We start from the raw sequence: 56,944 nt of genomic DNA, 5'->3' as shown, positions 1-56,944 counted from the left end.
GGCCACGTCCATGGCGCGGCCGGCGGGGTCGGCACCGTCCTCGGCATGGAATGGGCCGGTGAGGTCGCAGCCCTCGGGCCCGACGCGCAGGGCGTGAAGGTCGGCGACCGCATCATGGGCTCGGGCGCCGCGGCGTTTGCGGAGTACACGCTCGCCGATCACGGCCGCCTGTTCCGCACGCCCTCGAACATGAACTTCGAGGAAGCCGCCACCCTGCCCGTCGCGCTCGCGACCATGCACAACGCCGTCGTCACCGTCGGCGGGATCCAGCCGGGCCAATCCGTCCTGATCCAGGGCGCAAGCTCCGGCGTCGGGCTGATGGCGATGCAGATCGCCAAGCTCAAGGGCGCAAAGCTCGTGATCGGTTCGTCGACGGATGCCCATCGTCGCAGCCGGCTCACCGACTACGGCGCCGATCTCGCGATCGACTCTTCCGACCCCGGCTGGGTCGACCAGGTGTTGAAGGCGACCGGCGGCGAAGGCGTCGACCTCATCGTCGACCAGGTCTCCGGCAAGGTCGCAAGCCAGAACCTTGCCGCCACCAGGGTGAAGGGCCGCATCGTCAATGTCGGCCGGCTCGGCGGCACCCATGCCGACTTCAATTTCGACCTGCACGCGGCGCGTCGCATCGACTATGTCGGCGTCACCTTCCGCACCCGTACCATCGAGGAGATCCGCGAGATTTTTGAGGAGGTTCGCAAGGACATCTGGAGTGCGGTGGAAGCGCGCAAGCTGCAGCTGCCGATCGACAAGGTGTTTGCCTTCGACGACATCGACGAGGCCTTCGCGCACATGGAGGCCAACAAGCATCTCGGCAAGATCGTCGTGACGCTGTAAGGGTCGCCGCTCAAAAGCCGCCTTTCCAATATTTGTCGGCACCAGCTATCCAGCCGGGGCACTGCCATGCATGGGTTCAAGTTTGCCGTTGCGTTGATCCTACTCTTTGCGGCCTGTGCGACGGATGCCGCCGGCGTGAGGCGGATCAAGATCGACGCGAGCGCGGCGGGCCCGTGGATCGCGGGGGCCGTCTGGTATCCCTGCGCGACGTCGGTGCAAGACGCGCGTAGCGACGATGTTGCCCTGTCCGGTGTGAAGGACTGCCCACTCTCCGGCAACAAGCTTCCGCTCATCGTCATGTCGCACGGACGGACGGGATGGTTCGGCGGCCATCACGACACCGCGGCGGCGCTGGCCGATGCCGGCTTCGTCGTCGCGGCTGTCGCTCACCCCAACGACAACGAGCGCTATCACGACGGCACCGACAGCCTCGAGGTGCTGGCGGGTCGCTCCGGCGACATCAAGCGTCTGGTCGATTTCATGCTTGGTGACTGGCCGGATGCCAGTCGTATCGACGATCATCGTATCGGTCTGTTTGGCTTCTCGGTGGGCGGCTATACCGGCCTGGTCGTCATCGGCGGCGATCCGGATTTCCGCAAAGGCCAGCCGCGCTGCGCGCGAACGGACCTGCGGCCCCTGCCCGTCTGCGCGCAGCTCGACAGTGGCGAGCTTCCCATGGACGCTCCCGCGCACGATTCACGCGTCAAGGCTGCGGTCATCGTCGATCCCTGGCCGGAGTTTCTGCTGCCTGCGGATCATCTGTCGGCCGTGAGCGTCCCCATTCAATTATGGAGCTCGGATCCCTCGCATCAGGCCGACGGCGTCTCCGGATGCTGCGCGGCCACGATCAGGGACAGGCTGCCGTCGCAGCCCGAGTGGCACTTCGTCGCCAATGCAAACCACTTCGCGTTCCTGGCGCTGTGCTCGCCGAAACTCGCGCAGGATGCACCGAGAATCTGCACCGACCCACCCGGCTTCGATCGAGCTGCCTTCCACCAGACGTTCCACGCCGAGATAATCGCGTTTTTCCGCAAGCATCTGAACGCAGGGCAGAAGCAATAAGCACTCGAAACTCGGAAGCATTCGCAACAAATCGCTCCTGCAAATCAGTCGCGACTACACCTGTGGACCGCGGCTTGATGTTACGTGACGGGCTGCTAAATCCCCGGCCATGACAGCACAGCACAGCAAAACCTCGGTCGCCGCGATCTCGATCTTCGCCAGCGGCGGCATGGCGGCGGCCAAATTCGTGGTCGGGATCGCGATCGGCTCGCTGGCGCTGATCTCGGAGGCGCTGCATTCCTCGATCGACCTGGTCGCGACCATCATCACCTGGGCGGTGGTGCGGGTATCCGACAAGCCTGCGGACGACGAGCATCATTACGGCCATGGCAAGCTTGAGAGCATCTCGGCGCTCGGTGTCACCGCCCTGCTCTACGTGCTGGCCGGCGGCATCCTGGTCGAGGCCTATAGCCGGATCCGCGAGGGCACCCCGCCGCCGACCATCTCGGCCGTGCCCTTCGTCGTGCTGGTGATCGACATCGTCGTCAATCTCTGGCGGGCGCGGGCGCTGCACCGCGCCGCGCGGGAGACGCGGAGCCAGGCGCTCGCGGCCGACGCGCTGCATTTCGCCTCCGACGTGTTGGGCTCGTTTGCCGTCATCGCCGGCCTCATCCTCGCCGCCTTCGGCTTCTGGTGGGGCGACGCCGCGGCGGCCGCTGCCGTCGCCGTGATGATCGCGCTGCTCGGCCTGCGCATGGCCGGCTCCACGGTCCACACGCTGGTCGACCGCGCGCCGGAGGGCGCGCTGGAGCAGGCCACGGCCGTGATCAAAAGCGTGCCCGGCGTGCTCGACGTCGAGCGCCTGCGCGTGCGCATGGTCGGCGCGACCTATTTCATCGACACCATCGCAAAAGTGCCACGGACCTATCCGATCGATCGCGTCGAGGACATCAAGCGCAACGCGCAAGCCGCCGTCGCCAAGGCGTTCGGCGACGCCGACCTCACCTTCACCGCGGTCCCCGTCGCGCGCGACAACGAAACCGTGCGCGACCGCATCATGGTGATCGCGCGCAATTCGGGCCTTGCCATCCATCACGTCACCGTGCACGACCTCGGCGCCAAGCTGATCGTCGGCATCGACCTCGAGGTCGATGCCGAGATGCCGCTGACCGCCGCCCATGACGTCGCCAATACGCTGGAGCGCAACATCCAGGAGGAATTCGGCGAGGACGTGGAGGTCGACGTCCATATCGAGCCGCTCGAGCCCGAGTTACCGTTCGGCGTCGACGCGCCGGCGGAACGGGTGCAGGCTATTGCAGCCGCGCTCTCCGGCTTCGCCGCGGGCGGCGAGATCCACGACATCCATAATGTCCGCGTGCGCAACACCGATGCCGGCGAGATCGTCAACTTCCATTGCCGCGCCACACCGTCGATGAGCGTGATCAAGGTGCATGAGCATGTCGACGAGATCGAGCGCGCGCTGCGTCGTGCCTTCCCAAGCGTGAAACGCGTGATCAGTCACGCCGAGCCGCCGCGCGCGTGACTGATCACGAAGAGTCACACGTTCCCGTTTCGGACTCACCGCGCAGCTAATATTGCGGACGCTTGCTCCGCAAACTCTCCATTGGATAAGAATTATTTCGCGTTAACGATTCGTTGACTCTCGACAGCCCGCGAAAACTGGATTCAAATCGCTGTGATTCGGAAGCGAGCGGGGGCTTCATTCCGAATTGTGGTGCAGAACTATCTCCTGGGGGCCGAAGGCATGCCGCGCGCAGACGCCGCGAGCGCGTGCGTCCAATCCGATTCGATCAAGGGATTGGCGCAATCGATCGCGAAACCGGCCTACCACCGGCTCCTGATCGCCGAGCCGGCGCTCCGGCGCGCTGTGCCTACGCTCATCATCGCCTTCCTCATCACCATCTGTCTCGGCGCCTTCGTCCAGGTCGTCGACCAGACTCGGCAGAAGCGCATGGTGATCAAGCACGACATTGAGGCGCTCGCCGACCTGCTCGCCGAGCGCATCGATCGCCTCGCCTCGGTGCGCATCGACCGGCAGAAGAACATCGAGCGTCTGCCGACGCTGTTGCCCGAGCTCATTCCCTCCTGGGGCACGGCCTCGGGTCGCCACGTCATTGTCACTTCCGTCGGCACCGACCGCCGCATCCTCGCACGCATTCCCGTGGACACCGACCCGGCCGGCAACGACCGCCTGCTCGATGCGATCACCACCGCGCAGCTGGTGGCGACACCGCCGCAACAGAACGACGTCTCCGATCTCACGCTGCCCAGCGGCAACAGCGCGCTGGCGACCTCGCGGCCGATCAAGTCGCTGCCCGGTCAGGTTACCGTGATCCAGGAGCGCAACGAGCCGATCTGGGGCTCGGATGCCGCGCTCTCGGTGACGCTGTCGGCGACCACCGGCTTCGTCGTCCTGATTCTCGGCTTCGCCTTCCACTGGCAGTCGACCCGCGCCCGCGAGGGCGACCTGATCAACGACGCCGTGCGCGGCCGGATTGACACCGCGCTCAACCGCGGTCGCTGCGGCCTGTGGGACTGGGATCTTTCGCGCGGCAAGATCTTCTGGTCGCAGTCGATGTTCTCGATGCTGGGCCTCGACGGCCGCAACGAACTCCTTACCTTCGGCGAGGTCAATGCGCTGGTGAAGTCGGACGACATCGACCTGTTCGCGATCGCTGACCAGCTGATCTCGGGCCAGATCGACCACATCGACCAGAGTTTCCGCATGCAGCATGTCGACGGCCACTGGATCTGGCTCCGCGTGCGCTGCGAGCGCACGCGCGCCACCGGCGATTCCGCCATGCATCTGATCGGCATCGCGGTCGACATCACCGAGCAGAAGAGCCTTGCCGAGAAGACGGTGGAAGCCGACCTGCGGCTGCGCGACGCCATCGAGACCATCCCGGAAGCCTTCGTGCTGTGGGACAACAGCGACCGTCTGGTGCTCTGCAACTCGCACTTCCAGCGCCTGCACAGGCTGCCGGACTCGGCCGTCATCCCCGGCACCTCCTACGAGACCGTGCTCGAGGTCGGCCGCATGCCGGAGGTGCGCACCCGCCACAACGAGACCGCCAATCAAGGTCCGGGCGCCCGCACCTTCGAGGCGCAGCTCGACGACGGCAGCTGGCTGCACATCAGCGAGCGCCGCACCAAGGACGGCGGCTACGTCTCGGTCGGCACCGACATCACGCGCATCAAGGAGCACGAGCAGAAGCTCGTCGACAACGATCTGCGCCTGCGCGCCACCGTCATCGACCTGAAGCGCTCGCAGGCGGCGCTGGAGCGCCAGACCAACGAGCTCGCCGACCTCGCCGAAAAATACCAGCGCGAAAAGACCCGCGCCGAGGAGGCCAACCAGACCAAGTCGAAATTCCTCGCCAATATGAGCCACGAGCTGCGCACGCCCTTGAACGCGATCATCGGCTTCTCCGAGGTCATGGGAAGCGGCATGTTCGGCGAGCTCGGCAGCGAGAAGTACCAGGAATATTGCCAGGACATCCTCACCAGCGGTCACTATCTGCTGGAGGTCATCAACGACATCCTCGACATGTCCAAGATCGAGGCCGGCCGCATGAAGCTCGACATGGAGGAGCTCGACCTGTCGCGCACGCTCGCGGAATCCTTGCGGGTCGTCTCGGGCCGTGCCGAAGACAAGAACCTGACGCTCGATGCCGACATCGAAAACATCATCTCGGTCGTCGCCGACCGCCGCGCCACCAAGCAGATCATCGTCAACCTCCTGTCCAACGCCGTGAAGTTCACGCCCGACGGCGGTCGCATCGTGGTGCGCAGCCGGCAGCTCGAGGACAAGGTCGTGCTGATGATCGCCGACACCGGCATCGGCATCGCCGCGCATTCGCTGGCGCGGCTCGGCCGGCCCTTCGAGCAGGTCGAGAGCCAGCTCACCAAGACCTATCACGGCTCGGGCCTGGGACTTGCGATCGCCCGCTCGCTCACGCAACTGCACGGCGGCACGATGCGGCTGCGCTCGAAGATCGACGTCGGCACCATCGTGCGGGTGACGCTGCCGCGCAACGCCAGCAAGGCCGCCCCCAAGATCCCGGCGGCCGCGTGACCCTGATCAGGATTGCAGCGTCGGCGCCACCTCGCGCGCGACGTTGACGAGCGCGGCGATCAGCGGCGTCATCGGGTCGCGCTGCGGGATCACCAGGCCAATGCTGTAGTTGACCTCGGGATCGATGATCGGGATCGAGCGGACGGTATCGGCAAGACCGAGCGTCTCGGCAAGCTTCGCCGGCATCACGCTCGCCCAGCGCCCGGTCTTCACATGGGTAAACAGCACCAGCAGCGAGTTCGACGTCAGCGTCGGTGTCGCCTCGGCATTCACCGAGCGCAGCGCGCGGTCGATGATGCGGCGGTTCTGCATGTCCGGCGTCAGGAGGCACAGCGGCACCTTGCCGACCTCCGCCCAGGTCACGGTCTCGCGGTCGCCGAACATCGCGTCCGGCGCGGTCAGGAGGCGATAGCTCTCGTTATAGAGCGGAATAGTGCGGACCTTGCCGATCGGCTCGTTCTCGATATAGGTCAGCCCGGCATCGACCTCGAGATTTTCGAGCAGTCCCAGCACCTCGGACGACGTGGTCGACTGGATGCGGAAACGCACCTCCGGATGCTTGGCCCGGAACGGCGTCGTGAGCGAGGCTACCATGCCGAGCGCGGTCGGGATCGCCGCGATGCGGATCTCGCCGGAGAGCTTGTGCTTCAGCCCGTTGATCTCGTCGCGCATGGCACGGGCATCGCCAACGATGCGCCGGGCCCAATCGAGCGCCCGCTCGCCCTCCGGCGTAAACCCCTGGAAGCGCGAGCCGCGCTGGACCAGCATGACGCCGAGGATCTCCTCGAGCTGCTTCAGCCCGGTCGACATGGTCGGCTGGGTGACGCCGCACGCCTCCGCCGCGCGTCCGAAATGCCGCTCCTTGGCGAGCGCGAGCAGAAGTTCAAGCTTGTCGAGCAACCGCTATTCCCCCGGGATTCTGTCTTGGCATGCAAACTATCACGGCCAGCCCCCCCCTCCAACATGCGAAAACGGGCCGCGGCAGGAACAATCATTCGGTTTTCCTATCACCCAATTGCAGCGATCTATCGATGTGTATTCCCGATCGCAGCATGAGACTGCTTTATTGATTCTTGAATGATTCCAAATACTCATACGAGGGACGGTCACCCTCTGATTGAGAATAAAGAATGACGGGGATTCACGAACCTTGGGACGAAACGCGCGGCGCTGAGATCATCGCCGAACATGCCGGACAGGAGGGCGCAACGCTGGTCATCCTCCATGCCCTGCAAGAGGCCTTCGGCTATGTCCCGGAGGCTGCGATTCCGATGGTCGCGCAGGCGCTCAATTTGTCGCGCGCCGAGGTTCATGGCGTCTTCACCTTCTACCACGATTTCCGCCATAAGCCGGCCGGCCGCCACGTCCTGAAACTCTGCCGCGCGGAAGCCTGCCAGGCGGCCGGCGGCGATGCGCTTGCAGCGCGCGCCGAGGCGAAGCTCGGCGTATCGATGGGCAGCACCACCGCCGACGATCGCGTCACGCTGGAGCCGATCTACTGCCTCGGCCTCTGCGCGACTGCCCCGTCCGCGATGCTCGATGGCCGCCTCGTCGGCCGGCTCGATGACAAGCGCCTCGATGCGCTGGTTGCGGAGGCGCAGCGATGAAAATGCGGATATTCGTTCCCCGCGATGCGGCTGCCGTCGCTGTCGGTGCCGATGATGTGGCCGCGGCGCTCGAGCAGGTCGCCCAGAAGCGCGGCCTTCCAGTCGAGATCATCAGGACCGGCTCACGCGGGCTGTGTTGGCTGGAGCCGATGGTCGAGGTGGCAACCCTCAAGGGTCGTGTCGCTTACGGACCGGTCAGCCCAGAAGATGTCTCCTCCGTGTTCGACTCCATGGCGGGCAACGGACAGCATCCCCTGCGGCTTGGCATCGCAGACGAGATTCCCTGGCTGAAGCGCCAGACCCGCCTCACCTTCGCCCGCTGCGGCGTGATCGATCCGCGTTCGCTCGATGACTATCGCGCCCATGGCGGCTACAAGGGCCTGGAGCGTGCGCTGTCGCTCGGCGCAGATGCAATCCTCACCGAGGTCACATCGTCCGGCCTGCGCGGCCGCGGCGGCGCGGGCTTTCCGACCGGCATCAAGTGGAAGACCGTTTCGCAGGCCAAGGCGGACCGCAAATTCATCGTCTGCAACGCCGACGAAGGCGACAGCGGCACCTTTGCCGACCGCATGATCATGGAAGGCGATCCCTTCCTGGTCATCGAGGGCATGACGATCGCCGCGATCACGGTCGGCGCCACCAAAGGTTACATCTACATCCGCAGCGAATATCCGCACGCCGTCGAGGCGATGAACGCGGCGATTGCGGCGGCACAGCGCGGCGGCTATCTCGGCACCAATATCGGCGGCTCCACGCAAAGCTTCGACCTCGAGGTGCGCGTCGGTGCCGGCGCCTATGTCTGCGGCGAAGAGACCTCGCTGCTGGAGAGCCTTGAAGGCCGACGCGGCATCGTGCGCGCAAAGCCCCCGCTGCCGGCGCATCACGGCCTGTTCGGCAAGCCGACCGTCATCAACAACGTGCTGTCGTTCGCAGCCGCCCCCTTCATCCTTGCCGAAGGCGCCAAGGCCTATGCGGATTTCGGCATGGGCCGCTCGCGTGGCACGATGCCGATCCAGCTCGCCGGCAACATCCGCCATGGCGGGTTGTTCGAAACCGCGTTCGGCGTGACGCTCGGCGAACTCGTCGACGACATCGGCGGCGGCACCTTTACGGGCCGCCCAGTCCGCGCTGTGCAGGTCGGCGGTCCGCTCGGCGCCTACTTCCCCCGCGCGCTGTTCGACACGCCATTCGACTACGAAGCCTTTGCCGCACGGGATGGCCTGATCGGCCATGGCGGCATCGTCGTGTTCGACGACAGCGTCGACATGCGCAAGCAGGCGCGCTTCGCGATGGAGTTCTGCGCCATCGAGTCCTGTGGCAAATGCACCCCGTGCCGGATCGGCTCGACCCGCGGCGTCGAGACCATCGAGAAGATCATCAGTGGCGAGCGCGTGAGCGAGAACCTCGCGCTCGTGGAAGACCTCTGCAACACCATGAAATTCGGCTCGCTCTGCGCGCTCGGCGGCTTCACGCCCTACCCGGTGCTCAGCGCATTGAAGCATTTCCGGGAGGATTTCGTCCCGGCACCGGCCAGGCTTCAGGCTGCGGAATAGGAGAGCAACGATGTCTCTGATCGAAGAAATCGACTTCGGCACGCCGCGCTCGAAATCGGAAACGATGGTGACGCTGACCATCGACGGCAACCAGGTCACGGTGCCCGAGGGCACCTCCATCATGCGTGCCGCGATGGACGCCGGCCACCAGATCCCGAAGCTCTGCGCGACCGACATGGTGGATGCCTTCGGCTCCTGCCGCCTCTGCCTCGTCGAGATCGAGGGCCGCGCCGGAACGCCGGCCTCCTGCACCACGCCCGTGATGCCCGGCCTCGTCGTGCACACCCAGACCGAGCGGCTGAAGAAGCTGCGCAAGGGCGTGATGGAGCTCTACATCTCCGACCATCCGCTCGACTGTCTCACCTGCGGTGCCAACGGCGATTGCGAATTGCAGGACATGGCCGGTGCGGTAGGCCTGCGCGACGTGCGCTACGGCTATGAGGGCGAGAACCACGTCTTCGCCAAGACGGACGGCTGCACCAACGACCATTGGATGCCGAAGGACGAGTCCAATCCGTACTTCACCTACGATCCCTCCAAGTGCATTGTCTGCTCGCGCTGCGTCCGCGCCTGTGAGGAGGTGCAAGGCACCTTCGCGCTGACCATCTCGGGGCGCGGCTTCGACAGCCGCGTCTCGCCCGGCATGAGCGAAAGCTTCCTCGGCTCCGAATGCGTCTCCTGCGGCGCCTGCGTGCAGGCCTGCCCGACCGCGACGCTGACCGAAAAATCCGTGATCGAGATCGGGCAGCCCGAGCACTCCGTCGTCACCACCTGCGCCTATTGCGGCGTCGGCTGCGCCTTCAAGGCCGAGATGCGCGGCGAGGAAGTCGTGCGTATGGTGCCGTACAAGGACGGCAAGGCCAATCGCGGCCATTCCTGCGTCAAGGGCCGTTTTGCCTGGGGCTACACCAACCACAAGGAGCGCATCCTCAACCCGATGATCCGCGAGCGGATCGAGGATCCCTGGCGCGAGGTGTCGTGGGACGAAGCGTTCTCGTTTGCCGCGGCCAAGATGCGCGGTATCCAGACGAAGTACGGCCGCGACGCGATCGGCGGCATCACCTCGTCCCGCTGCACCAATGAAGAGACCTATCTGGTGCAGAAGCTGATCCGCGCCGGCTTCGGCAACAACAATGTCGACACCTGCGCCCGCGTCTGCCATTCGCCGACCGGCTATGGCCTTGCCACCACCTTCGGCACCTCGGCCGGCACGCAGGACTTCGACTCGGTCGAAGATACCGATGTCGTCGTCGTCATCGGCGCCAACCCGGCCTCCGCCCACCCCGTGTTCGCCTCCCGCCTCAAGAAGCGGCTGCGGCAGGGCGCAAAACTGATCGTGATCGATCCGCGCCGCACCGAGATGGTGGAATCGCCGCATGTGAAGGCGCTGCACCTGCCGCTGATGCCCGGCACCAACGTCGCCGTCATGACGGCGCTGGCCCATGTCATCGTCACCGAGGGCCTCGTCAACGAAGCCTTCGTGCGCGAGCGCTGCGACTGGAACGAGTTCGAGGAATGGGCGACGTTCGTCGCGCAGCCGAACAACAGCCCGGAAGCGACCGCGATCCTGACCGGCGTCGATCCCAAGGCGCTGCGCGAGGCAGCCCGCACCTACGCCACCGGCGGCAATGGCGCGATCTATTACGGGCTCGGCGTCACCGAGCACAGCCAGGGCTCGACCACGGTGATCGCGATCGCCAACCTCGCGATGGCGACCGGCAATATCGGCCGGCCCGGCGTCGGCGTGAACCCGCTGCGCGGCCAGAACAACGTGCAGGGCTCCTGCGACATGGGCTCGTTCCCGCACGAGCTGCCCGGCTATCGCCACATCTCCGGCGATGCGGTGCGTGACCAGTTCGAGGCGCTGTGGAACGTCAAGCTCAATCCCGAGCCGGGCCTGCGCATTCCCAACATGTTCGATGCTGCGGTCGAAGGCACGTTCATGGGGATCTACGTGCAGGGCGAGGATATCCTGCAGTCCGATCCGAACACGTCGCACGTGGTGGCGGCGCTTTCGGCGATGGAATGCGTCATCGTCCACGACCTCTTCCTCAACGAGACCGCCAACTACGCGCATGTCTTCCTGCCCGGCTCGAGCTTCCTCGAGAAGGACGGCACCTTCACCAACGCGGAGCGGCGCATCCAGCGCGTACGCAAGGTGATGACGCCGAAGAACGGCCTTGCGGATTGGGAGGTCACCATCGGGCTTGCGAAGGCGATGGGCTTCGAGATGAACTACAAGCACCCGTCCGAGATCATGGACGAGATCGCGGCGCTGACGCCGACTTTTGCCGGCGTCTCCTACGCCAAGCTCGACGAGCTCGGCTCGGTGCAGTGGCCCTGCAACGAGAAGGCGCCCGAGGGCACGCCGGTGATGCATATCGACGGCTTCGTCCGCGGCAAGGGCAAGTTCGTCGTCACCGAGTATGTCGCGACCGACGAGCGCACCGGCCCGCGCTATCCGCTGCTGCTCACCACCGGACGCATCCTCAGCCAGTACAATGTCGGCGCGCAGACCCGCCGTACCGACAACGTGGTCTGGCACGCGGAAGACCGGCTCGAGATCCATCCGCACGACGCCGAGCAGCGCGGCGTACGCGACGGCGATTGGGTGCGGCTGAAGAGCCGCGCCGGCGAGACCACGCTGCGCGCGGAGATCACCGACCGCGTCGCGCCGGGCGTGGTCTACACCACCTTCCACCATCCGGACACGCAGGCCAACGTCATCACGACCGACTATTCGGACTGGGCAACCAACTGTCCGGAATACAAGGTCACCGCGGTGCAGGTCTCGCCGTCCAACGGCCCGTCCGACTGGCAGAAGGCCTACGACGCGCAGGCGCGGCATTCCCGTCGCATCGCGCCCGCGGAAGCTGCGGAGTAAGCCGATGCACGTGGCGGTCCAGGCGATTGATCGGGAGAGCTGGCGCGACGGGGTGGCCTCCGACGGGACACGGCTGATCCCGGAGGAGACGCCGATCGCGCTGACCTATAATGGCGGCACCTATGCCGTCATGATGGGGACGCCGCAGAATCTCGAAGACTTCGCCGTGGGCTTCAGCCTCAGCGAAGGCATCGTCAAATCCGCCGACGACATCCAGTCGCTCGAGGTGGTTCGCCTCGATGACGGCATTGAGTTGCGGATGTGGCTGGCCTCGGAAGATGCCGGACGCATGAGCGAGCGTCGGCGCCATATCGCCGGGCCCACGGGCTGCGGCATCTGCGGCATCGAATCGATTGCCGAGGCCGTGCGCCCTGCAGCGGTCGTGCCGCAGGGGCAGACCTTCACGCCGGACAAAATCATGACGGCGATGCAGGGCATTGCTCCCCTGCAAGCAATCAACATGCAGACCCGCGCCGTGCATGCAGCCGCGTTCTGGTCCCCTGCCCGCGGCATCGTCGCGCTGCGCGAGGATGTCGGCCGCCACAACGCGCTCGACAAGCTGGCCGGCGCGCTGGCGCGCAGCCGTACGGATGCGAGCGGCGGCATCGTGCTGCTGACCAGCCGCGTCTCGGTGGAGATGGTGCAGAAGGCGGCCGCGATCGGCGCGCCGGTGATGGTTGCGGTCTCCGCGCCCACCGCGCTCGCCGTGCGCACCGCGGAAGCCGCCGGCATCACGCTGGTTGCGATCGCCCGGCAGGACGGATTTGAAGTGTTTACGCATGGCGGCCGCGTGGCCTGTCGTGCCACGGAGGTTGCCGATGTCGCCTGACCGCCTGATCTACATGGCCAACCAGATCGGCAAATTCTTCCAGAGCCAGGGCCAAGACAAGGCCGTGCCGGGGATCGCCGAGCACATCAAGAAGTTCTGGGATCCCCGGATGAAGCGCGCGATCTTCGCACATCTCGACGCCGGCGGCGCAGGGATGGAGCCGAACGTTCGCGAGGCCATCGCGTCGCTGAAGCAGGCTACTGCCCTTCCAACAACGCCTTGAACACGCGCCGCACCTCGCTCTGGGTCTCCTTCACGCGGGCTTCGAGCGATGAGAAGTCCGGCGCGTCGCCTGCCCGCTCCATCACGCCCTGAAGGTCGACACCGGCGGTCTCGGGCTTGAAACGGTCGCTGACGCAGAGGCGCAGGATCTGGGTCAGGTCGTGGTAGAGCCGCGCGGCCGCGCGCAGGCACTCGGTCTCCGACTGCGCGAGCACGCCGAGCCTGGCAGCGTTCTCCAGCACCTGCATGGTCGAGACGTCGAGGATCTCCGGCTTGTCATGCGCGTGGACGAGCTGGAGATATTGCGCGATGAAGTCGATATCGACCATGCCGCCGGCGGCATATTTGAGGTCCCAATAGTCGGTCTCGCCCTTCTCCTGCGCAATCGCGCGCCGCATGTCGGCAACGTCGTTGGCGATCGTGACGGGATCGCGTCGCCGCGTCAGCACCTCGCGGATGACGGTCTCGATCCGCGCACGGAATTGCGGCGAAGCCGACACGACGCGGGCACGCGTCAGCGCCATGTGCTCCCACGTCCAGGCCTCGTGCGCCTGATAATCGGCGAAGGAGGCGATGCTGGAAGCCACCGGGCCTGCGCGGCCTGACGGACGCAGCCGCATATCGATATCGTAGAGCACGCCGTAATTGGTCCGCGTCGTGAAGGCGCTGATCAGGCGCTGGGTGAAGCGCGCGAAATAATGCGCGCCCTGGAGCGACTTTGGACCGTCTGAATCCGGATCGTCCGCATCGAAATCATAGAGCAGGATCAGGTCGAGATCGGACGACGCCGTCATCTCGCGGCTGCCGAGCCGGCCCATCGCGATGATCGCGGTCTCCTGCCCCTTGATCCGGCCATGCTGGGCGGCAAAGCGATCTGCGACCAGTCCATGCACGGTGTGCACGATGCCCTCCGCGACGTCTGCGAAGGCGGTGCTCGCCTGCTGTGCGGAGACCGTGCCCGAGAGGATGCGCGTGCCGATCAGGAACAGGCTCTCCTGCCCGAACAGGCGCAGGCGGTCGAGGAATTCCTCGTAGGAATCCGCATCTTGCACCGTGGCCGCAAGCCGCGCTGACAACTCCTGCCTGTCAGGCATGGCGCCGAAGAAGCGCGGATCGATCAGGCCGTCCATCAATTGCGGCTGCCGCGCCAGCATCTCGCCGAGCCGGGGAGCGGCGCCCAACACCAGCGCAACGAGGGCAACGAGATCGCGGTTCTGGCTGAGCAGCGTGATCAGCCGCCCGCCGCGCTGCAAGGCTTGCAGGAAATGATCGAACGCTGCGACCGCGCGGTCCGGCTCCTCGGCATGGGCAAGGCCGTCGATCAGGGCCGGCACGAATTCGACGAAGGCGCCGCGGGTCGCCTTGTTACGGAACACGCGGTAGTCGCCGGTGATCCAGTCGCGCACGGTCTGTGCGACAGTGGCGGGCTTCTTGAAGCCGAGCGTCATCAGCTGCTGCAAGAGGCGCGGGTCGTCGGGGCCGGCACCATAGTCGATCGCCGGCAACTTGGCCGTTCCGGTCGGATCGCCCTCGAACAGCTTTTCGTAGTGGCCCTGGACGATCGCGAGCTGGCGCAGCAGGTCGCGCGCAAAGGCTTCGCGGCTCTCATAGCCGAGGAACCAGGCAAGACGCTCCACGGCCTCCTTGTCGTCAGGCAGCGCGTGGGTCTGTTCATCGGCGATCATCTGGAGGCGATGCTCGACCCGGCGCAGGAAGTGGTAGGCGGCGGTCAGCTCGTCGCGCGCCTGAAAGGTGATCCAGTTGCTGTCGGCAAGCACGTCGAGAGCTGTGAGCGTCGGCCGCACGCGCAATGCCGGATGGCGTCCCCCGGCGATCAATTGCTGGGTCTGGGCGAAGAACTCGATCTCGCGGATGCCGCCACGGCCGACCTTCACGTTGTGGCCTTCGACCGCGACCTCACTCTGGCCGCGATAGGTCTGCATCTGCCGCTTCATGTCGTGGACATCGGCGAGCGCGGCGAAGTCGAGATGCTTGCGCCAGACGAACGGCGCGATGTCGGCGAGCAGCGCTTCGCCTGCAAGGAGGTCCCCGGCACAGGCGCGGGCCTTGATCATGGCCGCGCGCTCCCAGGTGCGCCCTTCCCGCTCGTAGTAATGCAGCGCCGCGTCGCGCGAGATCGCGACTTGCGTCGAGGACGGATCGGGACGCAGCCGCAGATCGACGCGGAACACGTAGCCGTCATAGGTGCGCTGTTGCAGCAGGCGCGCGAGCCCCTGCGTTACCCGCACGAAGAAGGGCTGCGGCTCGATGTCGGGCGCAAGCGTTGTCGCGTCGGGATCGAAGAACACGATCAGGTCGATGTCGCTGGAATAGTTCAGCTCGCCCGCGCCCATCTTGCCCATCGCCAGCACGATCAGGCCGCAGCCTTCTTCCGGAGCTTCCGGATCGCGCGGTGAGAGCTTGCCGCGTGCGGCGTCCTGCCGCAGCAGGAACCGGAGCGCCATCTGGACCGAGGACACCGCGACGTCGGTCAATGCCGCCGTCACCCGCATGACCGGCCAGATGCCGCCGATGTCGCAGAGCGCGATCAGCAGCGCCGCCTCCGATTTCAGGCGGCGAAGCAGCCGCATCACCTCTGCTTCGTCGGACGCGGCGAGCACGGCGTGCCTGCTGTCGTCGATCAGAGCCGCCAGATGTGCATCGGGATCGCATGCGAGCAGCCGGATCAGTCGCGCCGGATCGCTGCGGATCAGGTCGAACAGATAGGGCGAGAATTCCGCGATGCCGGCCAGGATCGGACGAACGAAGGGACGATCGAGCAGCGCCGCGATCGCAGCCGCCTGCTGCGGCTCGAGCTCGGCGAGCCAGGTCTCCAGACGTTGTTCGGCGGTGACGGAAGCGGCAACATGAGGGCCTTCCGCGACGCGTGCGGCGAGGCTCCCATCATGCTTGTCCGCGTTTCCCGGCGCGGAGAGATTCATGCCACCTTCTGTGGCACATCCGGCATTGGGGGAGCAACCCTGTCGCTGCCGCCAGCGCGAACGGGCAGGACCAGCGTCGCGATGAGACCGGGATGGGCATCGCCCAGCTTCAGCTCACCGCCATGCAGCGTTGCAACCGCGGCAGCGAGGCTGAGGCCGAGGCCCGAGCCCGGGAGCGTCCGGCTCGCCTCGAGCCGCACGAAACGCTCCACGGCGTGCTTGCGATCGCCTTCCGGAATTCCGGGACCGCGGTCGGTGACGCTGAGCAGCACGTGATCGCCCTCGCGCCCGGCCTCGATGAGGATCTGTCGGCTGTCCATGCTGACCACGGTTCCCGCGGACTGCGCAACCGGCTTGCCGTATTTGATCGCGTTCTCGACGAGGTTGGCGAGCGCCTGGCTGATCAGTTCGCGGTTGCCATGGACCGGCGCCGGCTCGGCCTTCACCTTCAACGTCATGCCGTCGTCCTCGGCGAGCGGCTCGTAGAGCTCGTGGATGCCGCTGGCGACGTCGGACGCGTCGAAATCATCCATGTTGCCGCGCGCCTGGCCGGACTCGGCGCGGGCGATCATCAACAACGCATTGAAGGTGCGGATCAACCCGTCGGATTCCTCGATGGTCCGCTCCAGCGCGGCGCGGTAATCGGCCTCGCAGCCCGATTTCGCCAGCGCCTCCTCGGCGCGGTTGCGCAGGCGCGTCAGCGGCGTCTTGAGATCGTGGGCGATGTTGTCGGAGACTTCCTTCAGCCCCGCCATCAGGGCCTCGATCCGCTCCAGCATGGCATTGAGGTTTTCGGCGAGACGGTCGAGCTCGTCGCCGCTGCGCCCCACCGGCAGGCGCCCGCTGAGATCGCCGGCCATGATGCGCTGGGCGGTGCCGGTCATCGCGTCGATACGCCTCAGCACCCTGCGCGCCACGAAGATGCCGCCGCCGAGGCCGAGCACCACGACGATCAGGACCGACCATTGCGCCGCCTTGGCGACGATGCCGAACAGCCGCCGTCGCTCGGCGAGGTCGCGGCCGATCAGGAGGCGGAAGCCGTTCTCGAGTTCGGTGACGCGCACCAGCGCACGGTGATCTCGGTCATCGGCATCCTCGATCCGCCGGTAGGCGGTCTCCGACCAGCCGCGCGTCGCCATCACGCCGGGCGCGAGCGAGCCGACATTGCCGGCGATCGCCTGCCCGGTCGGCGTGGTCACGAGGTAGAGGTTGGCGCCCGGCCGCAGCGCCCGGTACTCGATCGCGAGCACGAGGCCGCGCAAGCCACGGCGGCCGTAGATCTCGCTGATCTCCGAGGTCTCGGCATTGACCGTCTGCGTGATCTCTTCGGTGATCAGCCGCCGCGTATTCCAGGCGAAATAGCCGAGCAGCGACGCCGCGAAGATCGCGAACAAGAACAGATAGACCAGCGTCAGCCGGAACGCCGTGGTGCGGATCAGCTTACCGAATGCCGTCACGGATCATGTACCCGGCGCCGCGGATCGTGTGCAGCAGCGGCCGATCGAAGCCCTTGTCGATCTTGGAGCGCAGCCGCGAGATGTGCACGTCGATCACGTTGGTTTGCGGATCGAAATGATAGTCCCAGACGTTCTCCAGCAGCATGGTGCGCGTCACCACCTGGCCTGCATGCTTCATCAGATATTCGAGCAGCCGGAATTCGCGCGGCTGGAGCGTCAGCTCGTCCTTGCCGCGCGCGACGCGGTGGGAGAGCCGGTCGAGCTCGAGATCGCCGACGCGATAGACCGTGTCCTCGGCCGGGCCACCACGACGGCGCGACAGCACCTCGACGCGCGCCAGCAGCTCGGCGAACGAGTAAGGTTTCGGCAGATAGTCGTCGCCGCCGGCACGCAGGCCCTTGATGCGGTCGTCGACCTGGCCGAGCGCGGAGAGAATCAGCACCGGCGTCGAATCGTCCTTTTCGCGCAAGACGCCGATCAACGACAGGCCGTCGCGCTTGGGCAGCATGCGGTCGACCACCAGCACGTCGTAATCGCCGCTCTCGGCCATGGCGAGGCCTTCCTCGCCGTCAGAGGCGTGGTCGGCGATATGACCGACTTCGCGAAACGCCTTGACGAGATAATCGGCGGATTCGCGGTCGTCTTCGATGATGAGGAGGCGCATCGTGCGGTCGGCGGCGGTCAAGGAGGTCAGCCCTTCTGTCAACATGGCGCGGTCGGCAATCGCATGCAAGCGGAGCGGGAGATTCTCACGACGGGAAAAGAGCGGGCGGTGAAGCTGGGGGACCTCACCGCCCTTAGGCCCTTCCGACGGAGGGGGGCGTATTCCACCGGAAGGTAGGGTGGGGAAGCGGTGTTGCTCCGCTCCCCGGAAGGGGGCCCGCGGCGGGGGCGACTAATGCCGACGGCTCCCTTCATCTCTTAAGGCCTCCTGATCCTCAGCCCTTGGCGAGGGGGATTGCGACGAAGCGCGACTGGCCGCCGCTCTTCACGCGCATCAGGACGCTGTTCTTGTTGTCGGTGCGCGCCGCGTTGATCGCGTCACGCACGTCGCCGGCGGTGCTCACGCTCTTGCCGGCGACCTCGAGAATCACGTCGCCTTCCTTGAAGCCGCGCTCGGCCGCGGCGCTCTTCGGATCGACCTCGGTGACCACGACGCCGTCCTTGCCGGCGCCGGCTACGCTGTTGGCCGGAGCAACCGTCATGCCGAGCTTCGGCACGTCGGTGCCGCGGGTGGGCGCCTTGCTGTTGTCGTTGTCGGTGTCGGCCTTGGCCTCGACCGTGTTCGGCAACTGGCCGAGGGTGAGGTTCAAGACCTTGTCCTGGCCCTTATGCAGCACGTTGAGCTTCACGGTCGCACCGGGCGCCATGCCGCCGATGGTGCGAGCGAGCTCACGGGCGTCCTTGACGGACTCGCCGTTGACCGCGGTGATGACGTCGCCGGACTCGATGCCAGCCTTCGCCGCCGGACCGTTGGCCTGCGGCTCCGCCACCAGCGCACCTTCGGCCTTCTTCATGCCGAGGCTGTCGGCGATGTCGGAGGTAACGGGCTGGATCTGCACGCCGATCCAGCCGCGGGCGACCGAGCCCTTGTCCTTGAGCTGGGCCACCACGCTCTTCACCGTCGCGGCCGGAATCGAGAACGCGATGCCGACGCTGCCGCCGGAGGGCGAGTAGATCGCGGTGTTGACGCCCATCACCTCGCCGTCGGTGTTGAAGGCCGGACCGCCGGAGTTGCCCTTGTTCACGGGCGCATCGATCTGGATGAAATCGTCATACGGACCATTGCCGATGTCGCGGCCGCTGGCCGAGACGATGCCGGCAGTCACGGTGCCACCGAGGCCGAAGGGATTGCCGACCGCCAGCACCCAGTCGCCGATCCGCGGCTTGCCGTCGGACAGCTTTGCGAACGGGAAGTTGGAGCCGCCCTCGACCTTGATCAAGGCGAGGTCGGTGCGCTGATCGGTGCCGATCACCTTGGCGTTGTAGGTCTTGCCGTCGTCGGTCGTGACCTCGACCTTGTCGGCGCCGTCGACCACGTGGTTGTTGGTCACGGCAAAGCCGTCGGCCGAGATGAAGAAGCCCGAGCCCTGGCCGGTCACGGCACGCCCGCCGCCGCGCGGTCCGCGCAGGCCCGGGATGCCGTCCTGCCCGCCAAAGCGGCGGAAGAAGCGCTCCATCGGCGAGCCCGGCTGGAACGGCGAATCGTCGCCGTCATCGTTGCTCGCGGCCTTCTCCTTGATGTTGACCTTGACCGAGATCACCGAGGGTTTGACCCGCTCGACGATGTCGGCAAATCCGATCGGACGTTCGACCTTGCGGACCTCCGTGTTGACCTGCGCATGCGCCGGGCTCGAGAACAGGTCGGACGGCGACGTCGACGGGCTGAAGCCATAGACGGCAACGCCGAGGCCAGCGACCACGGAGGCCATCAGCGCGAGTTTGCGGGCAACGAGCAGGGACCGGCGGGGCTGCCGGTACGACGGGAGGGACGAAAGGTCGGGACGGTCAGTCATGCAGGGATCTCCAGGGCCTTGAATTCCTTTTGGCGCTGCTTGGGCAACGCCTTACGGCCTGAAGATGGGGATTTGCGCCTTACAGCGCGCTGGCGGCGGGGTTAAACTTTTGTAATGAAGCCGCAAATACCTGCGGCAGTTTAGCGCAGGCCAAAAATCGTGTTTTCGCAGGAACTTAAGCCGGTTCCGCGAATGGCACGGACGCTTCCCTTTTGGCCCCGCGGGACCTGGGAACGCCTAACCCGATTTCGCCCTGTCGGACAGGAGTTCCGCGAGCTTCGCCTCCTCGTCAGGGGTGAGCGGCGGCGTCACATTTGCTCCCCCTCGCGTACGGCGCCGGATCTGGAGCCAAAGCGCGATACCACCCGCTCCCAGTGCGAGCGGCGTGAGCAGCCATAGCAGCAAGGTCTGTCGCTCGAAGCGCGGCTTCAAAAGGACGAACTCGCCATAGCGCGCCACCAGGAAATCGATCACCTGGGAATTGCTGTCGCCGGCCGCGATCCGCTCGCGCACCAAGAGGCGCAGGTCGCGCGCGAGCGGGGCATCGGAGTCGTCGATCGACTGGTTCTGGCAGACCATGCAGCGGAGCTCGCGCGACAAGTCGCGCGCCCGCGCCTCTTTCGCCGGGTCCGCCATGATCTCGTCGGGCTGCACGGCATAGGCCGCCGGCAGCCCCACAAGTGCAAGCGCAAGGATCGCTGCGATCATCCGGCGCATCGGATCACTCCGCCGGCTGCAAGCGCGGCTGCGCGCGCGCCGGCTTCGGCGCGCCGACGCGAAGGCGCCGATCGGACAGCGACAGCAGGCCGCCGAAAGCCATCAGCACCGGTCCCCACCAGATCAGGAGCACAAGCGGCTTGTGATAAATGCGCACGGCGATCGCGCCTTCGTTGGTGACGTCACCGAGCGAAATGTAGAGCTGGCTCGCGCCGCGGGTCAGGAGCGCGGCTTCGGTGGTCGAGGAGCCGCGCGTGGTGAAGCTCCGCTTCGACGGCGTCATGACGCTGAGCGACTCGCCGTCGCGGCCGACCTCGAACCGCGCGATCATCTCGCGGAAATTCGGCCCCTGCCGCTGGAACAATCCGTCGAGCTTCAATTCATAGCCGGCGACGTGCGCAACATCGTCCGGCTTCATGGTGCCGATATATTCGCTGTTCCAGGTGGTCTCGCAGACGATGCCGATCAGCGCGATGCCGAGGCCGGCATGCGCGAAGGCGGTGCCCCAGACCGAGCGCGGCAGTCCGCGCGCGCGCCGCATCGCCGTTCCGAACGGGGCGCGGAACAGGCCGACGCGTTCGACGAGATCGGTCACCGAGCCGAGGATGACAAACACCGCGAGTGCGATGGCCGGAGGCGCCAGCGCGCTGCCGCCATGCGCCCAGGCCCACACCAGCGCCAGCGCCAGCAGCGCGACGATGCCGGCGGCCAGCAGTCGCTGCGCAGCGCCGAGCAGATCGCCACGCTTCCACGCCAGCATCGGACCGAAGGGAACGGCGATCAGCAGCGGCACGAACAGCGGCCCGAAGGTGAGATTGAAGAACGGCGCACCGACCGAGATCTTTTCGCCGGTCAAGACTTCCAGCCCGAGCGGATAGAGCGTTCCTACAAGAACCGTCGCGCAGGCCGTGGTGAGGAAGAGATTGTTCAGCACCAGCGCGCCCTCGCGCGAGATCGGCGCGAACAGCCCGCCCTGCTTCAGCGACGACACGCGAGCGGCGTAGAGGCTGAGACTGCCACCGATGAAGACGCAGAGGATCAGCAGGATGAAGACGCCGCGCGTCGGATCGCTGGCGAAAGCGTGCACGGAGGTGAGCACGCCCGAGCGCACCAGGAAGGTGCCGAGCAGCGACAGCGAGAAGGTCAGGATCGACAGCAGGATGGTCCAGACCTTGAGCGCGTTGCGCTTCTCCATCACGAGCGCCGAATGCAATAGCGCAGTGCCGGCGAGCCACGGCATCAGCGAGGCGTTCTCGACCGGGTCCCAGAACCACCAGCCGCCCCAGCCGAGCTCGTAATAGGCCCAGTAGGAGCCCATGGCGATGCCGAGCGTCAGGAAGATCCAGGCGACAAGCGTCCACGGCCGTACCCAACGCGCCCAGGCCGCGTCGATCCGGCCCTCAATCAGCGCCGCGATCGCAAACGAGAACGAGATCGAGAAGCCGACATAGCCGAGATAGAGCATCGGCGGATGCACGGCGAGGCCGATGTCCTGGAGCACCGGATTGAGGTCGCGTCCCTCGATCGGCGGATTGGCGATGCGCAGGAACGGGTTCGAGGTGATCAGGATGAAGAGATAGAAGGCGCTCGCGACCCACGCCTGCACGGCGAGCACGTGGGCGCGCAGCGATAGCGGCAGGTTGTTGCCGAAGGCGGCGACGAGCCCGCCGAACAGCGCCAGGATCGACACCCAGAGCAGCATCGAGCCTTCATGGTTTCCCCACACGCCGGTGATCTTGTAGATCAGCGGCTTCATCGAGTGGGAATTCTCGTAGACGTTGGCGACGGAGAAATCCGAGGTGACGTGCAAGGCAACCAGCGCGACGAAAGACGCGCCGACAAACAGCATTTGCGCCAGCGCCGTAGAGCGCGCGACGTTCATCAGCGCGGGATCGCGCAGCCACGCACCGATCAGCGGCACGAAGGACTGGATCAGCGCGAGAGCAAGCGCCAGCACCAGGGCGTAGTGTCCGGATTCCGCGATCACCGCACGGCTCCCTGCGGATTGCCTTGCGCAGTCGTTGCCGCGGGCGTCGCATTGCCCTTGGCGCCGTAATCATCCTTCCAGTGCCCCTGCTTCTTCAGCGCGTCGGCGACGTCCTTGGGCATGTAGGTCTCGTCATGCTTGGCGAGCACGGTGTCGGCCTTGAACACGCCGCTGGCGTCAAGCGCGCCTTCGGCGACGACGCCCTGCCCTTCGCGGAACAGATCGGGCAGGATGCCCTTGTAGGCGACCGGCAGCTTGGCGCTCCCGTCGGCAACTTCGAAGGTCACGGCGAGATTGTCGCCACGCTGCAGCGAGCCCGGCTGCACCAGGCCGCCGAGGCGAAACCGCTTGCCCGGTGCGATGTGCTTCTCCGCGACCATGGTCGGGGTCGAGAAGAACACGATGGAGTCGCGCAGCGCGTTCAGCACCAGTGCTGCGGCGAGCGCGAGCACGGCGAGCGATCCGCCGATGATGGTCATACGTCGCTGCTTGCGCGTCATAGCTGGTCTCTTTCCGCCCTTCCTGCGATCGTCATCCATCGAGCCCGAGATTCTTCAGGCCTTCATTGAGCTGGCGCAGCCGCTCGGCGTCGTTGGCCACCGCCTCGCGGGCGTCGCTGAGCGCGCCCCTCGCCTTGTCGCGCTCGCCCATCACGACGTAGGCGCGCACGAGGCGCAGCCAGCCATCGACGTCGTCGCCGTTCTGCTTGAGCCGGTTGGCGAGCCGATCGACCATGCCGCGGATCATGGCGCCGCGGTCACCTTCGCTCATGTCCTTGGCCGCGGCGATGGTATCGTCCGAGAGCGCCGGCGCGGCGCTGCCGCCGCCGACCCGCGCCAGCGAGGATTGCACGAGCGCACGCCACGGCGCGTCCGGCGGTGCTTTCGCAAGCACCCCGCGCCAGATCGCGGCCGCATCATCCTTGCGGCCGTCCTGCTCGGCGGCAAGACCGAGAAAATAGTTCGCCTTCGGCTCTTGTGCATCGAGCGCGTGCGCGCGCTCGAACTCCGCCTTGGCATCGGCCGTCACGACACCGCCGGCGGCAGCCAAAAGCGCCTCGCCGAGGTCGGACCTCCGCTCCGCGCTCTCGCCATTGTAGGTGAGTGAATTGCGATAGGCGCGCACCGCGTCGTCATAGCGGCCGAGCCGCTCCAAGACCGGCGCAAGCACGTTCCAGCCGCGCCCGTCGGTCGGATTCTTCTCTAGGTGCTGCTCGACCTGCACTACCATGTTCTCGAGCGACTGCTGCATGCCGGGGGCGCGATCGCGCTGCGCCAGCGGAAAGTCGTGCAGCCTCGGCGAGCCGAGCGGGACGTAGACGAGGATCGCGACCAGCGGCAGGCCGACCAGCGCCAGCACGGCCGCCGCGCGGCGCCATTTCAGGCTCGCCCGGCCGTCCAGCGCAGGCTGGCTGTCGGCCGCGGCCAGCAATCGGCGGCCGATCTCGATCCGCGCAGCCTCCGCCTCCGGCGCCGCGATCAAGCCCGCGGCAAGATCACGCTCGATCTCGGCAAGCTGGTCCTTGTAGACGGCAACCTCGCTGCCTTGATTTTCAGTGTCTTGGCCCTGCGCGCGGCCGGCGCGGCCGAGCGGCCAGAGCACGGCGAAAATCGCCGCGACCGTCATCAGCGCGAACACGAACCATAGCGTCATCGGGCAAACTTCCGGCAGCGCGTCGTTCGCGCCTCTTAGGTGGCTTTACACCACGCTGAAGCGGGGCGGCAATTGACAATTGTCAATTTGACGCGACCGAAGCCGGGCCGAAACGGAGACAATCCAACGGCTTAGGCGATCTCGAAATCTGCGCTCTGGGCTGCGTCCTCGCCGTGCCCGTTCAGCGCCTTCAGGAAATAGGTTCCCGGCCCGACCGTTTCCGGCAGCTTAATGCGCAATGCGCCGACGGGAACGGGAGAAGCGATCGTGGTGACCGGATCGGCCAATTGCCGACCACTCGCCCTTTCGACCAGCACCACCTTCGCCTTTTGCATCATTCTGCGATAAGTCGCCGAAATCACGCGGTTCTCGATTTCCACGAAGCTGATGACGGGTTTCATGCGCCCACAAATAGACATTCCAAAATCTTGCGCGCGGACCGTACGTTCCGGCACCGAGCACGTCAACCGTAAATTGTAGGCAGGCTGTTGTGCGCCCAAACTCAGCCGGCGCGCGAGGATTTGCGCTCGCCGGTCAGCGCGCTTTCGGCCGCCCTGCTCATCAGCGAGGCGTAGTCGTCGCCGAACAGCACTTCACAGAAGCGGATGGCGGCGGCCATCTGCTGCTGACGATAGGCGCGGACCTTGTGGTCGGCGGCGCGCAGCGACTGCACCAGGGATTCCGTCGACCGCTCCACATATTGCTGGAGGTCCGAATAGGTGCGCAGCGTCACCTCGTTGATCGCAAGCTCGCTGGCATAGTTGCGGCAGGTCGCGACGAAGTCGATCAGCGCGGCGGTTTCCTCGACCTCGGTGCTGTCGACGCGGGCGCCGGGCGGAATGTCCTTCTCCGCGCGCTGGCGCAGGATGCGGCGGACACGGCCCGGCACGCTGTCGATCTCCGATTGCAGGGCGTTTGAAATATCGGCACGGATCGAGGTGAGCTGCTTGCCCCAGGCGGAATCGTTGCGCAGGTCGAGCTCGGTGCGCAATCCGCGCACGCCGTCATGCAGCGCCTTGAGGTTCTCGGCGATGTTGTCGAAGCGGCCGCGCTTGATGTCGAGCCGCAGCATGGCGGCGAGACAGGACAGGTCATGCAGGGCCATCGTGACCGCCACGCCGAACGGCGTTGCGGCGACGCGGATCTCGTCGTCGGAGGCCGCCATCTTGATGGCGAGGCGGATGATCTGCCAGGGCGCCGTCAGCCGCTGGATCACCATCGACAGCGCAAACGGCAGCATCTGCGGCGTCTGGAGAACGGGGACATTGAGCGCGGCCGTCACCGACGCGATCTGGGAATCGCCGAAGGCCCGCAGGAACCGCGGCAGCTTCTCATTGAGGCTCGCGATGGCCTCGCGAACTCCGAGCACGGCACCGATCGAATAGAGGTCCTCGATGACGTTGGGCGGGCCGACGCGGGCAAGCGCGCGCGACTTGTCGCCACCGCCAGGCCCCGTCAGCTCGAAGATCGCATCGGCCGCGACCACCTGGATCTTCAGGGCCAGAGCCTCTCCGTTGTCGCCCGCCGGCAGCCGGGAAAGCGCGGCGTCGATCTCACTTACCTTGTTAGGAGCACCATCGCGACCGAGCCATTGCCAGATCGGAAGTAGCGAGGAGCGGCGGATCTGCCCGAGGCGGATCGGAATGCCGGCCTCGACAAGGAACGGTTCCAGTGGCTGGTAAAGCAGCCGGGACAGATCCTCCGTGCGCGGCGCAGCGTCTTCGTCGACCTCGGTCTTGCGCACGATCTTGCGCAGCTGCTCGAGCACGAGGGAGGCAACCGCCGTGTCCTGGCCGCGCTCCAGCGCGCGCTCGAACTCCCGCATCAGCAGCGCCTGCGACTGCGGCGGGAGCTGCGCGAGATAGTCTCTCAGCCGCTCGATCGATGTCTGGCTCATGCGCCCGGTATGCACGGTCATGTGGAGGACGAGGGATGCGTCCGGGCGCGATCATAGGAGGTGGCGCGTTAAGAAGGCGTTTAGGAAGTTGCCCAGCGGTGTTGCGTTTTGTGTCGAAACCACATTCCCTGAACGGAAAAAGGCGCACGGGAACAAGGACTAAATACCGGGGAGCACCAGCTCCGCCCGCAAGCCTCCGATCGGCGCGCTGCCGAGCGACAGACTGCCGCCATAGAGCGCGGCGAGGTCGACGACGATCGATAGCCCAAGGCCCGATCCCGGCTTGGATTCGTCGAGCCGCTGCCCCCTGCGCGAGACCTGCGCCCGCTCGGCCTCGGACAGGCCACGGCCGTCGTCATCGACGATGATCCGCAGGCGTGGCCCGGTATCGGGCTTGCCGGGCGCGTCCACCAGCACCTCGACGAAGACGCGCGAGGCCGCCCATTTGCAGGCATTGTCGACGAGATTGCCGACCATCTCCTCCAGATCCTGCCGCTCGCCGCGAAATTTCGCTGATGGATCCGCCTTGGCTTCGACGACGATGCTGCGATCGCGGTGGATCTTCTCCATGGTCCGACGCAGCGCCTCGATCGTCGGCGCCACCTCCGTCACGGTTGCGACGATCGAGACCCTGGCCGCGATGCGGGCGCGCTCCAGGTGATGGGCGAGCTGGTCACGCATGACGTCGGCCTGCTTCATGACCTTCTCCGCGAACGGATCGGCAGCATGGGTGGTGGCCTCGTTGACGATCACCGAGAGCGGCGTCTTGATCGCGTGCGCAAGATTACCGACATGGGTGCGCGCGCGCTCGACGATCTCGCGATTGGCCTCGATCAGCGCATTGGTCTCGCGCGCGAGCGGCGCGATCTCGACGGGGAATTCGCCTTCCAGCCGCTCGGCACGCCCGGAGCGGATGTCGGCGATCGCGTCCGAAATGCGCTTCAACGGCGCAAGGCCGAAGCGGACCTGGAAAACCGTGGTGAGCAGGAGCACGATGCCGAGCGCCGTGAACGTGCCGCCGAGATAATAGTCGAAGCTGCGCGTCTCGTCGAAAATCTCGGTGGCATCGCCGGCGACGCTGACCAGGAACTTGCCGTCGGCGCCGAGATCGACCGGCCGCTCCACCATCCGCAAGGTCTGACCTTCCGGTCCATCGACATAACCGAGCCGGATGCCGGCTGCGGTCAGCTCGACGCCCTGCTCCTCCAGCTTCGGCAGCTTCTTGTCCCAGAGCGAACGCGACGAGCGCACCTCCGGCTTCTCGGTGTCGGTGCGCGTGATCTGCCAGTACCAGCCCGACAGCGGCAGCTCGAACAGCGGCTCGCCGAGCGACTGGAATTGACGGTCCGGCGGCTCGTCGGGCGTGGCCACCTCGGCGATCAGTGTGCGCAGGTAAAGATTGAGCCGGCGATCGAAGGCGCGCTCGGTAGCGTTCTTGTACACCGACGACAGCACGACGCCGGTGATGGCCAGGATCACCACCAGCCATGCCGTCGCCGACAGGAACAGGCGGTTGGCAAGCGAGCTAGCGCGCATTGGATCGATCCCGGCAGGCGCAGGACGGCGGGTGGTCGGAGACGGTCATATCCGACCAAGACCCCGGTCCCACCGCCCGGTCAAGTCCCGGGCGCGGCCGGCGGGGTCAGGAGATAGCCGAGACCACGGACGGTCTGGATAATATCGACGTCCAGCTTCTTGCGGATGCGGCCGACAAAGACCTCGATGGTGTTGGAGTCGCGGTCGAAATCCTGGTCGTAGAGGTGCTCGACGAGCTCGGTGCGGGAGACCACGCGGCCGGCATGGTGCATCAGATATTGCAGCAGCCGGTACTCGTGCGAGGTCATCTTCACGGGGTTGCCGGAGACGGTCACCTTGTTGGTTCGCGTGTCCAGGGTCACCGGTCCGCAGGTCAGCTCGCTCTGGGCGTGACCGGCCGATCGGCGCAGCAGCGCGCGAATCCGCGCCAGCACCTCCTCGAGATGGAAGGGCTTTGCGACATAGTCGTCGGCGCCGGCATCGAAGCCCTGGACCTTGTCGCTCCAGCGGTCGCGCGCGGTGAGGATCAGGACCGGCATGGAACGGCCGTTGCGCCGCCAGGCCTCCAGCACCGAGATGCCGTCCTTCTTGGGCAGGCCGATGTCGAGCACCACGGCGTCATAGGGCTCGTTGTCGCCGAGATAGTGCCCCTCCTCCCCGTCGAAGGCGCGGTCGACGACGTAGCCGGCGTCGGTCAGCGCCTTGGTGAGCTGGCGATTGAGATCGGGGTCGTCCTCAACAACAAGCAGGCGCACGCTTCTCTCCAGGAATAGCCGAAAGGATGGACTGCGGAATCTACTGCCAAGATGATCAATTCCGGCGTGAACTGAATATGAACGCCGGGAACCGGCAAATGTTACTTTTTCGTCATGAAGCCGACACGACGGCGCCCGCCCTGCGGCCGGGCGAAGCCGGCCGCAGGGCGGGCGCAATTTGCCGCGTTCCGCGGCGAGTCGGAAGCACTGATCGCGCGTCCCGCGCGGCGACGCTCAGGTCCGGAAAAACACGAACCAGATGACGCCGAGGATCAGGATCGCAAGTCCGGTCGAGACGGTGAGCAACGCCGCGACCGATGGACCGGGCTCGCCCTGGCGCGCTTCGGTCGATGTCTCGATGATCTGATCGTTGCGTCTCGTAGCCATGGTAACCCTCAATTGCCGGGGTATCGCGTCCAAATGCCGCGACCTCCTCGCGGCCTCTCGTGACGTGCGGGGCAACGTCTGATCGCGAACGATGTTCCGGGCCGGACCGGCAGAGGGTCAGCGATTAACGCCGTTGCAAGATTCCATTCGGCCCCTTGCTATGATTCGCGGTTCCCGGGTGTTATCCTCACAGGCTGTCCCTGTTGCGTTTGGAGTAGCCCATGGCCCCCCGTGCCAATTGGAAGGGTTTTTTGCGCCTCTCGCTCGTGACCTGCCCGGTCGCGCTCTATCCGGCCACTTCGGATACCGAGAAGGTCTCCTTCAACCAGATCAACCGGAAGACCGGCCATCGGATCAAGTACCTCAAGGTCGACGCCGAGACCGGCGACGAGGTCACCTCCGACGACATCGTCAAGGGCTACAAGGTCGATACCGACACCTACATCGAGGTCACCAAGGACGAGCTCGACGAGATCGCGCTGGAATCGACCCACACGATCGAGATCGATGAATTCGTGCCCAAGACCGACATCGACAACCGCTATCTGATCCGCCCGTATTATCTCGTGCCGGACGGCAAGGTCGGCCACGATGCCTATGCGGTGATCCGCGAGACCATCCGCAGCATGGACAAGGTCGCGATCGGCCGCGTGGTGCTGACCAACCGCGAGCACATCATCGCGCTCGAGCCGCTCGACAGCGGTCTGATGGGCACGCTGCTGCGCTACCCCTACGAGGTGCGCAGCGAGAAGGAGTATTTCGACGACATCCAGGACGTGAAGCTCACGAAGGACATGCTCGACCTCGCCAAGCACATCGTCGAGAAGAAGTCGGGCGCGTTCGAGCCCGAGCTGTTCGAGGACCACTACGAGACCGCGCTGATCGACCTGATCAACAAGAAGCGCAGCGGTGTTCCGCTCGCCGCCAAGACCGCGCCGAAGACGGGCGGCAACGTCATCAACCTGATGGACGCGCTCAAGAAGAGCCTCGCGACCGAGAAGGAAGCCGCGCCCGCCGCCAAGGTCAACGGCAAGGCCAAGAAGCCGAAGAAGCGCGTCGAGGGTCAGCGCGAAATGCTGCTGCCGATCGCCGGCAAGGGCGGCAAGACCGCCGCCGCCAAGGAAGCGCCGCCCAAGAAGGCCGACAAGCCGGTGCGTGCGCCGGCGCGCGGCAGGAAGGCCGGATAGCGGCACCACTTCCGGGCGACGCTGCTGTGATGTCCCTTCCCGCGTATCGCCCGGCCTGACATGCCCTGGTCGACGTCGTTCGACGAACCAATCCCCCTGCCCAACCGGCGCAAGCTGCTCACGCTGCAAGAGGCGGCCGACTACATCATGAAGCTGCCCGAGGATGCGCAGCATGAAGCCCACTGGCAGACCGCCATCGAGACCCTGATCAACGCGGCTGAAACCGGTGGCGGCTGGATGATGTTCGCCCGTATCGCCATGTTGCGGGCGCTGAACGCCGACGGCCGGTGCGGATGATGCCTGCCGGTCAGGTGCTGGCTCGTCGCCCCGTTGACGAACAGGCTCAATAATCCGTTAAGCGGCGCCGTCGCTTTTCACTACGGCCGCCTGACCTCATCGTCGCACCCGAGTATTCCTACGGGAGAAAAAATTAACCGTCGATTGCCGCTCTGCCAGGCATGGTCGCGTCCTTGATTGGCCAAGGTCACACGCCCGTGCCGCAGCAAGACGCCAGAAAAAACTACATCGGCATCGTGAACGACACGAGCGAGGACGAGCGCGTCGCCGACAACGCGGCACGGTCGCAGCCGCACGTCGTGAGCTATCTGGTCGGACGCCTCGCAGCCGTGCTCAAGCGCCGGCGCAAAGGCGCATATGGTCGCGCGATGACGCCTTGAGAGGCGCCACGACACGACTGCCGTGGGGCCCGCCGATTTAGATCCATTTGAATCGGGTGAGGAAACCCTAATTTAATCGATATCACCCTATGAGGCTGCAGGCGGGGCCAACCGAGCCTATTCTTTTTGACGCGCCCAAGAAACTTAATGAAACAATTTACCAGTCGGAAAACGACGCGGGCATACATTAGACCCGATCAATAGGAGTTGGCGATGCGTTTGCTTAGGTCTTTCCTTGCCGATGAAAGTGGCGCCACCGCTATCGAGTACGGCCTGATCGCCGCCGGTATCGCGCTCGCAATCGTTACGGTTGTGAACAACACGGGGTCCGCCCTGCTCAACAACAAGTTCAACTCCATCAGCTCAGCGATGAAGTAACGATAAGAGCTGAGCTGATAAACTCCCGACTTCCCTCCGATCAGTTCGATATGCGATCTGGCTGCTGAGGCATGTCGTGCAATTTCTTGAGAATGGAATCGGTCGTCGCGCCGCTCGCGCACATTCCTGTGGCGGTCTCTCCGAAGTCGACGAGGCTATGATACTTTGGCTTAGGAGCTTTCGTTAGCGGCACTAGCCACGCATTGAGGCCCTGCCTTTTCAACCCGTCGAAATAGAGCTCCTGCGTTGAGAACGGGATATTGGTGTCCCGCGGATCAGCAATCAGGAATATCCGTCGCTCGGGTTGCTTGGCAATTTGACCGATCGAGTCGTAGGGGTCGAAATACACCTCCGCCTTCAGACGGTGTACCCACCCTCGCGCCTCGAGCCTGGCGCGATAGGCGGCTGCGGGAGAGGAAAGGATCGCACATTGGATATCACTGCGCCGGGCAAGCAATTCGGCAGCAAGCGTTCCGCCGCCACTATGTCCGCCGAGCCCCCATCGATCAACGTGGTAACGAGCCTTCAAGGCATCTATCTGAGCCTCCACCAGTCTCGCTTCCAGAGGCGTGTGCCTGACATCGTAGTGTTTGCCGGAGCTGCCATAGGTCCCGGGTCGCGCGAGAAAAATATAAGGCACGGCGTATCGATTGGACAAAGTCCTGGACTGCTCAATCATTGACGCAACTCCCAGTCCTTGTTGATGAGCGACACTCTTCGGGCCACCCATCACATCTCCTGACATCCAGGCAGCGACGAGCGGATTTGGCCCATCGAGGGTCATGCCGACGGCATAGTATCGCAGGCAATAACCTCGACCATCAACACGAACCCAAACTGCGGTCTGACGCTGCTCCATCTCTTCGCAAGCCGAGCGAGTAATTTGCATTCCGTTGATGACTTTCAACGGGTCGAACATTTCGTCGTCCGGTCGAGACTGAGCTAGGATTGCTCTTGGAGCAATTAGGCAGATTGCAGTGGAAATCAGGGACAGAATTGCCTTAGCCGTTCTCAACAGTCACTCCATCCTTCCAGATCGCTGTCCACGTGGCTCATGCTGACGCGATGATCGCCTCGACAGCTTGTCGCGTTGCCTCGGTCAGTTCGAGCCTCACCGGCCAGACCGGTCTTCTTCTGCTGAGCAGACGCTCCTGACCGGGGCAGTAGACCCGCGCGGCAAGGTGGAACGACGCTCATGGACCCCGCCGGCTTAGCGCATCGTCGCAAGCTGTAGCGCGAGCGCGCAGGCGCGGTCGTATTCGTCGAGATTGATCCATTCGTCGATCGTGTGCGCCTCGTTTTGCCCCGCACCGAAGGTCACGGTCGGAATGCCGTGGCGGACCATCCAGTTCGCGTCCAGGCCGCCATTGGCGGCGCGGACGGCCGGCGTTCCGCCGACAGCGGACACGGCTTCGATCGCGCGTTTGACCACCGGCAGGCTCTCCTTCATCCGGAACGGATAGTAGTCGGTCTCGGCCTTGAATTTGATGCGGCCGGACTTGCCCTGGGCGTTCTTGACGCGCTTGGCGGCCTTCTCGAACGCCGCCTTGTAGGCCTTGGTGATCTCCTTGAAGAACTTCCCATCATGGCTGCGGCTTTCGCCGCGCACGTGCACATAGTCGGTGACGACGTTGGTCGCATCGCCAGCCGGCCGGCCCTCGCCGCCGGTGACCGGGCCGACATTGCTGGTGCCCTGCCGCTTGCCCTTCACCACCTTGCCGAACCAGCCGCCGGCCTTCACCTCGGCGAGCGCGAGCGCAAGGATCATGGTCGAGCTGATCCCGCGCTCCGGCGCGACGCCGGCATGCGAGGCGCGGCCGAAAATCTCGACCTGCCAGCGATCCGCGCCGACGGCGCCGATGGTGACGTTGGAGGCGGAGCCGCCGTCGTAGTTGAAGGCCATGACCGGCGAGCCGAGCTCCTCCGTCTTGACGTGACGCGCGCCATAGAGCCCGCTCTCCTCCCGTACGCAGAACAACAGCGTGATCGGAGGATGATCGAGCTGCTGCTTCGCAAGCTCAGCCGCCAGGGTGACGAGAACGCCGCAGCCACAGCGGTTGTCACCGCCGAGCGCGGTCTTCGCCGCGTTGACGATCTTGCGCCCCGAGCGCTTCGGCTTCGCGCCGGCGCACAGCGGCACGGTGTCCATGTGGGTCATGAACATGATCCGCGGCTGGTTGTGCATCGCGCCGCGGCCGGGCAGGTCGACGATGAGGTTGCCGGTCTCCGTCGGCACGGGAATGCGCGTATTGGCGTCGTCGAGGCGGATCGCCCCCGCCGGCACGCCGCTGTCTCGCAACGCCGCCGTAAGCTCGCGCCCGATCGCCGCCTCTTTCCCGGTCACGCCCTCGACGGCGAGAAAGCGCATGAGGCGGTCGGTGGCGGCCTGGGTGTCGACGGACATGGATGATTCCTTTGCTGGACAGTGCCTGCAAGCATCGTTCGCAGCAGATGGTTTCGCAAGACGCCTCGTCACAGTTCGCCCGGCGAATCCGGCATCGGGCTCCGCCTCAAATGCAGAGGCTGAGCAGCTTGATGTGGCAGTCCTTGGGTTTCGATCCCGATCCACCTGAGGGCGTGGCCTCACGTTTCACGGCGACAACAGGCTCCTTGTCCTTCTTGCCCTTGCCCGGCTTCGGCTCGTAATCGCCCGCGATCACCATGGCCCAATAGGTGCGCTTGCCGCTGGCATTTTTGGCGCTCGCGATCCCGACGCGAGAGGCGTTGTGCAACAGGAGGTTCTTGCGGTGCCCGGAGGAGTCGATCCACTGGCCGAGCGTCTTCTCGAAACTATCATAACCATAGGCGATGTTCTCGGCGGCGCGCCCCGCATGCGCAGGCGCAACCCGCCGGGTGAACGGGCCGAGGACCTCGTGGCTGAGATCATCCTTCGCTGCCATCGCGCGCGCCTGCTCCAGCGCAATGCGGTCCAGCGTTGCATCGCGCACGACGCGGACCTCGCCGTGCTTGAGGCGGAAGCCGGAGATCAACTCGGCCGGAGACTCGGCCGCCATGACAGGCGCAGCCAGCAGCACAAGGCCGGCCATCATTCCGCTGACCATACGACGTATCATCGTCCCCCAGGCGTTCATCGGTCTCCAAGCCCACGCGATATCCCGCCGCTTTTCGGCCGGCAATGTGGACGCTTCAAGGCACGCTCGCGTTAGTGCGCACGCTCTGGCGGCCGACACCGACGGCCACCGTTGGAGGAAGGCGACTGAGTGACGCCCTTCTGCATGGCTGACCACCTGTGACAGATGCTGCGCACGCTTTACGCTCTCGCAAATTCCTGATCCTCTGACGGTCAAATAGACCGGATTAACCGGTCTGCCTCAGGGAGAGACGCAATGAAGCTCGGCACTGCGATAGCGGAAATCATGAAGCGCGAGGGCATCGAGATCCTCTGCGGCTATCCCGTCAATCACCTGATCGAGCACGCCGCGAAGGCGGAGATACGCCCCGTGATGGTGCGGCAGGAGCGCGTCGGCATCCACATGGCGGATGCGATCTCGCGCGTCACGTCGGGGCGACGCATCGGCGCTTTCTGCATGCAGCATGGCCCGGGCGCCGAGAACGCCATGGGTGGCGTCGCGCAGTGCTTTGGCGAGTCCGTACCCGTGCTGGTGCTGCCGATGGGCTATCAGCGCAGGCTCTCGCACATCGAGCCGAACTTCAACTCCAGCGAGGTGATGAAGGCGTTCGCCAAATCCTCCGAGCCGATCATCCTCGCCGCCGAAGTCGCCAATATCTTCCGCCGCGCCTTCACCAGGTTGAAGAACGGCCGCGGTGGTCCCGTCATCGTCGAGATCCCCGCGGACATGTGGAACGAGGAGGTCCCGGAACCCCTCGACTACACACCGGTGCTGCGCACCCGCTACGGCGCCGATCCTGTTCATGTGAAGGAGGCTGCCGCGCTTCTGATCAAGGCCAAGCGTCCCGTGATCTATGCCGGCCAAGGCGTGCACTACGCAAAGGCCTGGCCGCAACTGAAACGCCTCGCCGAGCGGCTTGCGATCCCCGTCACCACCAGCCTCGGCGGCAAGTCGTCGTTTCCGGAAACGCATCCGCTCTCGCTCGGCTCGGGCGGGCTCGCCGTGCCGCGCGCAGTGCCGAAATTCTTGGGCGAGGCCGACGTGATCTTCGGCATCGGCTGCTCCTTCACCGAGACCAGTTTTGGCGTCGCGATGCCCAAGGGCAAGACCATCATCCATGCGACGCTCGATCCCGATCATCTCAACAAGGATGTCGAAGCCAGGATCGGGCTCGTCGGCGATGCCGGCCTGGTGCTCGATGCGCTGCTCGAGGAGATCGGCAAGACGGTTGCGACGAACCGCGATGCGTCCGCGGTTGCGGCCGAGATCGCGGCGTCCCACAAGGAATGGCTCGCAAAATGGATGCCGAAGCTCACAAGCAATGACGCGCCGCTCAATCCCTATCGCGTGCTCTGGGATCTCCAGCACACCGTCGACAGCCGCAACACCATCATCACCCATGATGCCGGCAGCCCGCGCGACCAGCTCTCGCCGTTCTGGAAGGCGGTCGAGCCCCTCTCCTATCTCGGCTGGGGCAAGACGACCCAACTCGGCTATGGCCTGGGATTGGCGATGGGGGCAAAGCTCGCCAAGCCCGACAAGCTCTGCATCAACGTCTGGGGCGATGCCGCGATCGGCTTCACCGGCATGGATTTCGAGACCGCGGTGCGCGAGCGCATCCCGATCCTGTCGATCCTGCTCAACAATTTCTCGATGGCGATCGAGCTGAAGGTGATGCCGGTCTCGACCGAAAAGTACCGCTCGACCGACATCTCCGGCGACTATGCCGCGATGGCGCGCGCCTTCGGCGGCCATGGCGAGCGGGTGACGAAGCCGGAAGACATCGTGCCGGCGATCAGGCGCGGCATCCAGAAGACAAAGGACGGCGTGCCGACCCTGCTGGAGTTCATCACCAGCAAGGAAACCGAGGTGTCGCGGCCGGGCACGTGAGCGACGTCAACGAGGGTGCATGAGTGTCGTCAAGAATCTCGTCTGGCTCATTCGCCGGCAGATGCTGTCGCTGTCCGGCGTCGGCCTCATGCTGGGCGTGCTGTTTTTCGCGGCGGCACTTACGCCAACGCTCGTCCCGCGCAGCTATCTCACGCAAGGCGCCCTCGCAGGCGCCTGCTTTGCGATCGGCTACGCTGCCGGCATTCTCTGGCGCTGGCTGTGGCACTATCTCGAGCTGCCAGAACCCTCGGCGCGGGTGCGATCGACCGCCAACGTGCTGGTCGCGATGGGCTGCCTGCTCGTCGTCATCATTTATCTGAGGCGGGCCGCCGAATGGCAGAACTCGATCCGCGCCGTCATGAAGATGGCGCCGGTCGAGACCGCCCACCCGCTCAAGGTCTGCGTCATCGCGCTAATCACATTCGTCGTGCTTCTGGCGCTGGCGCGGCTGTTCGTGCTCGTCGTTCGCTTCCTGGCCGCGCGCAAAGGGCGTGTCATCCCGAGAAAGATCGCAAACGTACTTGGCGTTCTCGTGGCGACGCTGCTGTTCTGGTCGATCGCCAACAATCTCCTGATCCGCACCACCTTCCGCGCGCTCGACTCGTCCTTCCGCGAATTCGACGCCCTGCTCGAGCCGGAGCGGCCGCAGCCGACGGCGCCAGCGAAAACGGGAAGCGCGGCATCGCTGGTGAAATGGAATGAGCTCGGTCGTGCCGGGCGCGAATTCGTGGCCTCGGGCCCAACGGCTGCCGAGATCAGCGCCTTCACGGGGCGGCCCGCACAGGAGCCTGTGCGCGTCTATGTCGGCCTCGGTGCCCGCGATACGGCACAGGCGCGCGCAAGGCTTGCGCTGGACGAGCTCAAGCGCCAGCACGGTTTCGAGCGTTCAATTCTGATCGTCATCACGCCGACCGGCACCGGCTGGATCGACCCGGCCGCGATGGGTCCGGTCGAGTATCTCCACCACGGCGATGTCGCCAGCGTCGCGATGCAGTATTCCTATCTCAACAGTCCGCTGTCGCTGCTGTTTCAGCCCGAATACGGCGCCGAAGCTTCGCGCGCCCTGTTCTCCGAGATCTACGGCTACTGGACGATGCTGCCGAGGGACAAGCGGCCAAAGCTTTATCTGCATGGCCTCAGCCTCGGCGCCATGAACTCGGAAAAATCCGCCGAGCTGTTCGAGACGATCGGCGACCCCATCGCCGGTGCGCTGTGGAGCGGGCCGCCGTTCGAGAGCCGGATCTGGCGCTCGGTCACCGCGAACCGCAATGAGGGCTCGCCGGCCTGGCTGCCGGAATTTCGTGACGGCCGCTTCGTACGCTTCATGAACCAGAACGGGCCGACGGTGCGCCCGGATGCGCCCTGGGGCGCGCTGCGCGTGGTCTATCTGCAATATGCCAGCGACGCGATCGTGCTGTTCGACTACCGCGATGCCTTCCGGAGCCCGGCCTGGATGAATGCGCCGCGCGGCCCCGACGTGTCCCGGGAGCTGCGCTGGTATCCCGTCGTCACGATGCTTCAGCTCGCCCTCGACATGGCGGTGGCGACCAACACGCCAATGGGCTTTGGCCATGTCTACGCGCCCGAGCACTACGTCGATGCCTGGGTCGCCGTGACCGATGTGCAGGACTGGTCCGCCGACGCGCTCGCGCGGCTGAAGGATCACCTTGGGGCGGCAGCAAGGAAGGCGGCCGAGCGCAACGCCGACGACAATCCCTACGCCGATCGCGGCGGGTGAAGCCGCCTACTCCGCCATCTCGACGGGCTGCGCGGTCGCAGGCCCGGCCAGCGGCCGCTCCTCCATCAGGATCAGGCAGAGCGAGGCGAGCGCCATCATCGCGGCCGCGGCGCCGAAAACGTAGCGGAACGCCATCATCATGTCGGCCGAGGGAATCGCGTTGACCGCGCCGTGATGCTCGCCGGCGAGCGGGATGTCGGCACCGAGCGAGATCAAGAGGATAGCCGCGAATGCTGCGACCGTGAACGAGGACATCAACGAGCGGAAAAAGTTCATCGCGCCGGTGATGGTGCCGACCTGGGCTCGGGCGACCGAATTTTGCAGCGAGACCACGCAGACCGGGAAGGTCGTGCCGAGACCCAGCGCGAACGCGGCCATCAGCGCCAAGAGACCCCACAGCGGCAGCGTGGAGAACGTGAGCCCCAGTCCGCACAGCGCGGCCCAGGAGGTCCCGACGACGGCGACGCGCTTGTAATGCTTCGCGCGCGCCATGGTGCGGCCGGCGATCGCCGCGCCGCAGGTCGAGACCGCCGCGAGCGGAATGAGCGCAAGTCCCGCCTCGCTCGCGCTGAGATGATAAACGGACTCGTAATAGAGCGGCAGCTGCACGGTGAGGCCGGTGATCGCACCGAGCGCGCAGCCGCCGGCAGTGAGGGCGTAAGGCGCAACCGTTCCGCTGAGCAGCGGCAACGGCAGGAACGGCTCGTCTGCTCGCCGGGCGTGCCACACGAAGGTGACGGCGAGCGCGACCGCGCCGCCGATCATCGCAATCACGGTCGGCGAGAGCCAGGGGTAGCGGGTGCCGCCCCAGGTCAAGACCAGCATGAAGACGACCGCGGACGCCATCAGCAAGACGCCGCCGAACCAGTCGACCTTGCGCTTGCGGTGGAAGACCGGGATCTTGCTCATCTTCGGTAGCAGCAGCGCCAGCGCGGCGGCTGCGAGCGGCAGGTTGATCCAGAAGATCATCGACCAGTGCAGATGCTCGGCGAACACGCCGCCGATCACGGGACCGAGGATGCCGCCGACCATCCAGACGCTGGAGAAATAGGCCTGGTACTGGCCGCGCTCGCGCGGGCTGACCACGTCGGAGATCACGGTCTGCACCACCGGCATGATGCCGCCGCCGCCTAGCCCCTGGAGGCCGCGCGCCAAGATCAGCATCGGCATGTTCGGCGCGACCGCGCACAGGATCGAGCCCGCCACAAAGAGGCTGAGCGAGGTGATGAGCATGGCGCGGCGGCCATAGATGTCGCTGAGCGTGCCGAACACCGGTGCCACGGCGGTGCCGGCCAGCAGATAGGCCGTGATCACCCAGGAGAGATTCGAAACGTCGCGGAACTGGCGCCCGATGGTCGGCAGCGCGGTCGCCACGATGGTCTGGTCGAGCGCCGCCAGAAACATCGTCAGCATCAGGCTGATGACGATGGTGCGGACTTCATCCGAGGTCAGCGGCGCCGGCGGAGCGATGGAGGGGGCGTCGTCGACGCTCAAGACCTCGGTCGGGAGGCGGGACAGCTCTTCGGCGATGTCGTCGGGCAAAGCCCTGATGTCGGCAGCGGCACTGCTCTGCCGTTCGAACTTGCTCATTTCGGACGTAGTTCTTCGGACGTAGTTTGTTGCGGCGCAACGCCGCGATGGATTCGTTCTATGAATCGGAATGTACGCAGCAAATCGTCATCGAGGCAGGCACTCGGGCGCATGGGAGCATCCCGCCCCCGGGTCATCCCGAAGACGTGATCGGTTCGAAATCGGGAACGGTCGTCAGGCTTCTTTCAGCCTTTGGGCCGCCGCCTCAGCCGCGCCCGCTTCGGCAGCAGCGCCGGCCACTCGACGATGTGGTCCTCGAGCTCCTCGTCCGGGATCTCGACCTCGCTGCCCTCGACCCGGCCGCGCACGGAGACGCCCGCCTCATGCACGGTATTGGGATCGCCTGAGATCAGCGGATGCCACCAATAGAGGTCGCGGCCCTCGGCAACGAGCTTGTAGCCGCAGCTCGGTGGCAGCCAGTTCAGGGTGCGGACATTGGCCGGCGTCAGGCGCACGCAGTCTGGCACCTTCGCGGACCGATTCGGGTAATCCTTGCAAGCGCAGGTGCCGGCATCGAGCAGCTTGCAGCCGACATGGGTGAAATAGATGTCCCCGGTATCCTCATCCTCGAGCTTGTTCAGGCAGCAGCGCCCGCAGCCGTCGCAAAGGCTCTCCCATTCGGCCTCCGACATCTCTTCCAACGTCTTGGTTTTCCAGAAGAATCCTTCCTGGTCTGAAGGTCGTTTGGGAGCTGTGGTCATCAAGTCTTCAACTGGTTTCGCAAGAGTTTTAGCTAACCCCATCTAGGGCGTGAGCGGATGGCGCTGCAAGTTGTGCCGTGGCGGTCCCGTAAAAGAGCGGGGCCAATTAGGCCTGTTGTTCAAAATCGCGAGCGTGACCATTGGTTTATGGCCCCCGCTCGGCTAGAACAACCTGCGAGTCCCCCGAAGGACGCAATTGGGCGCCTTGGGTTTGCCGCAACAGTCCCGCAAGACGTCTCGATGCCGCCCCGGCCGGGTGCTTGAACGCTTTCGAACCGAGCCTCAAGGGTTCTAGGTGCGCCAGATCATACCACCGCATTGGAAGAGCAAGGTCCGGAATTTCTTCCTGGACCTCGATGCGCGCATCGATTCCTCGCTGTTCTCCTCAGCCAAGGGCATCCGCGAGCTCTACGAGCGCTACTCGACGTTCATGGACCGCTTCTATGTCGGGCGGTGGAAGCGCTGGGTGTTCATCGAGCCGCTGTCGGAGGCAGCTACCCTCGGCCTTGGCGGCCTGGTGCTGCTGCTCACGCTCGCCATCCCCGCCTTCCGCGAGACCGCGGACGAGGACTGGCTGAAGAAGTCCGACCTCGCAGTGTCCTTCCTCGACCGCTACGGCAACCCGATCGGCAGCCGCGGCATCAAGCACAACGACTCGATCCCGCTGGAAGACTTTCCGGACGTGCTGATCAAGGCAACGCTGGCCACCGAAGACCGCCGCTTCTACGACCATTTCGGCATCGACATCGCCGGCACCGCGCGCGCCCTCGTCACCAACGCCCAGGCCGGCGGCGTCCGCCAGGGCGGCTCCTCGATCACCCAGCAGCTCGCCAAGAATCTGTTCCTGAGCAACGAGCGCACCATCGAGCGCAAGATCAACGAGGCGTTCCTGGCGGTCTGGCTGGAATGGCGCCTGACCAAGAACGAGATTTTGAAGCTGTATCTGGACCGCGCCTATATGGGCGGCGGTACCTTCGGCGTCGACGGCGCGGCGCATTTCTACTTCAACAAGTCGGCGCGCGACGTGACGCTTGCGGAAGCGGCCATGCTCGCCGGCCTGTTCAAGGCCCCGACCAAATACGCGCCCCACATCAACCTGCCCGCCGCCCGCGCCCGCGCCAACGTCGTGCTCGACAACCTCGTCGACGCCGGCTTCATGACCGAGGGCCAGGTGTTCGGCGCCCGCCGCAACCCAGCCTTCGCCGTCGACCGCCGCGACGAGGCTTCGCCGAACTACTATCTCGACTACGCCTTCGACGAGATGCGCAAGCTCGTCGACACCTTCCCGAAATCCTACACCGAGCGCGTCTTCGTGGTCCGCACCGCGATCGACACCAACGTGCAGAAGGCCGCAGAAGACGCCATCGAGAACCAGCTCCGCCAGTTCGGCCGCGACTATCACGCGACGCAGGCCGCGACCGTGGTCTCCGATCTCGACGGCGGCATCCGCGCCATGGTCGGCGGCCGCGACTATGGCGCAAGCCAGTTCAACCGCGCGACCGACGCCTACCGCCAGCCTGGCTCGTCGTTCAAGCCCTATGTCTACACCACGGCCCTCCTGAACGGCTTCACGCCGAATTCGGTCGTGGTCGACGGCCCGGTCTGCATCGGCAATTGGTGTCCGCAGAACTATGGCCACTCCTATTCCGGCTCGGTGACGCTGACGCAGGCAATCACCCGCTCCATCAACGTGGTGCCGGTGAAGCTTTCGATCGCCATCGGCGCCAAGGAGCAGCCGAAGGCGCCCAACCCCGCCAAGATCGGCCGCGCCAAGATCGTGGAGGTCGCCCGCCGCTTCGGCATCAAGGCGCCGCTGCCCGACACGCCGTCGCTGCCGATCGGCTCGGACGAAGTCACCGTAATCGAGCACGCGGTGGCCTATGCGACCTTCCCCAACAAGGGCAAGGCCGTCACCCCGCATTCGGTGCTGGAGGTGCGTACCGGCGCCGGCGATCTCGTCTGGCGCTGGGACCGCGACGGCCCGAAGCCGCGGCAGGCGATTCCGCCGAACATCGCCGCCGACATGGCCGGCATGATGAGCCACGTCGTCAGCGAAGGCACGGCGCGCCGTGCCGCGCTCGACGGCATTCCGACCGCGGGCAAGACCGGCACCACCAATGCCTATCGCGACGCCTGGTTCGTCGGCTACACCGGCAACTTCACCTGCGCGGTCTGGTACGGCAATGACGACTACTCGCCGACCAACCGCATGACCGGCGGTTCGCTGCCGGCGCAGACCTGGCACGACATCATGGTCGCGGCCCATCAGGGCGTGGAAGTCCGGGAGATTCCCGGCATCGGCATGGGCCAGAAACTGCCGCCGCAGCCGGTTGCCGCCAACGCCCAGGCCAATGCGGCGCCGAAGGTGCTCGAGACCAAGCCCGGTCCGCCGCCGGTCCTGACCAAGCGCGGCGCCGATATTCTGGTGCGGGTGGAGAAGCTGCTCGACGACGCCGCCAAGACCGCTGAAAAGACCGCGACCAAGACGACGTCCGACGACACGGCAAAGCCGGCCAGGCCCGCCTCGCCGTCGAGCGCGCTCGCCTTCCCGCAGAACTATGCGGCGGAGGAGAACGCGACCTCGTCCGGCCCGCGCAAGAACTGACCTGATCCCGTGCGGCTCATCATCATCACATTGACGGCCCTTTTGCTCGCGACCGCGGTCGGCGTCGGCGCGACCTGGATGACGACGACGCGCGGCACCGACATCGGGGCGCTCACCATCGGTGCCTGGACGGCGCGGCCGCGTACCGGCACGGCCGATGTCGACCCCTATTCGCGCGCCACCATCGTCCGCAACGGCGAGCTGCCGATCGGCACCGGCGACGGCGTCGCGTTCACCGCGACCACCGACGACAAGAAGAAGGCGCTCGACGGCCGCTGCGACGTGATCGTCTCCGGCGTGACCCCGCCGGCGCGGTTCTGGACACTGACGCTCTATGACCGCAAGGGCCATCTCGTCGCCAACTCGCTGCAGCGCTACGGCTTCACCAGCCAGGAGATCGTGCGGCAGTCGGACGGCACGTTCGAGATCCGCATCGCCTCGCGCTCCCGCTCCGGCAACTGGCTGCCGACCGGCGGCATCGAGCGTTACGCACTGATGCTCCGCCTCTACGACACGCCGGTGGGCGTTGCCACGCGCACCCAGCGCGACGCGCCGATGCCGCAGATCGCGATGGTGGGCTGCCCATGATCCGGCTCGCATTCACCATCCTCGCCGGCATCCTGCTCGGCCTCGTCGTTCACCTCGTCAGCGTGCTGGCGCTGCCGCGCATCGCGACCCAGGACGCCTATTCGCGGCTGACGCCGATGACCAAGGAAAACTCCGTCACGCAGCTTCCGCTTGCCGATCCCAACACCTCGCCGATGCCGTTCATGGATCCGGCCTTTGCGCTGGCGATCTGCCGCTACGACCTGTCGGGCGGCCCCTTGAAGCTGAGGGTGCCGGTGAGCCAGGCCTATACCTCGGTGTCGTTCTACACCCGCAACGAGATCGCCTATTACGCGATCAACGACCGCTCCGCCGGCAAGAAGGTCATCGAGCTCGACCTGATGACGGAAGCCCAGCACAACGCGCTGCCCGAGGACGAGGAGGTCACCGCGGCCGACCGGCTGATCATCGATTCCCCTGCTACCACCGGCCTGATCGTGATGAAGGCGCTCGCCGCCGAGCCCGGCCTGATGCCGCAAGCGCAGGCCTCGCTGGCGGCTGCGAGCTGCGCGCCGCAGACCGACGCCCCCGCCAAGGCCGAGGCCCCGCGCGGCCGGCGGTGAACAGCCGTTTTGCAGGCCCTACCCAAAATCTGAAAAACAACCCCATGCAAAGGAGCAGAGGGCCGCCGGAACATGTCCAGCGGCCTTCGCGCTTGACGTGGTTCGCCGCACCGGCGTCCCGACTAGATATCGATGCTGACGGCGATGTTACGGCCCTGTAGTTCGGAAATCTTCAATCCGTCGGCCATCACCTGTGCGAACTCCGGGTCCTTTGCCACGGCCTCCTGCACTTTTCCGTAAACTTCCCAGTTGGCGTAGCGCGTCGTCACCAGCAACTCTCCGGCCCAATGTCCGGTGTGGAAGCGGGACAGCCGAAGAAATTCGGCGCCGTGCTTTTCGAAGATCTTCTTCGCCTGCCGGACAATCTTGGTCATTTCCTCGGGCTTGTCGGTTTTGAAGCGAGTGAATTGAACGATCGGCATGGGACTACCTCCATCGTGATGTGAAGTATCCAAGAGGCTTGTATCGAGCGACGTTTGAGCAGCGAATCTCAATGCGATCTCGATGAACATTTGTCTTCATCGACTCGTCGTTGGTTCAGGCATCGCAAGCGGCAACAACGCTGCCCTTTCGCAGCGGATCGGCCCGCATCGTCACTGACCAAAGCGAAGAGAAGAGAGGCGACCAGCGTGGATAGGTCGCCAACCGCCCTACCCAAGGATCCCCTTCAAGCCCGCATAGATCGAGCCGACCGCGGTGGCGGCGACGCCGACGAGCGGGCCGACGGTCTGCATGAGGTTCTGGATCAGCCGGGCTCTGCGGCGCAATTGCTCCTCGCCGACATGCTGGCCCAGCAGGCGCGCCATGCTGAAGGCGAACGCGTTGGGCTTGCCGCCCTGGGTCAGCACGCGCGGCAGCACCTGGAAGATCACGACGCCCAGGATGTTGCCGGACAGGAACGCGAGCAGGATGCTCGCGCCATATTCGAAGACCTCGCGCCACTCGACCCAGACTTCGGGAAGGATCGGGACGCGGTCGTGAATGCCTGTCACTGTCAGCATCAGCTGGATGCTGAGCGCGGCGGACAGCACGCCCAGCACCAGCGCGCCGAACAGGGAGACCCTGTGCAGCGGATAAGCCATGAGCCCGAACAGCAGGGGGATGACGATCGACGCCAGCCGCAGCGGCAGGGGCGAGATGTTGAAGGTGATGGTGACGAGGACGTGCGCGGTGACCAGCAGCAGCGATGGGATCACGACGTAGAGGACCGCGTGGGTCGCAAAATACCGCAACGGATTGTTGTACCGCTCGAGCCTCGCATTGACGCGGTCGAGATCGCGCCTGAGCTTGTCGAGGTCGGCGACGATCTCTTCGATCTCGGCGAGCATCGGGCGCACGACGCGGAGGTCACGCGAGCAGTGCTTGCACGCGATGGCTTCATCCTTGATGGTCTCGGCGCAGAAGGGGCACTCCATCGTCAGCGCGACTTCCTGCGGGTCATGATCGCCTCGATCTCGGCTCTGGCGCGCCGCAACTCGTCACGCAGCAGGTCTCGCTTGCGCAGGAGATCGTCGCGTTCGGCGATCAGCGTGGCGGGAACCGCGATGTCGCGCGAGCAGGATGCGCAGACCAGCGCACTCTCGACATTGTCCGACTGGCAATAGGGACACTTCATCGCTTCATTTCGGCGCGACTTTCAGGACGAAGCTTGCGGTGCCGGGGCGGCCGTCGCTGTCCTTGATGTCGACCCGCACCATGTATTCGCCCGGCGGCAATTCAGCGTCCTGCATGTTGATGCCGTCGGCCTGGATGAAGGGCTTGACCCGCGCGGTCAGGTCCACGTTGGGCGAGCGCAGGAAGATCACCTTGACCGAGTCGGGATCGATCTTCGCCCCGCCGAACGACTCGAACTTGAGCTGCAACCGCAGCGGCGAGCTGACGGAATCGCTGGGCGAGACCACCTCCACCTTCGGCCCGCGCAAAATGCCGCGTCGATCGGTCGTAATGGCCCCCTTCGGCGGCGGCAGCTTGGCTTCGTCTTCCGTGATCAACTGCGTCGCTTGCGCGGCCCCCGAACTCAAGAGGCCTGCCGCGACGAGCCCGAGCAACGTCTTCCGCATCATCCTCGCTCAACCCTTCCTTGCACCACGTCTCGCTAGCGCACCCCGCCGTCGCCGATGATGGTGTACGGCGCCCAGAACAGTGGATGCGCATAGGCAAATTCGGTCTTGCCCTCGCCGTTAAGATAGCCCGGGCCGTCGACCAGAGCCATCATCGCCTGCCGCAGCGCCTCGCTTCGTCCGATCTTGGGATCATCAGCCTGTCGCTTGAACAGGTCCGTCACCAGTTGCCGCGCCGATTGCGAATGCACCGACCAGTTCGTGACCAGCAGCGCGCGCGTGCCGGCGTAGAAGAACGCGCGGCCGAGTCCCGAGGCCGCCTCGGCGCCCGCCCCTGCTCCGGCGCCGGTGTTGCACGCCGACAGGATGACCCAATCGGCATCGAGCTTGAGGCCGAGGATTTCCTCCATGGTCAGGAGGCCATCCCCCTCCTCGCCCGTCACCGCCGGGGACGATAGTGCGAGCGCCGGCTGGGTCAGGCCGTTGAGCTCGCCCGGCACGAGACCATGCGTCGCGAAGGCGAGGATCTTGAAGCCGGAAAGGTTCATGGTCTTGACCGCGCTCTCTGTCGCCTTCTGGCCGAGGAACAGGACCTTTGACGGGTCAGCCTGCAGGGCGATCGCGATCGACTTCAGCTCGTCCGCGGTATCAGGCAGCCGGGGCAGCAGCGCGAGCTCGGCGCTGTCGACGCCATCGAGTTTCGGACTGTTGCGCCGCTTCAGCGGCATGCCGCGTGTCACGTTGCCGCCGACATCCGCAACCTGGACCTTGGCGTCAATGGCTTCGGCCTCGGCTTGCTGATCCCTGTTGAAATAGGGATCGCCGAACGCCACCAGTTCGCTGCGCCCGGGCTTGCCCGGCGGCAACTGCCGCAGGGTGCGCAAGGCAGCCGCCGACGGCACCGTCGTCACCGCGTGGGTGCGCGCAAGCCATGGCACGTTGCGGTAGCTGACGAACAGCGGGTCGTCATCCTGCGCGACCTCCGCCGGGGCGGTCGGCAGCAATGAAAGCGGCAGCAGACCGAGCGCGCCGTTGGTGACGACGATCAGGTTCTTGGCCGGCTTCCAGCCGCCTTCAACCGGCTTCAGCAGGAGCTCGTAGAGCTCATAGGCGAGCTTGAGGTCGAACGGAGGAATGTCCGAGATCATCGCCGCCTGCGGCTCGAGCGCCTCGCGCAGCTTGCGGATCTTGGTCTCGATGTCTCCGCTCCTGGCCTTGATCGCAGCGAAGGCCACCGGACCCGACTTGGGGACGGCCCAGACGAAGCTGCCGTTCTGGCCGAAATAGAACGACAACATCGCCTCATTGTCGGCCAGCGTTGCGCGGATCTCGGGGACGCTCGGCGGCCTCGGCGAGACCAGATCGGCGTAAGACGGAAACTTCTGCTTGATCTCCTGCCGCGCCTTGTCACGCTCACCGCGCAAGGCCGCGATCGAGGCCTGGATCTGCTGAACGCCCTTCTCGTCGCGCTCGGCAGAGGGAAGCGCGAGCACGTTGTTGAGCGTGCCGAGCTGGGCGTTGACCTGCTTGGTCAGGTCCTGCTCCTTGCGCACGAGCTCGGCGAGCGCGGGATCCTTTGCCGCCGCACGCGCGCTGGAGGCAGCCAGCGCCTGCTGCACCGAGCGACCGCGAATGGCATCGGCAAGGCCAAAGGTCTCCTCGCCGACCTCGTTGCCGGTGCCCTCGGCGCGTGCGAGCAGCAGGAAATAGCTCTCGACGATCGTCTGCAGCCGCTGGCTGCGCGCGGCCACAACGGTCGTATTCTCGTCGTCGGCGTTCTCGCGCGCATTCGTCATCATGATCGGAATGGCGGCCTTGAACTCGCGGATGGCGTCCGCATCGCGGCGCGCCCGCATCAGCCCGATCGCCAGCGTCCCGCGCGCCGAGGCGGCGTCGAAATGGTTCTCGCCGACCCGACCGACCTGCTTCTTCACCAACGTTTCCGCCGCAGCGATGCCGGCATCGATCTGGCCGGAGGCATAGAGCGAGAGGATGCGCGACGGATTGAGCTCGAACACCTGGCGGCGCTGCGGATCCCAATTGGCGATCGCCTTGTCGATCCGCGCATACATCTCGTTCGCCTCGGGCGTCTTCCGGCGCAGCGTCAGGATGCCGGCAAGCTGCGAGAGCAACTGCACGGTGGCCTGCGAATCATCGGGGATACCGACCGTCCTGTTGATCTCGAGCGCGACGCGGCCCAATTGCTCGGACTCCTCGTAGCGGCCCTCCTCGACCAGGATGCCGGCCAGGCCCATGACGTAACGCGGCGTGACGGGATTGTATTTGCCGGTGTCCTTCAGCCTTGACAGGAGGGCGCGACGCGCATCGACCTCCGCCTCGGCGAGCCGCCCCTGTCGCGCCTTCATGCGGGCCTGGCTCAGCACGGCGTTGTCGATCGCCTGCAGCACTAGGGTTTCCGCCGGCGGATTTTCGGAATCCAGCACCCCCTTCATGGCGGCACGCTTGCGCTGCTCGGCGAGGCGATAGGCGGCTTCGGCCTCGCTGAACTGTCCGCGGGCCTCGAAGATCATTGCGCGGGTCGTCTCGAGCTCCGACTCCCAGCTCTGTCCGACCCGCGCGTAAGAGGTGCGCCATCCCGGCAGACCGCTGGTGCGCGCCTCCTGGAGACCGGTCAAGATTCGCCGCAGATAGGCCTCGGCCTGCGCAATATCTCCCATTTGAATGAGGATGCCAGCAACAGCACGGTTGGCGCCGAACTGATATCCCTTGGCGCCCGGCATGTTGGCGACCTCGCGCAACTGCCGTTGTGTGACCTCCAAAGCACGCTTTGGATCGCCGGCGGCGGTATACTGCGCGGCGGCAAGCTGCATCAGCCGCCCCATCATGTTTGCGCTGACAGCGCCTCGCCCCACTTCCATGGCCTTGTTGGCGTCGGCGATGGATTCGGCGAGCCGTCCGAGCTGTGCACGCGCATTGGCGCGGTCGAAATAGAACTGCGCCTCGCGGGACTCCTTCCCGGTCGGCGTCGAATCGGCGTCTGATTTCAGCTCCTCGATCAGCTTCACGTCCGGCTTTTCGCTGTCGAGGATTGCCGTGATGTCGGCAATGGTGCGGGGCGGCGCGATGAAGCCCTTGGGCAATGCCGTCCCCGGCTCGAGCTTGGGCGCGATTTCCTTTGGAACTTCGACCGCGACATTGGCGCGCCCGTTTGCGGCATTGAGCGCAGCGAGCACGCATGCATGGACTTGCGGCTTAGCCTTGGCGCGACAGGCTTCCAGATCGGCGCCGCCCTTCCGACCGCCGGCGGCTTGCATGCAGGCATGAACGATCGGCTTGCCGACCGTCATCCGGCAGTTTTCGCGCGCCGCTTCCTGCGTGAGCGCGAATGTCGAGACCGTCGATCCCAAGAGGAGACCGGTCGCGAGCAGGTTACGGATGGCTTGGAACGGGAGGGAATTCAAATGACTTTCGAGCATGGCCGGAGCGCCTGATCGCCTTTTGAAAGAACTGGTCAAAAATGAACGGATGCAACAGGCACAATCTATCGACACGCGCGCTTGGAGGACAAGCAGAAATCCACAAGCCGTCCGGCCAAGGTCACTAAACCATCCGAACGGTGGGACATGGCGTTTGCGTTGCAAAATGCCGAGCCTGGCGACCGCCGTCCTAGCCGCGCACCGCGACCGCGCGGCCGTAGGGCGGCTGGGCCGCGACCGGTGGATTGGCGGTCTGCGCGGCGAGCTCGCCGATCAGGCGGTCCGCATCCGCCGCCATGCCGTCGGGCGCCTGGATCACCAGCCGCTCCAGCGCCCAGCGATAGGATGAGACGCGCTGCTCGAGGCATTGCTGCACCCACTGCACGATCAGCGAGTTCTCCTGCATGCGCGCGACCGCATCGGCCTTCTCCCTCGGCGAGAGCTCGGAGACGCGGGCCATGCTGGCATTGCGCTTCTTGTCGAGATCGATGACGCGGATCGCACTGGCGAAGAACGGCTCGAACCGCGTGATGTCGTTGCGCACGTCCTCGATGAGCTGCGCATAGCGCGAGGAATGCGAGCGGTGCGGCTCGTCGATCAGCGTGCGGCCGTACATTGTGCGGTCGAACACGATCTTCTGATTCCAGGGCGAGGGCAGCGCCTTGTAGTCGCCGAACACGCTTTTCCAGGCGGGGCGCGAGAGCGGCGGCTCGATCATGGGATAGGCGAGGTCGCGAAGCTGGCGCTCCTCGTCGGTAAGCTGGAATTGCGAGGCCCTGATGCCGAGGCTGCCCGTCACCTCGGCGCCGAGCCAGCGGTGCATGTCGTCGCTGCGCATGTCCTCGCGGGTGCGGCCGAAATCGCCGCCGCTACAGGCTGCGAGCGTCGCACCGGTCAGCGCGAGCAGCAGGGCCGATGCGAAACACCGGATCTTGTGGTGTGGGTCCGGCATCGCACGACAACCGGATGATCAGCGGCGCCGACGGCGGCGCCCCGGCGCAGTGCCCTCTTCCGGCCCCTGGCCGCCGCTGGTCTCGTCCGATTCGCGCTCGATGCGGATCACGGGAAGGATCAACACCGTCCCCATCTCTGCGAGCGGAGCGACATCCCCCGATGAGCCCGGCCGGCGACCGGCCGGAAATTCAATGATGGTCCCCATGTCAGCTCTCTTCTATTGCCGCGCGACCGAAGGCGGTCCTCACAACATGGGAGTCATTAAGATCAGCACATGGTTAACGGGGTGTAAACGTGCCGGCCGGACCGTAACCGCACGGGCAAGACGCGCCGTCCCGTTGCGGCACGACAACAGCGCAAAATGCGGGCTCCGCTTCACATCTCGTTTTCCTTAACGAGCCTTTAAAACAACCCGCGATAGGCTGAGGCGGACGATTTTTCTCGAGTTGCGTACGCCTCATGACCAAGCCGCTATTTCCAGCATTCGACGGGCTCATTACCCTGTCCCGTCGCGAAGGCGTCGATATTCGCCCCACGCTGCTGCGCGTGCTGACCGACCTTTACGTGCAGGCAAAGAGCCATAGTGGCGACGAGGAGCGGCAATTCGTCGAGCTCGCTTCACGCCTGATCGACCAGGTCGACGATGCAACGCGCGCCGCGGTCAAGGCCCGTCTTGCGATTTATCCCGCAACGCCCGCGCCGATCATGCTGCAGCTCGGGCTCGTGCCCGCGCATGAAGGCCGCAGAATTCCGCTGGCGCGCGAAATCCCCGCCCCGTCAGTGACGCCCCTGCCGGTCCGCACGCCGACGGATGCGGAGCTGCGGATGTCCGCGAACATGGCGATGCAGCCGAAGGACGCCGCCGAGATCCACGACATGTTTTTTCGCGCCACGGCCTCGGAGCGCGCGCTGATCCTGCACAATCTCGCTCAGACTCCACTAAAGGCTGCGCCCCGCATTCCGACCGCCCGCGCCATTCGCGCGATCCAGACGCTGGAGTGGGCGGCCTATGCCGAGGACACCGAGAGTTTCACGCTGGAGCTCGGCGAGAGCCTGATCCTGCCCTCGCGCGTCGCCGCGCAGATCGTCGATGATGCCAGCGGCGAGGCGCTTGCGGTCGCCGCGCGCGCACTCGACATGCCGAGCCCCAACTTCCAGCGCATCCTCCTGTTCTTCAAGCCGGAGATCGGGACCTCCGTGAACACCGTCTACCGGCTGTCGCGGCTCTATGACCGCCTCAGCGATCGCTCAGCACTGGTGATGCTCGCCGCCTGGCGCGGCTCGACGCTGGCGGTAACGCGCGCAAAATATCAGTCGTCGCTCTACGACGGCGAACGCCAGCGCGCGCGCGGCGCCGCAAGCCAGCCGCGACCTTCGGTGCAGCCCGGCGCGATCCCGCCGATGCGGACAGGCACCGGCGGATCGGACCGGTAGATCCTCAAGCGCGCGCCAATTCCAGAAAATGCCGCCCGGCGCGGTCCTCGGTCTCGACAATCCAGGCGTCGGGATCGAAGCGGATTTCCTTGGTGAGGCGCTCCTCGACCGCGGGCTCCGGCAAGGGTTGCGGCGCCGCCGGCACGAAGAAACGATCGACCGGCCGGCCGTCCTCATAGACGGTCTGCGGCGCGGGCACGTACAGCATCGCGTTGCCGTCAAGCAGCGACACCTTGACGAACACCGCCCCGGCTTCCTCGGCGCCGCGCCGGCGCACCGCGCCGAACACGCCTTCAGTCTGGCAGCGGCGCAAATATGCCGCCACCCATATGTTCGATTTCAATCGCATGGACAGGACGATAGGCCAGCTGCGGAAGCAGCACCAGTGTCCGCACGGCAACAGTCCCTCCTCGTCATTGCGAGGAGCGTAGCGACGAAGCAATCCAGACTTCCGCCGCGGAAACACTCTGGATTGCTTCGCTTCGCTCGCAATGACGAGTGTGTGGGGTCGGGTTGCCTACAAAGCATCAGCCACGACTCGTGGCGCCAGCGCGAAATGCACGCTCTATTCGACGGGATGTCCGATCGCGGCCGCAAGCTCGCGCAGCAGGCGGTCCGAAACCTGCCCGGTGACCGGCAACTTGTGCTCGCGCTCGAACTTCTGGATCGCAGCCTGGGTTTCGCCGGAGATCGAGCCGGTCACCTTCAACTGCCCATAGCCATATTCGGAGAGCGCGCGCTGCACGGCGGCGACGCGGCGCATGGCGGGGCTTTGCTGCGCCGGGATCGGCGCCGGCGGTCGCGCGACAACGACCGACTGCGACGTCGGCGCTGTCGTCGTGGCCTTGACGAGATTGGTCAGGGGATCGGCGGACCGCGAAGTCGGGCCGGAGGTCGAGGCCGTTGCCTCGGCGGCCCTCTCGGGCGCCGGCGGCTTCTCAGCGACTTTGGGCTCAGCGACCCGGAACTCCATCGGCTTCGGCTCGAGCGGCAGTGAATCGGCGGCGAGCGGGCGCGGCCGCGGCAGCGGGTTCGACAACGCAGCGGCCGACGGCGCCGGCAAATTGATCACGGTGCCGAACATCGGCGCCGGATGGCGGCCGGTTTGCAGGAACAGCGCGTTGGCGACGATGGCGCTGACTGCGGCGAAGGCGACGAGGCCGGCGAGCGTATCCTTGGGGCTGTGCAGCAGGATCCGCATCGCGAGATTGCGCTCGGTCTCGACGTCGACGACCGCCGCCTTGGCGCCACGGCGGCGCGGAGCATCCTCATCCCTTGCAGATTTTCTAGGCACTTTTCTTCACCAAAGCCGGTTGGTCCAGAACATCATGGCGCGGCGGGGGCATCAACGTCGCGATCTTGCTTTCGCTCTGCCTGCCTTGCAACGGCGCGCAGATGAGCGGCAGCTTGATGGTGACGGCCGTCCCCTCGCCGAGCTTGCTTTGTATCGTCAACTCGCCGAGATGCAAGGCGACGAGGCTCTTCACGATCGACAATCCGAGACCCGTGCCTTCGTGGCGACGCTGATAGGTCTTGCCGGCCTGGAAGAACGGCGCGCCGATCCGTTTGAGATCGTCGGGCGCGATGCCGACGCCGGTGTCGCTGATGCGAAGGAAGAGGTGCGATGGCGAAACCGTGGCGGCGACGGTGACCTGCCCGCCGCGCTCGGTGAACTTGATCGCGTTCGAGACGAGGTTGAGCACGATCTGCTTGAAAGCGCGCGGATCGCCGGTCATCACGGGCAGATCCTGCGGCGCATCGGTGATGAGATCGATGCCGTTCTCGCGCGCCTTCAACGCCAGCAGGTTGCAGCAATGCAACAGCGCGGCGCGCGGCGCGAACGGTTCCGGCGAAATCTCGAACTTGCCGGATTCCATCTTGGACATGTCGAGGATGCCGTTGACGACCGACAACAGGTGCTGGCCGGAATCGTTGATGAGCTCTGCGTATTCCTTGCGCTGGGCCGGACCGAGCATCAGGGCCTGCTCCTGCGCGATCATCTCGGAGAAGCCGATGATGGCGTTGAGTGGCGTGCGTAGCTCGTGACTCATGGTGGCGAGGAAGCGCGTCTTGGCGGCATCGGCCGCTTCCGCGGCGCTGCGGGCCTGGTCGAGCGCCTGCTCCTGCATCTTGCGATCGGTAATGTCGCGCATCACGGCGACGACCTCGGGCTCGCACGTCAGGTCGCGGCCCAAATCCTGGTCGAGCGGCCGGCAGCGCATCTCGACCCAGATGAAATCGACCCGGCCGCGCTCGCTGCTGCCGATCTCCCGCCGCAGCCTGAACTCGACGCTGCGCACGTCGCCGCGCGCGGCGTCCGACAGCGCGGTAAGATAGGCCGGGCGGTCGGCGACATGGACGCGGTCGAACAGGCCGTGACCCGTGAGCTGGGCGCCCGGCAGGCCGAGCATGGCTTCGACCGCCGGCGAGATGAACTGGACTGCGCCGTTGCGCTGATGCCGCGAGATGACGTCGCTCATGTTGCGCGCCAGCAGGCGGTAACGCTCCTCTTCGCGCGACAGCAGCGCAACGCTGGTGCGCGCCAGCGATTCGGCGCCGAAGGCGAGACCCGCCGCGTAGAGCGTCGCGGACGCAACGCCGAACGCCGTGAACACGCCGCGTTCGGCCGCATTGGCCTGGTCGAGCGGCAACCAGTCGAGATGACCGGACAGGATCAGAAGCGCTGCGCAGGACAGCGCCAGCACCGAAGCAAAGGCCGCAACACGGCGCGAGGCCGAGAGCGCGGCTTCCAAGGGAACGACGACCAGCCAGACCGCGGCAAAGGATTCGATGCCGCCCGTGGTCACCGCCACCGCCATGATCAATCCGGCGAGCGCCAGCGACGACAGCACATGGGCGCCTTCATAGCGGCCGGTGCGCGAGAGGAACCACGACAGCAGGATCGGCGCGATCAGCCAGGCGAAGGCCGCGACCTCGATCGCGCTGGGTGCGCCACGCATGGCGAGATAAATCGGAAATGCGGCAAAGGCGGCGAGGCTGCCGAGGAGCCTGGGGGCCATGAAAGCCCGATGGCGTGCCCGCGTCAGCGCGTCATAACGTGCCGAGGGATGCAGCAGCGCATCGAGACAATCGCGGATGATACTCAAAACTGTCACGGGTCTCGCGCTTCGGCTCATGCATCGAAAAGACGCGCCGGAACGCCTCCTTGTCGTTGAGCCACCGTGTCAGAGCGACATTAAACGAACCCTAAGGCGATAGCTCATGCGGCAGAACACCGTATGATCGTGGCCACTTTTACGCGATTTGACGGTTTCATTCGCGCGGATGGTGAACGCGGGGTTTCCGCATCCATCGCCTTATGGTTTCGAATTGGTGGAAGGGCGCGAACGGGCAATCGCGGGCTCCGCATCAATCAAAAATTTACGAGCCTTTCGAATCGTTCAAATCTCACACAAACTTTCGCCGAATTAAGCTCAACGCAATCACTTGCGATTTATCGAGAGTTGCTAGGTCGAAAGCCCGCGGGGGGTGCCGCCGGCTGGATCTAACACACAGGTCGCAAGATGCGTTTTCTGCTCCGCATCACATTCTGGCTCGGGCTGGTGCTGGTGCTCCTGCCGCGGGACAAGACTCCCGAATCGGAGAAGGTGCCGCCGATCGGCGCCGCCGAGGCCGTGTCGGCCGCGACCGCGGCGGTCTCCGACATGAGCCAGTTCTGCAAGCGCCAGCCTGCGGCCTGCGAGGTCGGGGGACAGGCGGCAACCGTGATCGGCCAACGCGCGCAGGACGGAGCACGCAAGCTCTACCAGATCATCACCGACAAGAAGAACCAGATCACCAACGAAAAGAACGACAAGAGCGACAAGAAGGCGCCCGACCACACCGGCTCGATCGGCAACATGGCGGAGGCCGATCTCAACACAGGCACAGCCCCGCGCGACACCCTGACCCAGGACGACCTGACGCTCGAATGGCGCGGGCCCGAGACGGCGAATTAGGGATCGAAACCTATCGATTTCGACCGGTTGCATCCCTATATTGGCCCTGAGATTGAAGTGCGGGCCATCATGACGACGATCGACGAAATCAGGGACAATTTCGAGGTTCTGGACGAGTGGGACGACCGCTACCGGTACGTCATCGAGCTCGGCCGCACCCTGGAACCGATGCCGGAGGCCGAACACTCCGCCGCGAACAAGGTGCAGGGCTGCGTCAGCCAGGTCTGGCTGTCCAAGCGGATCGATCGCGGCAACGACGCTCCCATCCTGAAATATCTCGGCGACAGCGACGCGCATATCGTGCGCGGCCTGGTCGCGATCCTGCTATCCCTCTATTCGGGACGCACGCCGCAGGAAATTCTCGCGACCGACGCGCTCGCGGTGTTCGACGAGTTCGGCTTTCGCGAGCACCTGACGCCGCAGCGCTCCAACGGCCTGCGCTCGATGGTCGACCGCATCCGGACGGATGCCCGCGAGGCGCTCGCCGAGGCCTCGTGAGGCAGCGCTATTTACGTTTGCGCTGCTGCTGCCCCAGTCCCATCTTCTTCGCCAGTTGCGAGCGCGCCACCGCGTAATTCGGCGCGACCATGGGATAGTCGGCCGGCAGCCCCCATTTCTCGCGATACTGCTCGGGCGTCATGTTGTACTGGGTGCGCAGATGGCGCTTCAGCGACTTGAAGCGCTTGCCGTCCTCGAGGCAGACGAGATAGTCCGGCGCGATCGACTTCTTCAGCGACACCGCGGGCTTGGCCGGCTCGAGCGGCGCCTCGGTCCGACCCGAGGAGACCCGCACCAGCGCGCCATGGACCTGGCTGATCAGGTTCGGGATCTCGGCGGCCGGTGTCGGATTGTTGCTGAGATAGGCCGAAACGATGTTCGCCGTCAGTTCGATGAAGTTTTTACCCGGCACATCTGACACGGCAGACCTCAGGACCGCTGGTCGAGATGCGTGCGCAACTCGTCGATCGAGGCAAAGCGCATCATGCCTTCGGGCATCTGCGCCTCGATCGAGCCGTCGGAATAGAGCGAATAGGCCATCCCGTCGACGACACCCGATTTGAGCACGGTGACGGCCGGCTGCTCGGCCGGTGGCGCCGGGCGCGGCTCGGGTGGCGGCGGCGCAGCCTCTGTTGACGTCGAGGGTGTGCGTAGCGGCGGCGGTGGCGGCGGGCGGCGTGGCGGAGGTGCCTCCGGCG

At 65.5% G+C, this 56,944-nt stretch carries 51 protein-coding genes and 1 pseudogene (1 of these 52 cut by a window edge); 21 read left to right on the top strand and 31 right to left on the bottom strand.

The annotated features are described in order from the left end of the window. The 4 genes from QQL28_RS04745 to QQL28_RS04730 form a co-directional block, all read left to right on the top strand. A protein-coding gene (locus tag QQL28_RS04745) for a zinc-binding dehydrogenase (RefSeq protein WP_284261675.1) crosses the window boundary here: on the top strand, positions 1-837 show its 3' portion. It extends 132 nt beyond the left edge of the window; only the last 837 of its 969 coding nucleotides appear in the window; its start codon lies off the left edge, out of view; it ends in the stop codon at positions 835-837. A gap of 66 nt (positions 838-903) precedes the next feature. Continuing rightward, a complete protein-coding gene (locus tag QQL28_RS04740) occupies positions 904-1,899 on the top strand; it encodes an alpha/beta hydrolase family protein (protein ID WP_284261673.1) in 996 nt (331 codons plus the stop codon). Positions 1,900-2,008: 109 nt separating this feature from the next. Beyond that, positions 2,009-3,382: a cation-efflux pump gene (locus QQL28_RS04735; RefSeq protein ID WP_284261671.1), complete on the top strand. Its 1,374-nt coding sequence runs from the start codon at positions 2,009-2,011 to the stop codon at positions 3,380-3,382. A gap of 222 nt (positions 3,383-3,604) precedes the next feature. Further along, on the top strand, positions 3,605-5,935 hold the full coding sequence (locus tag QQL28_RS04730) for a PAS domain-containing sensor histidine kinase (protein WP_284262474.1): 2,331 nt from the start codon (positions 3,605-3,607) through the stop codon (positions 5,933-5,935). A 6-nt stretch (positions 5,936-5,941) separates the two neighbouring features. On the opposite strand, the gene QQL28_RS04725 is transcribed toward QQL28_RS04730, so the two are convergent. Further along, complete coding sequence (locus QQL28_RS04725) at positions 5,942-6,835, bottom strand: LysR family transcriptional regulator (protein ID WP_284261668.1); 894 nt, start codon at positions 6,833-6,835, stop codon at positions 5,942-5,944. A 230-nt stretch (positions 6,836-7,065) separates the two neighbouring features. Between QQL28_RS04725 and QQL28_RS04720 the strand changes: the two genes are divergently transcribed. The 5 genes from QQL28_RS04720 to QQL28_RS04700 are packed head-to-tail and all read left to right on the top strand — an operon-like array spanning position 7,066 to position 13,031. Further along, positions 7,066-7,542: a formate dehydrogenase subunit gamma gene (locus QQL28_RS04720; protein WP_284261666.1), complete on the top strand. Its 477-nt coding sequence runs from the start codon at positions 7,066-7,068 to the stop codon at positions 7,540-7,542. Next, positions 7,539-9,095 (top strand): formate dehydrogenase beta subunit, encoded by a 1,557-nt coding sequence (locus QQL28_RS04715; RefSeq protein ID WP_284261664.1) that lies wholly within the window; start codon positions 7,539-7,541, stop codon positions 9,093-9,095. Before QQL28_RS04720 ends, QQL28_RS04715 begins: the two co-directional genes overlap by 4 nt. Positions 9,096-9,105: 10 nt before the next feature. Next, on the top strand, positions 9,106-11,979 hold the full coding sequence (fdhF, locus tag QQL28_RS04710; protein ID WP_284261662.1) for a formate dehydrogenase subunit alpha: 2,874 nt from the start codon (positions 9,106-9,108) through the stop codon (positions 11,977-11,979). 4 nt (positions 11,980-11,983) lie between these two features. Next, positions 11,984-12,808 carry a formate dehydrogenase accessory sulfurtransferase FdhD gene (gene fdhD / locus QQL28_RS04705; protein ID WP_284261660.1) on the top strand — a complete coding sequence of 275 codons (825 nt, stop codon included), beginning with the start codon at positions 11,984-11,986 and terminating at the stop codon, positions 12,806-12,808. Further along, positions 12,798-13,031, top strand: coding sequence for a formate dehydrogenase subunit delta (locus QQL28_RS04700; RefSeq protein WP_284261658.1), 234 nt, complete (start codon positions 12,798-12,800; stop codon positions 13,029-13,031). The genes fdhD and QQL28_RS04700 overlap by 11 nt, the downstream gene beginning before the upstream one ends. Here QQL28_RS04700 and QQL28_RS04695 read toward each other — a convergent pair. The 13 genes from QQL28_RS04695 to QQL28_RS04635 all read right to left on the bottom strand — a co-directional run bounded on the left by QQL28_RS04695 (position 13,006) and on the right by QQL28_RS04635 (position 28,877). Continuing rightward, positions 13,006-15,972 (bottom strand): bifunctional [glutamine synthetase] adenylyltransferase/[glutamine synthetase]-adenylyl-L-tyrosine phosphorylase, encoded by a 2,967-nt coding sequence (locus QQL28_RS04695; protein WP_284261656.1) that lies wholly within the window; start codon positions 15,970-15,972, stop codon positions 13,006-13,008. The genes QQL28_RS04700 and QQL28_RS04695 overlap by 26 nt on opposite strands. After that, entirely contained in the window at positions 15,969-17,429 is a 1,461-nt protein-coding gene (locus QQL28_RS04690) for a sensor histidine kinase (RefSeq protein WP_284261655.1), read from the bottom strand. Before QQL28_RS04690 ends, QQL28_RS04695 begins: the two co-directional genes overlap by 4 nt. Further along, complete coding sequence (locus QQL28_RS04685) at positions 17,413-18,093, bottom strand: response regulator transcription factor (RefSeq protein ID WP_284262472.1); 681 nt, start codon at positions 18,091-18,093, stop codon at positions 17,413-17,415. The genes QQL28_RS04690 and QQL28_RS04685 overlap by 17 nt, the downstream gene beginning before the upstream one ends. Positions 18,094-18,367: 274 nt before the next feature. Further along, positions 18,368-19,945 (bottom strand): Do family serine endopeptidase, encoded by a 1,578-nt coding sequence (locus QQL28_RS04680; protein WP_284261653.1) that lies wholly within the window; start codon positions 19,943-19,945, stop codon positions 18,368-18,370. Between the two features lie 237 nt (positions 19,946-20,182). Then, positions 20,183-20,662 carry a cytochrome c-type biogenesis protein gene (locus QQL28_RS04675; RefSeq protein ID WP_284261652.1) on the bottom strand — a complete coding sequence of 160 codons (480 nt, stop codon included), beginning with the start codon at positions 20,660-20,662 and terminating at the stop codon, positions 20,183-20,185. A 4-nt stretch (positions 20,663-20,666) separates the two neighbouring features. Continuing rightward, positions 20,667-22,649, bottom strand: coding sequence for a heme lyase CcmF/NrfE family subunit (locus tag QQL28_RS04670; RefSeq protein ID WP_284261649.1), 1,983 nt, complete (start codon positions 22,647-22,649; stop codon positions 20,667-20,669). Next, positions 22,646-23,149 carry a cytochrome c maturation protein CcmE gene (gene ccmE, locus QQL28_RS04665; RefSeq protein ID WP_284261647.1) on the bottom strand — a complete coding sequence of 168 codons (504 nt, stop codon included), beginning with the start codon at positions 23,147-23,149 and terminating at the stop codon, positions 22,646-22,648. Before ccmE ends, QQL28_RS04670 begins: the two co-directional genes overlap by 4 nt. Before the next feature lie 31 nt (positions 23,150-23,180). Further along, positions 23,181-24,302 (bottom strand): c-type cytochrome biogenesis protein CcmI, encoded by a 1,122-nt coding sequence (gene ccmI / locus QQL28_RS04660; RefSeq protein WP_284261645.1) that lies wholly within the window; start codon positions 24,300-24,302, stop codon positions 23,181-23,183. Between the two features lie 131 nt (positions 24,303-24,433). Further along, positions 24,434-24,703, bottom strand: a complete 270-nt coding sequence (locus QQL28_RS04655) for a hypothetical protein (protein ID WP_284262470.1) — start codon at positions 24,701-24,703, stop codon at positions 24,434-24,436. Positions 24,704-24,804: 101 nt separating this feature from the next. After that, complete coding sequence (locus QQL28_RS04650) at positions 24,805-26,199, bottom strand: hypothetical protein (protein WP_284261639.1); 1,395 nt, start codon at positions 26,197-26,199, stop codon at positions 24,805-24,807. Between the two features lie 159 nt (positions 26,200-26,358). After that, complete coding sequence (locus QQL28_RS04645; protein ID WP_284261636.1) at positions 26,359-27,735, bottom strand: sensor histidine kinase; 1,377 nt, start codon at positions 27,733-27,735, stop codon at positions 26,359-26,361. 80 nt (positions 27,736-27,815) lie between these two features. Beyond that, the gene (locus QQL28_RS04640; RefSeq protein ID WP_284261634.1) at positions 27,816-28,490 is read right to left on the bottom strand and encodes a response regulator transcription factor; all 675 of its coding nucleotides are present in this window, start codon (positions 28,488-28,490) and stop codon (positions 27,816-27,818) included. Positions 28,491-28,724: 234 nt separating this feature from the next. Then, on the bottom strand, positions 28,725-28,877 hold the full coding sequence (locus QQL28_RS04635) for a hypothetical protein (protein WP_283036277.1): 153 nt from the start codon (positions 28,875-28,877) through the stop codon (positions 28,725-28,727). A gap of 221 nt (positions 28,878-29,098) precedes the next feature. Here QQL28_RS04635 and ku point away from each other — a divergent pair, with 221 nt between their 5' ends. The 4 genes from ku (at position 29,099) to QQL28_RS04615 (ending at position 31,119) form a co-directional block, all read left to right on the top strand. Then, entirely contained in the window at positions 29,099-30,064 is a 966-nt protein-coding gene (gene ku, locus QQL28_RS04630) for a non-homologous end joining protein Ku (RefSeq protein WP_284261629.1), read from the top strand. A gap of 60 nt (positions 30,065-30,124) precedes the next feature. Beyond that, positions 30,125-30,361, top strand: a complete 237-nt coding sequence (locus QQL28_RS04625) for a hypothetical protein (RefSeq protein ID WP_284261627.1) — start codon at positions 30,125-30,127, stop codon at positions 30,359-30,361. A 197-nt stretch (positions 30,362-30,558) separates the two neighbouring features. Next, positions 30,559-30,741 carry a hypothetical protein gene (locus QQL28_RS04620; RefSeq protein ID WP_284261625.1) on the top strand — a complete coding sequence of 61 codons (183 nt, stop codon included), beginning with the start codon at positions 30,559-30,561 and terminating at the stop codon, positions 30,739-30,741. A 213-nt stretch (positions 30,742-30,954) separates the two neighbouring features. Beyond that, positions 30,955-31,119 (top strand): Flp family type IVb pilin, encoded by a 165-nt coding sequence (locus QQL28_RS04615; RefSeq protein ID WP_284261623.1) that lies wholly within the window; start codon positions 30,955-30,957, stop codon positions 31,117-31,119. Positions 31,120-31,159: 40 nt separating this feature from the next. Here QQL28_RS04615 and QQL28_RS04610 read toward each other — a convergent pair whose 3' ends face one another. The 3 genes from QQL28_RS04610 to QQL28_RS04600 form a co-directional block, all read right to left on the bottom strand. Continuing rightward, positions 31,160-32,038, bottom strand: coding sequence for a serine aminopeptidase domain-containing protein (locus tag QQL28_RS04610; protein ID WP_284261621.1), 879 nt, complete (start codon positions 32,036-32,038; stop codon positions 31,160-31,162). Between the two features lie 291 nt (positions 32,039-32,329). Then, positions 32,330-33,523, bottom strand: a complete 1,194-nt coding sequence (locus QQL28_RS04605) for a M20/M25/M40 family metallo-hydrolase (protein ID WP_284261619.1) — start codon at positions 33,521-33,523, stop codon at positions 32,330-32,332. A gap of 106 nt (positions 33,524-33,629) precedes the next feature. Beyond that, on the bottom strand, positions 33,630-34,211 hold the full coding sequence (locus QQL28_RS04600; protein WP_284261616.1) for a CAP domain-containing protein: 582 nt from the start codon (positions 34,209-34,211) through the stop codon (positions 33,630-33,632). A 255-nt stretch (positions 34,212-34,466) separates the two neighbouring features. Here QQL28_RS04600 and QQL28_RS04595 point away from each other — a divergent pair, with 255 nt between their 5' ends. Next, on the top strand, positions 34,467-36,101 hold the full coding sequence (locus QQL28_RS04595; RefSeq protein WP_284261615.1) for a thiamine pyrophosphate-requiring protein: 1,635 nt from the start codon (positions 34,467-34,469) through the stop codon (positions 36,099-36,101). 19 nt (positions 36,102-36,120) lie between these two features. Beyond that, positions 36,121-37,839 (top strand): alpha/beta hydrolase, encoded by a 1,719-nt coding sequence (locus QQL28_RS04590; RefSeq protein ID WP_284261613.1) that lies wholly within the window; start codon positions 36,121-36,123, stop codon positions 37,837-37,839. 6 nt (positions 37,840-37,845) lie between these two features. Here the strand turns inward: QQL28_RS04590 and QQL28_RS04585 are convergent, their stop codons facing one another. Further along, entirely contained in the window at positions 37,846-39,429 is a 1,584-nt protein-coding gene (locus QQL28_RS04585; RefSeq protein ID WP_284261611.1) for an MDR family MFS transporter, read from the bottom strand. Positions 39,430-39,614: 185 nt separating this feature from the next. Then, positions 39,615-40,130, bottom strand: a complete 516-nt coding sequence (locus QQL28_RS04580; protein ID WP_284261609.1) for a YcgN family cysteine cluster protein — start codon at positions 40,128-40,130, stop codon at positions 39,615-39,617. 295 nt (positions 40,131-40,425) lie between these two features. Here QQL28_RS04580 and QQL28_RS04575 point away from each other — a divergent pair, with 295 nt between their 5' ends. From QQL28_RS04575 to QQL28_RS04565, 3 genes are read left to right on the top strand one after another with little or no spacing between them, the layout of a single operon-like run. Continuing rightward, positions 40,426-42,735 carry a transglycosylase domain-containing protein gene (locus QQL28_RS04575; protein ID WP_284261607.1) on the top strand — a complete coding sequence of 770 codons (2,310 nt, stop codon included), beginning with the start codon at positions 40,426-40,428 and terminating at the stop codon, positions 42,733-42,735. A gap of 9 nt (positions 42,736-42,744) precedes the next feature. Then, positions 42,745-43,323: a DUF1214 domain-containing protein gene (locus QQL28_RS04570; protein WP_284261605.1), complete on the top strand. Its 579-nt coding sequence runs from the start codon at positions 42,745-42,747 to the stop codon at positions 43,321-43,323. Further along, positions 43,320-43,904 carry a DUF1254 domain-containing protein gene (locus tag QQL28_RS04565; protein ID WP_284261603.1) on the top strand — a complete coding sequence of 195 codons (585 nt, stop codon included), beginning with the start codon at positions 43,320-43,322 and terminating at the stop codon, positions 43,902-43,904. The genes QQL28_RS04570 and QQL28_RS04565 overlap by 4 nt, the downstream gene beginning before the upstream one ends. Before the next feature lie 122 nt (positions 43,905-44,026). Here the strand turns inward: QQL28_RS04565 and QQL28_RS04560 are convergent, their stop codons facing one another. From QQL28_RS04560 to QQL28_RS04530, 7 genes are all read right to left on the bottom strand, one after another. After that, positions 44,027-44,416 carry a hypothetical protein gene (locus QQL28_RS04560; RefSeq protein WP_284261601.1) on the bottom strand — a complete coding sequence of 130 codons (390 nt, stop codon included), beginning with the start codon at positions 44,414-44,416 and terminating at the stop codon, positions 44,027-44,029. A gap of 138 nt (positions 44,417-44,554) precedes the next feature. Next, positions 44,555-45,319 (bottom strand): hypothetical protein, encoded by a 765-nt coding sequence (locus QQL28_RS04555; protein WP_284261599.1) that lies wholly within the window; start codon positions 45,317-45,319, stop codon positions 44,555-44,557. 2 nt (positions 45,320-45,321) lie between these two features. Beyond that, complete coding sequence (locus QQL28_RS04550) at positions 45,322-45,519, bottom strand: hypothetical protein (RefSeq protein ID WP_254096259.1); 198 nt, start codon at positions 45,517-45,519, stop codon at positions 45,322-45,324. 4 nt (positions 45,520-45,523) lie between these two features. Then, positions 45,524-45,964 carry a hypothetical protein gene (locus QQL28_RS04545; protein ID WP_284261594.1) on the bottom strand — a complete coding sequence of 147 codons (441 nt, stop codon included), beginning with the start codon at positions 45,962-45,964 and terminating at the stop codon, positions 45,524-45,526. Positions 45,965-45,999: 35 nt separating this feature from the next. Then, positions 46,000-49,401 (bottom strand): CHAT domain-containing tetratricopeptide repeat protein, encoded by a 3,402-nt coding sequence (locus tag QQL28_RS04540; RefSeq protein WP_284261592.1) that lies wholly within the window; start codon positions 49,399-49,401, stop codon positions 46,000-46,002. Positions 49,402-49,591: 190 nt separating this feature from the next. Next, positions 49,592-50,353, bottom strand: a complete 762-nt coding sequence (locus QQL28_RS04535; protein WP_284261590.1) for a hypothetical protein — start codon at positions 50,351-50,353, stop codon at positions 49,592-49,594. A gap of 18 nt (positions 50,354-50,371) precedes the next feature. Beyond that, positions 50,372-50,560: a hypothetical protein gene (locus tag QQL28_RS04530; RefSeq protein WP_284261588.1), complete on the bottom strand. Its 189-nt coding sequence runs from the start codon at positions 50,558-50,560 to the stop codon at positions 50,372-50,374. 254 nt (positions 50,561-50,814) lie between these two features. Between QQL28_RS04530 and QQL28_RS04525 the strand changes: the two genes are divergently transcribed. Next, the gene (locus tag QQL28_RS04525) at positions 50,815-51,789 is read left to right on the top strand and encodes a DUF2336 domain-containing protein (protein WP_284261586.1); all 975 of its coding nucleotides are present in this window, start codon (positions 50,815-50,817) and stop codon (positions 51,787-51,789) included. Positions 51,790-51,793: 4 nt separating this feature from the next. On the opposite strand, the gene QQL28_RS04520 is transcribed toward QQL28_RS04525, so the two are convergent. The 3 genes from QQL28_RS04520 to QQL28_RS04510 all read right to left on the bottom strand — a co-directional run bounded on the left by QQL28_RS04520 (position 51,794) and on the right by QQL28_RS04510 (position 54,926). Next, a complete protein-coding gene (locus tag QQL28_RS04520) occupies positions 51,794-52,138 on the bottom strand; it encodes a DUF1491 family protein (RefSeq protein WP_284261583.1) in 345 nt (114 codons plus the stop codon). 216 nt (positions 52,139-52,354) lie between these two features. Continuing rightward, positions 52,355-53,083 carry a peptidoglycan-binding domain-containing protein gene (locus QQL28_RS04515; RefSeq protein ID WP_284261581.1) on the bottom strand — a complete coding sequence of 243 codons (729 nt, stop codon included), beginning with the start codon at positions 53,081-53,083 and terminating at the stop codon, positions 52,355-52,357. Continuing rightward, positions 53,076-54,926 carry a sensor histidine kinase gene (locus QQL28_RS04510; protein ID WP_284261579.1) on the bottom strand — a complete coding sequence of 617 codons (1,851 nt, stop codon included), beginning with the start codon at positions 54,924-54,926 and terminating at the stop codon, positions 53,076-53,078. The genes QQL28_RS04515 and QQL28_RS04510 overlap by 8 nt, the downstream gene beginning before the upstream one ends. Before the next feature lie 387 nt (positions 54,927-55,313). Between QQL28_RS04510 and QQL28_RS04505 the strand changes: the two genes are divergently transcribed. Next, entirely contained in the window at positions 55,314-55,748 is a 435-nt protein-coding gene (locus tag QQL28_RS04505) for a DUF5330 domain-containing protein (protein ID WP_284261576.1), read from the top strand. A 69-nt stretch (positions 55,749-55,817) separates the two neighbouring features. Next, the gene (locus QQL28_RS04500) at positions 55,818-56,246 is read left to right on the top strand and encodes a SufE family protein (protein WP_284261574.1); all 429 of its coding nucleotides are present in this window, start codon (positions 55,818-55,820) and stop codon (positions 56,244-56,246) included. Between the two features lie 7 nt (positions 56,247-56,253). Here the strand turns inward: QQL28_RS04500 and QQL28_RS04495 are convergent, their stop codons facing one another. Together QQL28_RS04495 and QQL28_RS04490 are read right to left on the bottom strand one after the other, a co-directional pair. Continuing rightward, positions 56,254-56,667 carry a Ros/MucR family transcriptional regulator gene (locus QQL28_RS04495; protein ID WP_284261572.1) on the bottom strand — a complete coding sequence of 138 codons (414 nt, stop codon included), beginning with the start codon at positions 56,665-56,667 and terminating at the stop codon, positions 56,254-56,256. A gap of 8 nt (positions 56,668-56,675) precedes the next feature. Beyond that, positions 56,676-56,944: pseudogene (locus QQL28_RS04490) on the bottom strand (DUF308 domain-containing protein); the annotation flags it as partial.

The sequence above is a fragment of the Bradyrhizobium iriomotense genome (genome assembly GCF_030160715.1).
In the GTDB taxonomy this organism is placed as follows: Bacteria; Pseudomonadota; Alphaproteobacteria; order Rhizobiales; family Xanthobacteraceae; genus Bradyrhizobium; species Bradyrhizobium iriomotense.
This window is presented reverse-complemented; position numbering and strand designations above follow the sequence as displayed.

What these genes read in the sequence shown, in the direction of transcription:
- QQL28_RS04740 (WP_284261673.1), top strand. Translation starts at nt 904, where the DNA reads ATGCATGGGTTCAAGTTTGCCGTTGCGTTGATCCTACTCTTTGCGGCC.
- QQL28_RS04735 (WP_284261671.1), top strand. Translation starts at nt 2,009, where the DNA reads ATGACAGCACAGCACAGCAAAACCTCGGTCGCCGCGATCTCGATCTTC.
- QQL28_RS04730 (WP_284262474.1), top strand. Translation starts at nt 3,605, where the DNA reads ATGCCGCGCGCAGACGCCGCGAGCGCGTGCGTCCAATCCGATTCGATC.
- QQL28_RS04720 (WP_284261666.1), top strand. Translation starts at nt 7,066, where the DNA reads ATGACGGGGATTCACGAACCTTGGGACGAAACGCGCGGCGCTGAGATC.
- QQL28_RS04715 (WP_284261664.1), top strand. Translation starts at nt 7,539, where the DNA reads ATGAAAATGCGGATATTCGTTCCCCGCGATGCGGCTGCCGTCGCTGTC.
- fdhF (WP_284261662.1), top strand. Translation starts at nt 9,106, where the DNA reads ATGTCTCTGATCGAAGAAATCGACTTCGGCACGCCGCGCTCGAAATCG.
- fdhD (WP_284261660.1), top strand. Translation starts at nt 11,984, where the DNA reads ATGCACGTGGCGGTCCAGGCGATTGATCGGGAGAGCTGGCGCGACGGG.
- QQL28_RS04700 (WP_284261658.1), top strand. Translation starts at nt 12,798, where the DNA reads ATGTCGCCTGACCGCCTGATCTACATGGCCAACCAGATCGGCAAATTC.
- QQL28_RS04695 (WP_284261656.1), bottom strand. Translation starts at nt 15,972, where the DNA reads ATGAATCTCTCCGCGCCGGGAAACGCGGACAAGCATGATGGGAGCCTC.
- QQL28_RS04685 (WP_284262472.1), bottom strand. Translation starts at nt 18,093, where the DNA reads ATGCGCCTCCTCATCATCGAAGACGACCGCGAATCCGCCGATTATCTC.
- QQL28_RS04680 (WP_284261653.1), bottom strand. Translation starts at nt 19,945, where the DNA reads ATGACTGACCGTCCCGACCTTTCGTCCCTCCCGTCGTACCGGCAGCCC.
- QQL28_RS04675 (WP_284261652.1), bottom strand. Translation starts at nt 20,662, where the DNA reads ATGCGCCGGATGATCGCAGCGATCCTTGCGCTTGCACTTGTGGGGCTG.
- ccmE (WP_284261647.1), bottom strand. Translation starts at nt 23,149, where the DNA reads ATGACGCGCAAGCAGCGACGTATGACCATCATCGGCGGATCGCTCGCC.
- ccmI (WP_284261645.1), bottom strand. Translation starts at nt 24,302, where the DNA reads ATGACGCTATGGTTCGTGTTCGCGCTGATGACGGTCGCGGCGATTTTC.
- QQL28_RS04655 (WP_284262470.1), bottom strand. Translation starts at nt 24,703, where the DNA reads ATGAAACCCGTCATCAGCTTCGTGGAAATCGAGAACCGCGTGATTTCG.
- QQL28_RS04650 (WP_284261639.1), bottom strand. Translation starts at nt 26,199, where the DNA reads ATGAGCCAGACATCGATCGAGCGGCTGAGAGACTATCTCGCGCAGCTC.
- QQL28_RS04645 (WP_284261636.1), bottom strand. Translation starts at nt 27,735, where the DNA reads ATGCGCGCTAGCTCGCTTGCCAACCGCCTGTTCCTGTCGGCGACGGCA.
- QQL28_RS04635 (WP_283036277.1), bottom strand. Translation starts at nt 28,877, where the DNA reads ATGGCTACGAGACGCAACGATCAGATCATCGAGACATCGACCGAAGCG.
- ku (WP_284261629.1), top strand. Translation starts at nt 29,099, where the DNA reads ATGGCCCCCCGTGCCAATTGGAAGGGTTTTTTGCGCCTCTCGCTCGTG.
- QQL28_RS04625 (WP_284261627.1), top strand. Translation starts at nt 30,125, where the DNA reads ATGCCCTGGTCGACGTCGTTCGACGAACCAATCCCCCTGCCCAACCGG.
- QQL28_RS04615 (WP_284261623.1), top strand. Translation starts at nt 30,955, where the DNA reads ATGCGTTTGCTTAGGTCTTTCCTTGCCGATGAAAGTGGCGCCACCGCT.
- QQL28_RS04610 (WP_284261621.1), bottom strand. Translation starts at nt 32,038, where the DNA reads ATGTTCGACCCGTTGAAAGTCATCAACGGAATGCAAATTACTCGCTCG.
- QQL28_RS04605 (WP_284261619.1), bottom strand. Translation starts at nt 33,523, where the DNA reads ATGTCCGTCGACACCCAGGCCGCCACCGACCGCCTCATGCGCTTTCTC.
- QQL28_RS04600 (WP_284261616.1), bottom strand. Translation starts at nt 34,211, where the DNA reads ATGAACGCCTGGGGGACGATGATACGTCGTATGGTCAGCGGAATGATG.
- QQL28_RS04595 (WP_284261615.1), top strand. Translation starts at nt 34,467, where the DNA reads ATGAAGCTCGGCACTGCGATAGCGGAAATCATGAAGCGCGAGGGCATC.
- QQL28_RS04590 (WP_284261613.1), top strand. Translation starts at nt 36,121, where the DNA reads ATGAGTGTCGTCAAGAATCTCGTCTGGCTCATTCGCCGGCAGATGCTG.
- QQL28_RS04585 (WP_284261611.1), bottom strand. Translation starts at nt 39,429, where the DNA reads ATGAGCAAGTTCGAACGGCAGAGCAGTGCCGCTGCCGACATCAGGGCT.
- QQL28_RS04580 (WP_284261609.1), bottom strand. Translation starts at nt 40,130, where the DNA reads ATGACCACAGCTCCCAAACGACCTTCAGACCAGGAAGGATTCTTCTGG.
- QQL28_RS04565 (WP_284261603.1), top strand. Translation starts at nt 43,320, where the DNA reads ATGATCCGGCTCGCATTCACCATCCTCGCCGGCATCCTGCTCGGCCTC.
- QQL28_RS04560 (WP_284261601.1), bottom strand. Translation starts at nt 44,416, where the DNA reads ATGTTCATCGAGATCGCATTGAGATTCGCTGCTCAAACGTCGCTCGAT.
- QQL28_RS04555 (WP_284261599.1), bottom strand. Translation starts at nt 45,319, where the DNA reads ATGGAGTGCCCCTTCTGCGCCGAGACCATCAAGGATGAAGCCATCGCG.
- QQL28_RS04550 (WP_254096259.1), bottom strand. Translation starts at nt 45,519, where the DNA reads ATGAAGTGTCCCTATTGCCAGTCGGACAATGTCGAGAGTGCGCTGGTC.
- QQL28_RS04545 (WP_284261594.1), bottom strand. Translation starts at nt 45,964, where the DNA reads ATGCGGAAGACGTTGCTCGGGCTCGTCGCGGCAGGCCTCTTGAGTTCG.
- QQL28_RS04540 (WP_284261592.1), bottom strand. Translation starts at nt 49,401, where the DNA reads ATGCTCGAAAGTCATTTGAATTCCCTCCCGTTCCAAGCCATCCGTAAC.
- QQL28_RS04535 (WP_284261590.1), bottom strand. Translation starts at nt 50,353, where the DNA reads ATGCCGGACCCACACCACAAGATCCGGTGTTTCGCATCGGCCCTGCTG.
- QQL28_RS04530 (WP_284261588.1), bottom strand. Translation starts at nt 50,560, where the DNA reads ATGGGGACCATCATTGAATTTCCGGCCGGTCGCCGGCCGGGCTCATCG.
- QQL28_RS04525 (WP_284261586.1), top strand. Translation starts at nt 50,815, where the DNA reads ATGACCAAGCCGCTATTTCCAGCATTCGACGGGCTCATTACCCTGTCC.
- QQL28_RS04520 (WP_284261583.1), bottom strand. Translation starts at nt 52,138, where the DNA reads ATGCGATTGAAATCGAACATATGGGTGGCGGCATATTTGCGCCGCTGC.
- QQL28_RS04510 (WP_284261579.1), bottom strand. Translation starts at nt 54,926, where the DNA reads ATGAGCCGAAGCGCGAGACCCGTGACAGTTTTGAGTATCATCCGCGAT.
- QQL28_RS04505 (WP_284261576.1), top strand. Translation starts at nt 55,314, where the DNA reads ATGCGTTTTCTGCTCCGCATCACATTCTGGCTCGGGCTGGTGCTGGTG.
- QQL28_RS04500 (WP_284261574.1), top strand. Translation starts at nt 55,818, where the DNA reads ATGACGACGATCGACGAAATCAGGGACAATTTCGAGGTTCTGGACGAG.